Origin of the sequence: Enterobacter sp. KBR-315C3_2022, assembly GCF_041399425.1 — a bacterium.
Classification (GTDB): domain Bacteria; phylum Pseudomonadota; class Gammaproteobacteria; order Enterobacterales; family Enterobacteriaceae; genus Enterobacter.
Genome location: NZ_JBGKEB010000008.1, coordinates 1 through 56,178, shown reverse-complemented (window position 1 = coordinate 56,178; position 56,178 = coordinate 1). Strand labels below are relative to the sequence as shown.

54 protein-coding genes, 5 tRNA genes, 1 other RNA gene and 1 riboswitch (1 of these 61 only partly in view) are annotated in these 56,178 nt (G+C 58.9%); of the genes, 45 read left to right on the top strand and 15 right to left on the bottom strand.

Annotation, left to right across the window (positions count from 1 at the left end; all coding sequences use genetic code 11):
* From sucA to sucD, 4 genes are all read left to right on the top strand, one after another.
* Positions 1–2,444, top strand: the 3' portion of a protein-coding gene (gene sucA, locus AB8804_RS10515; RefSeq protein ID WP_371185722.1) for a 2-oxoglutarate dehydrogenase E1 component. The gene continues 364 nt to the left of window position 1, outside the view; 2,444 of the gene's 2,808 nt are visible here — the last part of the coding sequence; the start codon falls outside the window, past its left edge; the stop codon is at positions 2,442–2,444.
* A gap of 14 nt (positions 2,445–2,458) precedes the next feature.
* The gene (gene odhB / locus AB8804_RS10510; RefSeq protein WP_371185720.1) at positions 2,459–3,685 is read left to right on the top strand and encodes a 2-oxoglutarate dehydrogenase complex dihydrolipoyllysine-residue succinyltransferase; all 1,227 of its coding nucleotides are present in this window, start codon (positions 2,459–2,461) and stop codon (positions 3,683–3,685) included.
* A gap of 98 nt (positions 3,686–3,783) precedes the next feature.
* A complete protein-coding gene (gene sucC / locus AB8804_RS10505) occupies positions 3,784–4,950 on the top strand; it encodes an ADP-forming succinate--CoA ligase subunit beta (RefSeq protein WP_048976318.1) in 1,167 nt (388 codons plus the stop codon).
* Positions 4,950–5,819 carry a succinate--CoA ligase subunit alpha gene (gene sucD / locus AB8804_RS10500; RefSeq protein ID WP_008501094.1) on the top strand — a complete coding sequence of 290 codons (870 nt, stop codon included), beginning with the start codon at positions 4,950–4,952 and terminating at the stop codon, positions 5,817–5,819. The genes sucC and sucD overlap by 1 nt, the downstream gene beginning before the upstream one ends.
* A gap of 85 nt (positions 5,820–5,904) precedes the next feature.
* Here sucD and AB8804_RS10495 read toward each other — a convergent pair whose 3' ends face one another.
* The gene (locus AB8804_RS10495) at positions 5,905–6,921 is read right to left on the bottom strand and encodes a phosphatidylinositol-specific phospholipase C (protein WP_371185716.1); all 1,017 of its coding nucleotides are present in this window, start codon (positions 6,919–6,921) and stop codon (positions 5,905–5,907) included.
* A gap of 969 nt (positions 6,922–7,890) precedes the next feature.
* On the opposite strand from AB8804_RS10495, the gene cydA reads away from it, so the two are divergent.
* The 19 genes from cydA to pnuC all read left to right on the top strand — a co-directional run bounded on the left by cydA (position 7,891) and on the right by pnuC (position 19,573).
* Positions 7,891–9,459, top strand: a complete 1,569-nt coding sequence (gene cydA / locus AB8804_RS10490; protein WP_371185714.1) for a cytochrome ubiquinol oxidase subunit I — start codon at positions 7,891–7,893, stop codon at positions 9,457–9,459.
* Positions 9,460–9,474: 15 nt separating this feature from the next.
* Entirely contained in the window at positions 9,475–10,614 is a 1,140-nt protein-coding gene (cydB, locus tag AB8804_RS10485; RefSeq protein ID WP_371185712.1) for a cytochrome d ubiquinol oxidase subunit II, read from the top strand.
* Between the two features lie 14 nt (positions 10,615–10,628).
* Entirely contained in the window at positions 10,629–10,742 is a 114-nt protein-coding gene (cydX, locus tag AB8804_RS10480; RefSeq protein ID WP_334407465.1) for a cytochrome bd-I oxidase subunit CydX, read from the top strand.
* Complete coding sequence (gene ybgE / locus AB8804_RS10475) at positions 10,742–11,032, top strand: cyd operon protein YbgE (RefSeq protein ID WP_112011463.1); 291 nt, start codon at positions 10,742–10,744, stop codon at positions 11,030–11,032. The genes cydX and ybgE overlap by 1 nt, the downstream gene beginning before the upstream one ends.
* 145 nt (positions 11,033–11,177) lie before the next feature.
* A complete protein-coding gene (ybgC, locus tag AB8804_RS10470; RefSeq protein WP_371185708.1) occupies positions 11,178–11,582 on the top strand; it encodes a tol-pal system-associated acyl-CoA thioesterase in 405 nt (134 codons plus the stop codon).
* Complete coding sequence (tolQ, locus tag AB8804_RS10465) at positions 11,579–12,271, top strand: Tol-Pal system protein TolQ (RefSeq protein WP_089598919.1); 693 nt, start codon at positions 11,579–11,581, stop codon at positions 12,269–12,271. Before ybgC ends, tolQ begins: the two co-directional genes overlap by 4 nt.
* 3 nt (positions 12,272–12,274) lie before the next feature.
* Complete coding sequence (gene tolR / locus AB8804_RS10460; protein ID WP_112011462.1) at positions 12,275–12,703, top strand: colicin uptake protein TolR; 429 nt, start codon at positions 12,275–12,277, stop codon at positions 12,701–12,703.
* Positions 12,704–12,731: 28 nt separating this feature from the next.
* Complete coding sequence (gene tolA, locus AB8804_RS10455; protein ID WP_371185705.1) at positions 12,732–13,967, top strand: cell envelope integrity protein TolA; 1,236 nt, start codon at positions 12,732–12,734, stop codon at positions 13,965–13,967.
* Between the two features lie 133 nt (positions 13,968–14,100).
* Entirely contained in the window at positions 14,101–15,393 is a 1,293-nt protein-coding gene (tolB, locus tag AB8804_RS10450; protein WP_371186028.1) for a Tol-Pal system beta propeller repeat protein TolB, read from the top strand.
* 34 nt (positions 15,394–15,427) lie between these two features.
* Entirely contained in the window at positions 15,428–15,949 is a 522-nt protein-coding gene (pal, locus tag AB8804_RS10445; RefSeq protein ID WP_003858578.1) for a peptidoglycan-associated lipoprotein Pal, read from the top strand.
* Between the two features lie 9 nt (positions 15,950–15,958).
* The gene (gene cpoB / locus AB8804_RS10440; protein ID WP_371185696.1) at positions 15,959–16,747 is read left to right on the top strand and encodes a cell division protein CpoB; all 789 of its coding nucleotides are present in this window, start codon (positions 15,959–15,961) and stop codon (positions 16,745–16,747) included.
* 161 nt (positions 16,748–16,908) lie between these two features.
* A tRNA-Lys gene (locus AB8804_RS10435) sits at positions 16,909–16,984 on the top strand.
* Between the two features lie 27 nt (positions 16,985–17,011).
* Positions 17,012–17,087 (top strand) — tRNA-Val (locus tag AB8804_RS10430).
* Positions 17,088–17,090: 3 nt separating this feature from the next.
* Positions 17,091–17,166, top strand: a tRNA-Lys gene (locus tag AB8804_RS10425).
* Between the two features lie 50 nt (positions 17,167–17,216).
* Positions 17,217–17,292: transfer RNA gene (locus AB8804_RS10420), tRNA-Lys, on the top strand.
* 29 nt (positions 17,293–17,321) lie between these two features.
* Positions 17,322–17,397: transfer RNA gene (locus AB8804_RS10415), tRNA-Lys, on the top strand.
* A 29-nt stretch (positions 17,398–17,426) separates the two neighbouring features.
* A non-coding RNA gene (locus tag AB8804_RS10410) (RtT sRNA) lies at positions 17,427–17,554 on the top strand.
* Positions 17,555–17,787: 233 nt separating this feature from the next.
* Positions 17,788–18,831 (top strand): quinolinate synthase NadA, encoded by a 1,044-nt coding sequence (gene nadA / locus AB8804_RS10405; RefSeq protein WP_371185694.1) that lies wholly within the window; start codon positions 17,788–17,790, stop codon positions 18,829–18,831.
* Positions 18,832–18,853: 22 nt separating this feature from the next.
* A complete protein-coding gene (gene pnuC, locus AB8804_RS10400) occupies positions 18,854–19,573 on the top strand; it encodes a nicotinamide riboside transporter PnuC (RefSeq protein WP_371185692.1) in 720 nt (239 codons plus the stop codon).
* Here pnuC and zitB read toward each other — a convergent pair.
* Together zitB and AB8804_RS10390 are read right to left on the bottom strand one after the other, a co-directional pair.
* Positions 19,570–20,502 carry a CDF family zinc transporter ZitB gene (gene zitB, locus AB8804_RS10395; RefSeq protein WP_371185690.1) on the bottom strand — a complete coding sequence of 311 codons (933 nt, stop codon included), beginning with the start codon at positions 20,500–20,502 and terminating at the stop codon, positions 19,570–19,572. The genes pnuC and zitB overlap by 4 nt on opposite strands.
* 107 nt (positions 20,503–20,609) lie before the next feature.
* Positions 20,610–20,969 carry a protein YbgS gene (locus tag AB8804_RS10390; RefSeq protein WP_371185688.1) on the bottom strand — a complete coding sequence of 120 codons (360 nt, stop codon included), beginning with the start codon at positions 20,967–20,969 and terminating at the stop codon, positions 20,610–20,612.
* Between the two features lie 305 nt (positions 20,970–21,274).
* Here AB8804_RS10390 and aroG point away from each other — a divergent pair, with 305 nt between their 5' ends.
* Positions 21,275–22,327, top strand: coding sequence for a 3-deoxy-7-phosphoheptulonate synthase AroG (gene aroG, locus AB8804_RS10385; protein ID WP_371185685.1), 1,053 nt, complete (start codon positions 21,275–21,277; stop codon positions 22,325–22,327).
* A gap of 60 nt (positions 22,328–22,387) precedes the next feature.
* On the opposite strand, the gene gpmA is transcribed toward aroG, so the two are convergent.
* From gpmA to modE, 7 genes are all read right to left on the bottom strand, one after another.
* Positions 22,388–23,140 carry a 2,3-diphosphoglycerate-dependent phosphoglycerate mutase gene (gene gpmA, locus AB8804_RS10380; protein ID WP_112011453.1) on the bottom strand — a complete coding sequence of 251 codons (753 nt, stop codon included), beginning with the start codon at positions 23,138–23,140 and terminating at the stop codon, positions 22,388–22,390.
* 227 nt (positions 23,141–23,367) lie between these two features.
* Positions 23,368–24,414: a galactose-1-epimerase gene (gene galM, locus AB8804_RS10375; protein ID WP_371185682.1), complete on the bottom strand. Its 1,047-nt coding sequence runs from the start codon at positions 24,412–24,414 to the stop codon at positions 23,368–23,370.
* On the bottom strand, positions 24,408–25,556 hold the full coding sequence (gene galK / locus AB8804_RS10370; RefSeq protein WP_371185679.1) for a galactokinase: 1,149 nt from the start codon (positions 25,554–25,556) through the stop codon (positions 24,408–24,410). Before galK ends, galM begins: the two co-directional genes overlap by 7 nt.
* A 3-nt stretch (positions 25,557–25,559) precedes the next feature.
* A complete protein-coding gene (galT, locus tag AB8804_RS10365; protein WP_371185677.1) occupies positions 25,560–26,606 on the bottom strand; it encodes a galactose-1-phosphate uridylyltransferase in 1,047 nt (348 codons plus the stop codon).
* Positions 26,607–26,615: 9 nt separating this feature from the next.
* On the bottom strand, positions 26,616–27,632 hold the full coding sequence (galE, locus tag AB8804_RS10360; protein ID WP_371185675.1) for a UDP-glucose 4-epimerase GalE: 1,017 nt from the start codon (positions 27,630–27,632) through the stop codon (positions 26,616–26,618).
* A 201-nt stretch (positions 27,633–27,833) separates the two neighbouring features.
* The gene (gene modF, locus AB8804_RS10355; RefSeq protein WP_371185672.1) at positions 27,834–29,306 is read right to left on the bottom strand and encodes a molybdate ABC transporter ATP-binding protein ModF; all 1,473 of its coding nucleotides are present in this window, start codon (positions 29,304–29,306) and stop codon (positions 27,834–27,836) included.
* 67 nt (positions 29,307–29,373) lie between these two features.
* Complete coding sequence (gene modE / locus AB8804_RS10350; RefSeq protein WP_371185670.1) at positions 29,374–30,162, bottom strand: molybdenum-dependent transcriptional regulator; 789 nt, start codon at positions 30,160–30,162, stop codon at positions 29,374–29,376.
* 127 nt (positions 30,163–30,289) lie between these two features.
* Here modE and AB8804_RS10345 point away from each other — a divergent pair, with 127 nt between their 5' ends.
* The 4 genes from AB8804_RS10345 to modC all read left to right on the top strand — a co-directional run bounded on the left by AB8804_RS10345 (position 30,290) and on the right by modC (position 33,139).
* Complete coding sequence (locus AB8804_RS10345; RefSeq protein WP_112011446.1) at positions 30,290–30,439, top strand: AcrZ family multidrug efflux pump-associated protein; 150 nt, start codon at positions 30,290–30,292, stop codon at positions 30,437–30,439.
* A 176-nt stretch (positions 30,440–30,615) separates the two neighbouring features.
* Complete coding sequence (modA, locus tag AB8804_RS10340) at positions 30,616–31,392, top strand: molybdate ABC transporter substrate-binding protein (protein WP_371185667.1); 777 nt, start codon at positions 30,616–30,618, stop codon at positions 31,390–31,392.
* Positions 31,389–32,078, top strand: a complete 690-nt coding sequence (gene modB, locus AB8804_RS10335) for a molybdate ABC transporter permease subunit (RefSeq protein ID WP_371185665.1) — start codon at positions 31,389–31,391, stop codon at positions 32,076–32,078. Before modA ends, modB begins: the two co-directional genes overlap by 4 nt.
* 2 nt (positions 32,079–32,080) lie before the next feature.
* A complete protein-coding gene (gene modC / locus AB8804_RS10330) occupies positions 32,081–33,139 on the top strand; it encodes a molybdenum ABC transporter ATP-binding protein ModC (protein ID WP_371185662.1) in 1,059 nt (352 codons plus the stop codon).
* Here the strand turns inward: modC and AB8804_RS10325 are convergent, their stop codons facing one another.
* Positions 33,140–33,958: a pyridoxal phosphatase gene (locus tag AB8804_RS10325; protein ID WP_371185660.1), complete on the bottom strand. Its 819-nt coding sequence runs from the start codon at positions 33,956–33,958 to the stop codon at positions 33,140–33,142.
* 140 nt (positions 33,959–34,098) lie between these two features.
* On the opposite strand from AB8804_RS10325, the gene pgl reads away from it, so the two are divergent.
* Complete coding sequence (gene pgl, locus AB8804_RS10320) at positions 34,099–35,094, top strand: 6-phosphogluconolactonase (RefSeq protein WP_371185658.1); 996 nt, start codon at positions 34,099–34,101, stop codon at positions 35,092–35,094.
* Positions 35,095–35,181: 87 nt separating this feature from the next.
* Here the strand turns inward: pgl and AB8804_RS10315 are convergent, their stop codons facing one another.
* The gene (locus AB8804_RS10315; protein ID WP_371185656.1) at positions 35,182–36,465 is read right to left on the bottom strand and encodes a putative acyl-CoA thioester hydrolase; all 1,284 of its coding nucleotides are present in this window, start codon (positions 36,463–36,465) and stop codon (positions 35,182–35,184) included.
* Positions 36,466–36,689: 224 nt separating this feature from the next.
* Here AB8804_RS10315 and hutI point away from each other — a divergent pair, with 224 nt between their 5' ends.
* The 5 genes from hutI (at position 36,690) to hutH (ending at position 42,931) form a co-directional block, all read left to right on the top strand.
* The gene (hutI, locus tag AB8804_RS10310; RefSeq protein ID WP_371185653.1) at positions 36,690–37,913 is read left to right on the top strand and encodes an imidazolonepropionase; all 1,224 of its coding nucleotides are present in this window, start codon (positions 36,690–36,692) and stop codon (positions 37,911–37,913) included.
* Positions 37,910–38,848 carry a formimidoylglutamase gene (gene hutG / locus AB8804_RS10305; protein ID WP_371185651.1) on the top strand — a complete coding sequence of 313 codons (939 nt, stop codon included), beginning with the start codon at positions 37,910–37,912 and terminating at the stop codon, positions 38,846–38,848. The genes hutI and hutG overlap by 4 nt, the downstream gene beginning before the upstream one ends.
* Positions 38,849–38,869: 21 nt before the next feature.
* A complete protein-coding gene (locus tag AB8804_RS10300) occupies positions 38,870–39,598 on the top strand; it encodes a histidine utilization repressor (protein ID WP_371185649.1) in 729 nt (242 codons plus the stop codon).
* Positions 39,599–39,725: 127 nt separating this feature from the next.
* Positions 39,726–41,411 carry a urocanate hydratase gene (gene hutU, locus AB8804_RS10295; RefSeq protein WP_371185646.1) on the top strand — a complete coding sequence of 562 codons (1,686 nt, stop codon included), beginning with the start codon at positions 39,726–39,728 and terminating at the stop codon, positions 41,409–41,411.
* Positions 41,411–42,931, top strand: a complete 1,521-nt coding sequence (gene hutH, locus AB8804_RS10290) for a histidine ammonia-lyase (RefSeq protein WP_371185644.1) — start codon at positions 41,411–41,413, stop codon at positions 42,929–42,931. The genes hutU and hutH overlap by 1 nt, the downstream gene beginning before the upstream one ends.
* An 84-nt stretch (positions 42,932–43,015) precedes the next feature.
* Here the strand turns inward: hutH and AB8804_RS10285 are convergent, their stop codons facing one another.
* Positions 43,016–43,492, bottom strand: a complete 477-nt coding sequence (locus AB8804_RS10285; protein WP_371185641.1) for a kinase inhibitor — start codon at positions 43,490–43,492, stop codon at positions 43,016–43,018.
* A 48-nt stretch (positions 43,493–43,540) separates the two neighbouring features.
* Positions 43,541–44,848 carry an adenosylmethionine--8-amino-7-oxononanoate transaminase gene (gene bioA / locus AB8804_RS10280; RefSeq protein WP_371185638.1) on the bottom strand — a complete coding sequence of 436 codons (1,308 nt, stop codon included), beginning with the start codon at positions 44,846–44,848 and terminating at the stop codon, positions 43,541–43,543.
* Between the two features lie 68 nt (positions 44,849–44,916).
* Between bioA and bioB the strand changes: the two genes are divergently transcribed.
* From bioB to uvrB, 5 genes are all read left to right on the top strand, one after another.
* A complete protein-coding gene (gene bioB / locus AB8804_RS10275) occupies positions 44,917–45,957 on the top strand; it encodes a biotin synthase BioB (protein ID WP_371185636.1) in 1,041 nt (346 codons plus the stop codon).
* The gene (gene bioF / locus AB8804_RS10270) at positions 45,954–47,111 is read left to right on the top strand and encodes an 8-amino-7-oxononanoate synthase (RefSeq protein WP_371185634.1); all 1,158 of its coding nucleotides are present in this window, start codon (positions 45,954–45,956) and stop codon (positions 47,109–47,111) included. The genes bioB and bioF overlap by 4 nt, the downstream gene beginning before the upstream one ends.
* Positions 47,095–47,850 carry a malonyl-ACP O-methyltransferase BioC gene (gene bioC / locus AB8804_RS10265; RefSeq protein WP_371185632.1) on the top strand — a complete coding sequence of 252 codons (756 nt, stop codon included), beginning with the start codon at positions 47,095–47,097 and terminating at the stop codon, positions 47,848–47,850. The genes bioF and bioC overlap by 17 nt, the downstream gene beginning before the upstream one ends.
* A complete protein-coding gene (gene bioD / locus AB8804_RS10260; RefSeq protein ID WP_371185630.1) occupies positions 47,843–48,532 on the top strand; it encodes a dethiobiotin synthase in 690 nt (229 codons plus the stop codon). Before bioC ends, bioD begins: the two co-directional genes overlap by 8 nt.
* A gap of 625 nt (positions 48,533–49,157) precedes the next feature.
* Positions 49,158–51,173 (top strand): excinuclease ABC subunit UvrB, encoded by a 2,016-nt coding sequence (uvrB, locus tag AB8804_RS10255; RefSeq protein WP_371185628.1) that lies wholly within the window; start codon positions 49,158–49,160, stop codon positions 51,171–51,173.
* Between the two features lie 91 nt (positions 51,174–51,264).
* Here the strand turns inward: uvrB and yvcK are convergent, their stop codons facing one another.
* Positions 51,265–52,173: a uridine diphosphate-N-acetylglucosamine-binding protein YvcK gene (gene yvcK / locus AB8804_RS10250; protein ID WP_371185626.1), complete on the bottom strand. Its 909-nt coding sequence runs from the start codon at positions 52,171–52,173 to the stop codon at positions 51,265–51,267.
* Between the two features lie 224 nt (positions 52,174–52,397).
* A riboswitch (molybdenum cofactor riboswitch) is annotated at positions 52,398–52,532 on the top strand.
* Here yvcK and moaA point away from each other — a divergent pair.
* From moaA to AB8804_RS10220, 6 genes are all read left to right on the top strand, one after another.
* Positions 52,520–53,509 carry a GTP 3',8-cyclase MoaA gene (gene moaA / locus AB8804_RS10245; RefSeq protein ID WP_371185624.1) on the top strand — a complete coding sequence of 330 codons (990 nt, stop codon included), beginning with the start codon at positions 52,520–52,522 and terminating at the stop codon, positions 53,507–53,509. Its footprint overlaps the riboswitch before it by 13 nt.
* A gap of 24 nt (positions 53,510–53,533) precedes the next feature.
* Entirely contained in the window at positions 53,534–54,046 is a 513-nt protein-coding gene (gene moaB / locus AB8804_RS10240; protein ID WP_371185622.1) for a molybdenum cofactor biosynthesis protein B, read from the top strand.
* A 3-nt stretch (positions 54,047–54,049) separates the two neighbouring features.
* Positions 54,050–54,535 carry a cyclic pyranopterin monophosphate synthase MoaC gene (gene moaC, locus AB8804_RS10235; RefSeq protein ID WP_166717434.1) on the top strand — a complete coding sequence of 162 codons (486 nt, stop codon included), beginning with the start codon at positions 54,050–54,052 and terminating at the stop codon, positions 54,533–54,535.
* Positions 54,528–54,773, top strand: a complete 246-nt coding sequence (gene moaD / locus AB8804_RS10230) for a molybdopterin synthase sulfur carrier subunit (RefSeq protein ID WP_371185619.1) — start codon at positions 54,528–54,530, stop codon at positions 54,771–54,773. Before moaC ends, moaD begins: the two co-directional genes overlap by 8 nt.
* Before the next feature lies 1 nt (position 54,774).
* Complete coding sequence (gene moaE, locus AB8804_RS10225; RefSeq protein WP_371185616.1) at positions 54,775–55,227, top strand: molybdopterin synthase catalytic subunit MoaE; 453 nt, start codon at positions 54,775–54,777, stop codon at positions 55,225–55,227.
* A 64-nt stretch (positions 55,228–55,291) separates the two neighbouring features.
* Positions 55,292–55,999: a Bax inhibitor-1 family protein gene (locus AB8804_RS10220; RefSeq protein ID WP_371185614.1), complete on the top strand. Its 708-nt coding sequence runs from the start codon at positions 55,292–55,294 to the stop codon at positions 55,997–55,999.
* The last annotated feature ends 179 nt before the right edge of the window (positions 56,000–56,178 follow it).

The following is a 56,178-nucleotide window of genomic DNA, read 5'->3' as shown; positions in this document are numbered from 1 at the left end:
ATCTCGATCCGGCCTATCACGATCTGACCGAGGCCGATTTCCAGGAAAGCTTTAACGTAGGTTCATTTGCTATCGGCAAAGACACGATGAAGCTGGGCGAACTGATTGACGCGCTCAAGCAAACCTACTGCGGCTCCATCGGCGCGGAATATATGCACATTACCTCCACCGAAGAGAAGCGCTGGATCCAGCAGCGTATCGAATCCGTGGCGGGCCACGCGAATTTCTCAACCGACGAGAAAAAACGTTTCCTCGGCGAGCTGACCGCAGCCGAAGGCCTCGAGCGCTATCTGGGCGCGAAGTTCCCGGGCGCAAAACGCTTCTCGCTGGAAGGCGGCGATGCGTTAGTCCCGATGCTCAAAGAGCTGATCCGCCACGCTGGCAAGAGCGGCACCCGTGAAGTGGTGCTGGGCATGGCGCACCGCGGACGTCTGAACGTGCTGGTCAACGTGCTGGGTAAAAAGCCGCAGGACCTGTTCGACGAGTTCGCGGGCAAGCATAAAGAACACCTCGGCACCGGCGACGTGAAGTACCACATGGGCTTCTCATCCGATATCGAAACCGAAGGCGGACAGGTTCACCTGGCGCTGGCGTTTAACCCGTCTCACCTTGAGATCGTCAGCCCGGTGGTTATCGGCTCCGTGCGCGCGCGTCTGGACCGTCTGGACGAGCCGAGCAGCAACAAAGTGCTGCCGATTACCATTCACGGCGATGCGGCGATTACCGGTCAGGGCGTGGTTCAGGAAACCCTGAATATGTCGAAAGCGCGGGGTTACGAAGTGGGCGGTACCGTTCGCATCGTGATCAACAACCAGGTGGGCTTCACCACCTCTAACCCGCTGGACGCGCGTTCTACCCCGTACTGCACCGACATCGGCAAGATGGTGCAGGCGCCGATCTTCCACGTTAACGCGGATGACCCGGAAGCCGTGGCTTTCGTAACCCGCCTGGCGCTGGACTTCCGCAACACCTTCAAGCGCGACGTGCTGATCGACCTGTTCTGCTACCGCCGCCACGGCCACAACGAAGCCGACGAGCCAAGCGCAACCCAGCCGCTGATGTATCAGAAAATCAAAAAGCACCCGACGCCGCGCAAAATCTATGCTGACAAGCTGGAAGCGGAAAAAGTGACGACGCTGGAAGATGCGACCGAGATGGTCAACCTCTACCGCGACGCGCTGGACGCGGGTGAATGCGTCGTGAAAGAGCTGCGCCCGATGAACATGCACTCCTTTACCTGGTCGCCGTACCTCAACCACGAGTGGGATGAGAGCTACCCGAACAAGGTTGAGATGAAGCGCCTGCAGGAGCTGGCTAAGCGCATCAGCACCGTGCCGGACGCGATCGAGATGCAGTCTCGCGTGGCTAAAATTTACGGCGATCGCCAGGCCATGGCGGCCGGTGAAAAGCTGTTCGACTGGGGCGGCGCGGAAACGCTGGCCTACGCGACGCTGGTTGACGAAGGCATTCCGGTTCGTCTGTCCGGTGAAGATGCGGGCCGCGGCACGTTCTTCCACCGTCACGCGGTGGTGCACAACCAGTCTAACGGCTCAACCTACACCCCGCTGCAGCACGTGCATAACGGTCAGGGCCAGTTCAAGGTCTGGGACTCCGTGCTCTCTGAAGAGGCGGTACTGGCCTTTGAATACGGCTACGCCACCGCAGAACCGCGCACCCTGACCATCTGGGAAGCGCAGTTCGGCGACTTCGCCAACGGCGCGCAGGTGGTGATCGATCAGTTCATCTCCTCCGGCGAGCAGAAGTGGGGCCGCATGTGTGGCCTGGTGATGCTGCTGCCGCACGGCTACGAAGGGCAGGGGCCGGAGCACTCCTCCGCGCGCCTGGAGCGCTATTTGCAGCTCTGCGCCGAGCAGAACATGCAGGTCTGCGTGCCGTCTACCCCGGCTCAGGTCTACCACATGCTGCGTCGCCAGGCGCTGCGCGGCATGCGCCGTCCGCTGGTGGTGATGTCGCCGAAATCGCTGCTGCGCCACCCGCTGGCGGTCTCCAGCCTCGACGAACTGGCCAACGGCACCTTCCTGCCGGCGATTGGCGAGGTTGACGAGCTTGATCCGAAGGGCGTGAAGCGCGTCGTGATGTGTTCTGGTAAGGTTTATTACGACCTGCTGGAACAGCGCCGCAAGAACGATCAGAAAGATGTCGCCATCGTGCGTATCGAGCAGCTTTATCCGTTCCCGCATCAGGCGATGCAGGACGTGCTGAAACAATATGCTCACGTACATGATTTTGTCTGGTGCCAGGAAGAGCCGCTCAACCAGGGCGCATGGTACTGCAGTCAGCATCATTTCCGTGAAGTGATTCCATTTGGGTCAGCCCTGCGCTATGCAGGTCGCCCGGCCTCCGCCTCTCCGGCGGTAGGGTATATGTCCGTTCACCAGAAGCAGCAACAAGATCTGGTCAATGACGCGCTGAACGTCGATTAATTAAAGGATACATAATGAGTAGCGTAGATATTCTTGTTCCCGACCTGCCTGAGTCCGTAGCAGATGCGACCGTCGCCACCTGGCACAAAAAACCGGGCGATAGCGTTAAGCGCGATGAAGTGCTGGTAGAAATCGAAACTGACAAAGTGGTACTGGAAGTACCGGCTTCGGCGGATGGCGTTCTTGATGCCGTTCTGGAAGATGAAGGTACTACCGTGACCTCTCGCCAGATCCTCGGTCGCCTGCGTGAAGGTAACAGCGCAGGCAAAGAGTCCAGCGCGAAAACGGAAGAGAAAGCCTCTACCCCGGCACAGCGTCAGCAGGCTTCTCTATCCGATCAGACCAACGATGCGCTTAGCCCGGCGATCCGTCGCCTGCTGGCCGAGCACAGCCTTGACCCGGCAGCCATCAAAGGCACCGGCGTGGGTGGCCGACTGACCCGCGAAGACATCGACAAGCACCTCGCAAAAGGGCCTTCTGACGCAAAAGCAGAAGTTAAAGCGCCAGCCGCCGCACCGGCAGCACAGCCTGCTCTGGGCGCCCGCAGCGAAAAACGCGTGCCGATGACCCGCCTGCGCAAGCGCGTGGCCGAGCGTCTGCTGGAAGCGAAAAACTCCACCGCGATGCTGACCACCTTCAACGAAGTGAACATGAAGCCAATCATGGACCTGCGCAAGCAGTACGGTGACGCGTTTGAAAAACGTCACGGTATCCGTCTGGGCTTTATGTCCTTCTACGTGAAGGCGGTGGTTGAAGCGCTGAAACGCTACCCGGAAGTGAACGCCTCTATCGACGGCGACGACGTGGTGTATCACAACTACTTCGACGTGAGCATGGCGGTTTCCACCCCGCGCGGCCTGGTGACCCCGGTTCTGCGTGACGTTGATGCCCTGGGCATGGCGGATATCGAGAAGAAAATCAAAGAGCTGGCCGTTAAAGGCCGCGACGGCAAGCTGACCGTAGACGATCTGATCGGCGGTAACTTCACCATTACCAACGGCGGCGTGTTTGGTTCGCTGATGTCTACGCCAATCATCAACCCGCCGCAGAGCGCGATCCTTGGCATGCACGCCATTAAAGATCGCCCAATGGCGGTAGACGGTAAAGTGGAGATCCTGCCGATGATGTACCTGGCACTCTCTTACGATCACCGTCTGATCGACGGCCGCGAGTCCGTGGGCTTCCTGGTGGCCATCAAAGAGCTGCTGGAAGATCCAACGCGTCTGCTGCTGGACGTGTAGTAGTTTTTTTAGCGTCACCTGCCCTGTAGGCCGGCACACAGACCGCGCCGGTCTGCAGGTTTAAAGATAACGATTACCCTGAAGGATGGATAGAACACATGAACTTACATGAATATCAGGCCAAACAGCTGTTTGCCCGGTATGGCTTACCGGCGCCGGTGGGTTATGCCTGTACTACTCCGCGTGAAGCAGAAGAAGCCGCATCTAAAATCGGTTCCGGCCCGTGGGTAGTTAAGTGTCAGGTTCACGCTGGTGGCCGTGGTAAAGCGGGCGGTGTGAAGGTTGTTAAGAGCAAAGAAGAAATTCGTGCGTTTGCTGAACATTGGCTCGGCAAGCGCCTGGTAACGTATCAAACGGATGCGAACGGCCAGCCGGTAAACCAGATCCTGGTAGAAGCGGCGACCGACATCGCAAAAGAGCTGTACCTGGGCGCGGTTGTTGACCGTAGCTCCCGTCGCGTGGTGTTCATGGCGTCTACCGAAGGCGGCGTGGAAATCGAGAAAGTGGCGGAAGAAACCCCACACCTGATCCACAAAGTGGCGATCGATCCGCTGGCGGGCCCAATGCCTTACCAGGGTCGCGAGCTGGCGTTCAAGCTGGGTCTGGAAGGCAAGCTGGTTCAGCAGTTCACCAAGATCTTCATGGGCCTGGCGAACATCTTCCTCGAGCGCGATTTGGCGCTGATCGAAATTAACCCGCTGGTGATCACCACCCAGGGCGACCTGATCTGCCTCGACGGCAAGCTGGGCGCTGACGGCAACGCGCTGTTCCGCCAGGCCGATCTGCGCGAAATGCGCGATCAGTCCCAGGAAGATCCGCGTGAAGCGCAGGCGGCACAGTGGGAGCTGAACTACGTGGCGCTGGACGGTAACATCGGCTGCATGGTTAACGGCGCGGGCCTGGCGATGGGCACCATGGACATCGTTAAGCTGCACGGCGGCGAGCCGGCAAACTTCCTCGACGTGGGCGGTGGCGCTACCAAAGAGCGCGTAACCGAAGCGTTCAAAATCATCCTTTCTGACGACAACGTGAAGGCCGTTCTGGTGAACATCTTCGGCGGTATCGTCCGCTGCGACCTGATTGCCGACGGTATCATCGGCGCGGTAGAAGAAGTGGGCGTTAACGTTCCGGTTGTCGTTCGCCTGGAAGGGAACAACGCTGAACTCGGCGCGAAAAAACTGGCTGACAGCGGCCTGAATATTATTGCAGCGAAAAGTCTGACGGATGCAGCTCAGCAGGTTGTTGCCGCAGTGGAGGGGAAATAATGTCCGTTTTAATTAATAAAGATACCAAGGTTATCTGCCAGGGCTTCACCGGTAGCCAGGGGACTTTCCACTCCGAACAGGCGATTGCCTACGGTACGCAGATGGTTGGCGGCGTAACGCCAGGTAAAGGCGGTACCACGCACCTGGGCCTGCCGGTGTTCAACACCGTGCGCGAAGCGGTAGAAGCGACCGGCGCAACCGCGACCGTGATCTACGTTCCGGCTCCGTTCTGCAAAGACTCCATTCTGGAAGCGATCGACGCGGGCATTAAGCTCATCATCACCATCACCGAAGGCATCCCGACGCTGGACATGCTGACCGTGAAGGTGAAGCTGGATGAAGCGGGCGTGCGCATGATTGGCCCGAACTGCCCAGGCGTCATCACCCCGGGCGAGTGCAAAATCGGCATCATGCCGGGCCACATTCACAAGCCGGGCAAGGTGGGCATCGTTTCCCGCTCCGGTACGCTGACCTATGAAGCGGTTAAGCAGACCACCGACTACGGCTTCGGCCAGTCCACCTGCGTGGGCATCGGCGGTGACCCGATCCCGGGCTCCAACTTTATCGACATCCTGAAGCTGTTCCAGGAAGATCCGCAGACCGAAGCGATCGTGATGATCGGTGAGATCGGCGGTAGCGCGGAAGAAGAAGCCGCTGCCTACATTAAAGAGCACGTGACCAAACCGGTTGTGGGCTATATCGCGGGCGTGACCGCGCCGAAAGGCAAGCGTATGGGTCACGCTGGTGCGATTATCGCAGGCGGTAAAGGTACGGCAGATGAGAAATTTGCAGCGCTGGAAGCTGCAGGCGTGAAGACCGTTCGCAGCCTGGCAGATATCGGCGAAGCACTGAAATCCATCATTAAGTAAGTCCTCTCTGCGCCCTGTGAAGGGCGCTTTGAAGTAAAATATGTCCGTTTCGACATGGTTGGCCGCTGAAAAGCGGCCTTTTTTTTTAGAAGCTGTTTTTATTGATGATGGCGCGAATTAACCCTTTGCCCGGGAAATCGGCGGCAACGATCCCTGTGCGCTGAACATAATTATTGTTCAGATAGTTGCGGGTCAGCGTGTTGGTGCCTTCAAACGCGATCGTACAGATACGGATAAAGCAGCTAACCCGTGGGAAATCAGGGTATCTGTGTTTCCATCCCGGCGTGGTCAGGCCCGTTGAGAGGCGCGGTGCCGATGTGCCTGCGCTGGAGTGGCCGCTGGCAACAAAATAGGGAAGCGATCCCCCCGCTGCGCTCAGATAGTTAATGGAGATATCACCGTAATTTTGATTATCGTTAATAAACTTTTTAACTTTTTCCCATTTACCGTAGAGATCCCAGTTTGAACCTAGGGACCAGGCATCCTGCATTTCGATGCTATTTAAACGACGAGATGCAACGGGAGTACGGCCGGTACTTTCAAAATTATCCCAAATAATAAAGACTTTTCCGCGCACCTGATTAAGCGTAGGGTCGTAAAGATAACCATAATCGGACAGGAACGTATTTTGGTACGTTGAAATATAGCTATCCATGGTTTCGCTGATGCTTCGGGTGTTATTCGACGGGGAATACTCTTCGCGAAGACGCATCACCACGGTTTCGCCGCGATGCTGTTGCAGGAAGGCCGACACCGATTTCATTACGTCATCAAAGTTAAGATTTTGATATTTCACTCCGTGATGAATAGCAAAAGCATTATCGATGTGCCGCACCCGAATATCCAGATAGCGGATCCCCGCGTTAAGCTGCTGTGGAATGGTCATGACCTGGTTGGCGATGGCATCTCCACCGTGGCGTGAGCCTGAATCATGCGTGCCTGGGATGCTCAGTCTTGAAAGGGGCAGGTTGCCAGGAAGGCGGGCCATCCAGTCGGTCTGGGTATAATCCATAATTGCCGCATCGTGACTATAGGCATCGTCATTATGCGCAAATGCGGTCGTGCTTATTAATAAAGCACCGAGCAGAGGTAAGTATTTCATATAGTAATAACTCATTGAGTGGATAAAAGTGTAAAAAACTAATTATTTCAGTAATAAATTACTCCCACAAGATAAGCTGGCCTAAATAAATTCTTAATAGATGATTGTTGTTAATTTATTAACCGCAGGGTTGCGGGCTTTTGTGGTTAATTTGCGCAAACCTATAATTTGAATTTATCAATAAAAGGGCGTTTTTATTTTCAAGTAACTTATTACACCGCAATCATTTGAATGGTAAATAATTCCCCCCGTCTGCCCGGCACGCTTTTTTGCTGCAATTATTTTTCAAGCTGATAATAGTTTCAGCCCCGCAGCTCGAAGAAAGCAGACGATTCGCAGCGAGAGTAGCGAAACACGGAAAAAGTGTCCCTCCCTGGCTGGTTTACCGATCGTGAACACGGGGAGCGAGGGGAGGGGGATCTGTGCAGGAGGGCGACAGGATGGTTTTTTTAATGTTGAGGGTGCGATGAGGGGATATTGATCGCGTCGTTAAGGTAAATCACCTTTATCTAAACTTGCATCAAATTTGGCAACCTGAACAACCTTTGTGTATACATATAATTAACATGGTTTTCACTAAAATCACCGTACTTAAACTTTGTTAACAATGTCGGTCTTTTTTGATTTAAATCAATGTTTAATTCTTGGAAAAACGAGTCGAAAAGCGCTAAATTGTTCCCGATCAAAATGGCCGAAAAGTGGTGATTTTGCTATAAATTGATCGTCGTCGAAAAACGTAAATGTGATTCAATAAAAACCTGTTTATTGTAAGGGTTTTGCAGCGTATTATATTTACGGGATCAATTTGAGTTTTTTATTAACCTATTTGTAACCTGTCGTGATTGTTTTTATCCTCCCTCAGGCTAAATACGGCGATATGGATGCGAATAATTTGTATTGGGGCATGCGTGTGGATCTCTGTAACGGGGTTCACTCTCGGAGTCTTCATGCGATGAGCAAGGAGTCATAATGTTAGACGTAGTCGAACTGTCGCGCTTACAGTTTGCCTTGACCGCGATGTACCACTTCCTGTTTGTGCCGCTGACGCTGGGTATGGCGTTCCTGCTGGCCATCATGGAAACGGTTTACGTCCTCTCGGGCAAACAGATTTATAAAGATATGACCAAGTTCTGGGGCAAGTTGTTTGGTATCAACTTCGCGCTGGGCGTGGCCACCGGTCTGACCATGGAGTTCCAGTTCGGGACTAACTGGTCCTACTATTCCCATTACGTGGGGGATATCTTCGGTGCGCCGCTGGCTATTGAAGGTCTAATGGCCTTCTTCCTCGAATCCACCTTTGTAGGTCTGTTCTTCTTCGGCTGGGACCGTCTGGGCAAAGTCCAGCATATGGCGGTCACCTGGCTGGTCGCATTAGGCTCTAACCTGTCCGCGCTGTGGATCCTAGTGGCGAACGGCTGGATGCAGAACCCTATAGCGTCTGATTTCAACTTCGAAACCATGCGTATGGAGATGGTCAGCTTTGCCGAGCTGGTGCTGAACCCGGTCGCACAGGTTAAATTCGTTCACACCGTTGCCTCTGGCTACGTTTGCGGCGCGATGTTCGTTCTGGGCATCAGCTCCTACTACATGCTGCGCGGTCGTGACTTCGCCTTCGCTAAGCGTTCTTTCGCCATTGCCGCAAGCTTCGGTATGGCTGCGATTCTGTCTGTTATTGTTCTGGGTGATGAATCCGGTTACGAAATGGGCGACGTGCAGAAAACCAAGCTGGCCGCGATTGAAGCAGAGTGGGAGACCCAACCGGCTCCGGCTGCGTTCACCCTGTTCGGCGTTCCGGACCAGGATGCGCAGGAAAACCGCTTTGCCATTCAGATCCCTTACGCGCTGGGCATCATCGCGACGCGTTCTGTTGATAAGCAGGTCACGGGTCTGAAAGAGCTGATGGTCCAGCACGAAGAGCGTATCCGTAACGGTATGAAAGCGTACTCGCTGCTTGAGCAGCTGCGTGCGGGTTCAACCGATCAGGGCATTCGCGATCGATTCAACGACGTGAAGAAAGACCTGGGCTACGGTCTGCTGCTGAAACGCTATACCCCGAACGTCTCTGACGCGACGGAAGCGCAGATTCAGATGGCCACCAAAGACTCCATTCCACGCGTTGCGCCGCTGTACTTTGCGTTCCGCATCATGGTGGGCTGCGGCATCATTATGCTGCTGATCATTGCGGCGTCCTTCTGGTCCGTCATCCGTAACCGTATCGGCGAGAAGAAATGGCTGCTGCGCACCGCGCTGTACGGTATCCCGCTGCCGTGGATTGCTATCGAGTCCGGCTGGTTTGTGGCGGAATACGGCCGTCAGCCGTGGGCAATCGGTGAGGTGCTGCCAACCGCGGTAGCGAACTCTTCCCTGACGGCAGGCGATCTGATCTTCTCTATGCTGCTGATCTGTGGTCTGTACACCCTGTTCCTGGTGGCTGAACTGTTCCTGATGTTCAAGTTCGCGCGCCTTGGCCCAAGCAGCCTGAAAACCGGTCGCTATCATTACGAGCAGTCCACTGCGACTACTCAGCCGGCACGCTAAGACAGGAGTCATCAAATGATCGATTATGAAGTATTGCGTTTTATCTGGTGGCTGCTGGTCGGTATTCTGCTGATCGGTTTTGCGGTTACCGACGGTTTCGACATGGGGGTGGGCATGCTCACCCGCTTCCTCGGTCGTAATGACACCGAGCGTCGAATCATGATCAACTCCATCGCCCCGCACTGGGACGGTAACCAGGTGTGGCTGATCACCGCTGGCGGCGCGCTGTTCGCGGCCTGGCCGATGGTCTACGCGGCTGCGTTCTCCGGTTTCTACGTGGCGATGATTCTGGTGCTGGCGTCTTTATTCTTCCGTCCGGTGGGCTTTGACTACCGCTCCAAGATTGAAGACACCCGCTGGCGCAACATGTGGGACTGGGGCATCTTCATCGGTAGCTTCGTTCCACCGCTGGTGATTGGCGTGGCGTTCGGTAACCTGCTGCAGGGCGTACCGTTCCACATCGATGAATACATGCGTCTTTACTACACCGGTAACTTCTTCCAGCTGCTAAACCCGTTTGGCCTGCTGGCGGGCGTGGTGAGCGTGGCGATGATCATCACTCAGGGCGCGACCTACCTGCAAATGCGCACCGTTGGCGAACTGCACCTGCGCTCTCGCGCAACGGCGCAGGTTGCTGCGCTGGTGACGCTGGTCTGCTTCGCGCTGGGCGGCGTGTGGGTCATGTACGGTATCGACGGCTATGTGGTGACGTCTGCTATCAATCATGCTGCACCGTCTAATCCGCTGACCAAAGAAGTGGCGCGTCAGGCGGGAGCATGGCTGGTGAACTTCAACAATACTCCTGCGCTGTGGGCAATCCCGGCTCTGGGCGTGCTGCTGCCGCTGCTGACCGTGCTGACCTCGCGCCTCGAAAAAGGCGCTCTGGCGTTCGTGTTCTCTTCGCTGACTCTGGCGTGCATCATCCTGACGGCGGGTATCGCGATGTTCCCATTCGTGATGCCGTCCAGCACCATGATGAATGCTAGCCTGACCATGTGGGACGCGACCTCCAGCCAGCTGACGCTGAACCTGATGACGTATGTTGCCTGCGTGTTCGTACCGATTATTCTGCTGTACACCAGCTGGTGTTACTGGAAAATGTTCGGTCGTATCACGAAAGAAGACATCGAAAGCAACACCCACTCTCTGTACTAAGTAAGGAGCTAAATATGTGGTACTTCGCATGGATTTTGGGGACGCTTCTTGCCTGTGCATTTGGCATCATTACCGCCCTGGCGCTTGAGCACGTTGAAGCGTCAAAAGCAGGTGAAGAAAAGCACTGATGAATATCATTGCGACACTTTACCGTGTCATGGACAAGCGCCCGTTACGGGCGCTTTCTTTAATCATGGCGCTTCTGTTAGCAGGTTGTATCTTTTGGGATCCGTCGCGCTTCGCGGCAAAGACCAGCGAGCTTGAAATCTGGCACGGTTTTCTCATTATGTGGGCAGTCTGTGCGGGCGTGATCCACGGCGTGGGCTTTCGTCCGAAAGCGCTGCACTGGCAGGGGATTTTCTCGCCGCTGATTGCCGATCTGGTACTTCTTGCAGGGCTGATTTTCTTTTTCTTCTGAATAAGAAATGTCCGTTAATCCTATGGGCTTACCCGAGCCCATAAAAATTTACTCTCCGTTTACTTTCTCCCATTCCAAACCATCATTCCCGCGCGTATAGTAGCGAAGTTTAAACGCTCTCTTTGTTGCATTACTGGGATGTAAAGTGAATACAACGCTGTTTCGATGGCCGGTACGTGTCTACTATGAAGACACCGACGCCGGTGGTGTGGTCTACCACGCCAGCTACGTTGCTTTTTATGAACGGGCACGCACAGAGATGCTGCGCCATCACCACTTCAGCCAGCAGGTGCTGTTGGCTGAGCGAGTTGCCTTCGTGGTACGCAAGATGACGCTTGAGTATTTTGCGCCTGCCAGACTCGACGATATGCTCGAAGTCCAAACAGAAATTACAGCAATGCGCGGAACCTCGCTGGTTTTCACGCAGCGAATAGTCAACGCAGAGAACGCCGTACTGAACTCAGCTGAAGTACTGATTGTCTGTGTTGATCCAACCATAATGAAGCCTCGTGCGCTTCCTAAGTCCATCGTCGCGGAGTTTAAGCAGTGACTGACATGAATATCCTTGATTTGTTCCTGAAGGCGAGCCTTCTGGTTAAACTTATCATGTTGATTTTGATTGGTTTTTCAATCGCATCCTGGGCCATCATCATCCAGAGAACGCGCATCCTCAACGCCGCTGGCCGTGAAGCTGAAGCGTTCGAAGACAAGTTCTGGTCCGGTATCGAACTTTCTCGTCTGTATCAGGAAAGCCAGGGGCGTCGTGATAACCTTTCCGGCTCCGAACAGATTTTCTACAGTGGATTCAAGGAGTTTGCTCGACTTCACCGCGCGAACAACCACGCGCCGGAAGCGGTTGTTGAAGGGGCATCGCGTGCGATGCGGATCTCGATGAACCGCGAGCTGGAAACCCTTGAGACGCACATTCCTTTCCTTGGCACCGTAGGTTCCATCAGTCCGTATATCGGTCTGTTCGGTACGGTGTGGGGGATCATGCACGCCTTTATCGCCCTGGGTGCGGTGAAGCAGGCGACGCTGCAGATGGTTGCGCCAGGTATCGCAGAAGCGCTGATTGCGACCGCGATTGGTCTGTTCGCCGCTATCCCGGCCGTTATGGCCTATAACCGTCTGAACCAGCGCGTGAATAAACTGGAACTGAATTACGACAACTTTATGGAAGAGTTCACCGCGATTCTGCACCGTCAGGCGTTTACCAGCACCGAGAGCAACAAGGGGTAAACCATGGCCAGATCGCGTGGACGAGGTCGTCGCGAGCTCAAGTCCGAAATCAACATCGTTCCGCTGCTGGACGTGCTGCTGGTACTGCTGCTGATCTTTATGGCCACAGCGCCCATCATCACTCAGAGCGTCGAAGTTGATCTGCCGGACGCGACAGAATCACAGGCGGTAAGCACCAATGACGATCCTCCGGTCATCATTGAGGTTTCCGGCATAGGTCAGTACAGCGTGGTGGTAGAGAAAGATCGTATGGATCAGCTGCCGCCGGAGCAGGTGATTGCTGAAGCGCAACGTCGCCTGGAGTCAAATCCGAAGACGGTCTTCCTCATCGGTGGCGCGAAAGATGTGCCTTACGATGAAATTATTAAAGCGCTGAATTTGCTACATAGCGCGGGCGTTAAGTCAGTTGGCTTAATGACTCAGCCTATTTGATCATCTGCGTAGTTTTTGGGAACCGATAGTGTCAAAGGCAACCGAACAGAACGACAAGCTTAAGCGAGCGATAATCGTCTCCGCCGTGCTGCACGTGATTCTTTTTGCGGCGCTGATCTGGAGTTCGTTCGACGAGCACATTGATGCATCCGCGGGCGGTGGGGGAGGTTCCTCCATCGATGCCGTTATGGTGGATCCCGGTGCGGTCGTTCAGAACTATAATCGCCAGCAACAGCAGCAGGCGAGTTCGAAACGTGCTGAAGAGCAGCGTGAAAAACAGGCGCAGCAGCAGGCTGAGGAGCTGCGTGAAAAGCAGGCCGCAGAGCAGGAACGCCTAAAGCAGCTGGAAAAAGAACGTTTGCAGGCGCAGGAAGCGGCGAAAGAGCAGGCGGAGCAGCAGAAACAGGCTGAAGCCGCAGCGAAGCAGGCGCAGGAACAGCAGAAGCAGGCGGAAGAGGCGGCAGCGAAGGCGGCGGCAGATGCCAAAGCGAAAGCGGACGCCCAGGCTAAACTGGCTGCAGACGCGGCGAAGAAAGCCGCTGCCGATGCGGCGAAGAAAGCTGAAGCGGAAGCCGCGAAGAAAGCCGCTGCCGACGCCCAGAAAAAAGCCGAAGCTGAAGCATCTAAAAAAGCCGCTGCTGATGCACAGAAAAAAGCGGAAGCCGAGGCGGCGAAAAAGGCCGCTCAGGAAGCCGAGAAGAAGGCTGCCGCGGAAGCGGCGAAGAAAGCCGCTGCTGCCGAGAAGGCCGCCGCTGAAAAAGCGGCAGCTGCCAAGGCTGCTGCTGCAGAAAAAGCCGCTGCGGACAAAAAGGCTGCCGCGGATAAAGCGGCTGCTAAAAAGGCTGCCGCGGCAGAAAAAGCCGCTGCTGCTGCCGGCGTCGACGATCTGCTGGGCGATCTGAGCTCTGGTAAGAATGCGCCGAAAACGGGCGGTGGCGCGAAAGGAAACAACGCAGCGCCGGCCGGAAGCGGTAACACTAAGAGTAACGGTGCATCGGGGGCGGAAATCAACGGCTATGCTTCACAGATAAAATCCGCGATTGAAAGCCGATTTTATGATGCGTCGTCCTACACCGGTAAAACGTGTACGCTGCGGATAAAACTGGCCCCGGACGGTATGCTGCTTGATATTAAGTCTGAAGGCGGCGATCCGGCCCTGTGTACTGCAGCTCTGGCTGCGGCACGGCAGGCAAAGATGCCGAAACCACCGTCTCAGGCCGTGTATGAAGTCTTTAAAAACGCACCGCTGGACTTCAAACCTTAAGTCACGGTTTCCTTCTGCAAGCGGGAAACGTTGACCAGGCGGAGTCTCAGGGTTCTGGTAGTTTTGTCTATTTGAGTTTGTTAACATTCTGCTAAATTATCGTGGGTAAGGTTACCCAGATAAGGGAGATATGATGAAGCAGGCATTACGTGTAGCATTTAGTTTCTTAATGCTGTGGGCAGCTGTGCTGCATGCAGAAGTACGTATCGAAATCACCCAAGGGGTGGATTCGGCACGCCCAATCGGTGTCGTTCCGTTCCAGTGGGCTGGCCCTGGTGCCGCGCCTGAAGATATCGGCGGCATTGTTGCGGCTGACCTGCGTAACAGCGGTAAATTCAACCCGTTAGATCGTTCTCGTCTGCCGCAGCAGCCGGGCACCGCGCAGGAAGTCCAGCCTGCCGCATGGTCCGCGCTGGGCATTGATGCCGTTGTTGTCGGGCAGGTAACGCCTGCGCCAGACGGCGGCTACAACGTGGCGTATCAGCTGGTGGATACCGGCGGGGCGCCGGGTACCGTACTGGCTCAGAACACCTACAAAGTGAACAAACAGTGGCTGCGCTATGCGGGCCACACCGCGAGTGATGAAGTGTTTGAGAAGCTGACCGGTATTAAAGGCGCGTTCCGCACCCGCATCGCGTACGTTGTTCAGACCAACGGCGGCCAGTTCCCGTATGAGCTGCGCGTTTCTGACTACGATGGCTACAACCAGTTCACCGTTCACCGTTCACCGCAGCCGCTGATGTCTCCGGCGTGGTCTCCGGACGGCTCTAAGCTGGCCTACGTGACCTTCGAAAGCGGCCGTTCCGCGCTGGTTATCCAGACGCTGTCTAACGGTGCCGTTCGTCAGGTTGCCTCGTTCCCGCGTCACAACGGTGCGCCTGCGTTCTCTCCGGACGGTTCTAAACTGGCCTTCGCCCTGTCAAAAACCGGCAGCCTGAACCTGTACGTGATGGATATTGGCTCTGGTCAGATTCGTCAGGTAACGGATGGTCGCAGCAACAACACCGAGCCAACCTGGTTCCCGGACAGCCAGAACCTGGCGTTCACCTCTGACCAGGCGGGTCGTCCGCAGGTTTATAAAGTTAACGTAAACGGCGGTGCACCGCAGCGTATCACCTGGGAAGGTTCTCAGAACCAGGATGCTGACGTGAGCAGCGACGGTAAAACAATGGTCATGGTAAGTTCTGCGGGAGGTCAGCAGCACATTGCCAAACAAGATCTGGTAACGGGCGGCGTGCAAGTGCTTTCGTCAACGTTCCTGGATGAAACGCCAAGTCTGGCACCTAACGGCACTATGGTAATCTACAGCTCTTCTCAGGGGATGGGATCCGTGCTGAATCTGGTTTCTACAGATGGGCGTTTCAAAGCGCGTCTTCCGGCAACTGATGGACAGGTAAAATCACCTGCCTGGTCGCCGTATCTGTAATAATAATTAATTGATTACTAAAGGAATCTTAGAAATGCAACTGAACAAAGTGCTGAAGGGGCTGATGATCGCTCTGCCTGTAATGGCAATCGCAGCGTGTTCTTCTAACAAGAACGCAAGCAATGACCAGAGCGGCGAAGGCATGATGGGTGCCGGCACCGGTATGGACGCTAACGGCAATGGCAACATGTCTTCTGAAGAGCAAGCGCGTCTTCAGATGCAGCAGCTGCAGCAGAACAACATCGTTTACTTCGATCTGGATAAATACGACATCCGTTCTGACTTCGCTGCGATGCTGGATGCTCACGCTAACTTCCTGCGTAGCAACCCGTCTTACAAAGTCACCGTAGAAGGTCACGCGGACGAACGTGGTACGCCAGAGTACAACATCTCCCTGGGTGAACGTCGTGCTAACGCCGTTAAGATGTACCTGCAGGGTAAAGGCGTTTCTGCTGATCAGATCTCCATCGTTTCTTACGGTAAAGAAAAACCTGCAGTACTGGGTCACGACGAAGCGGCATACTCCAAAAACCGTCGTGCCGTACTGGTTTACTAAGAGAATGGCATGAGCAGTAACTTCAGACATCATCTGTTGAGTCTGTCGTTACTGGTTGGAATAGCGGCCCCCTGGGCCGCTTTTGCTCAGGCACCAATCAGTAGTGTCGGCTCAGGCTCGGTAGAAGACCGGGTCACTCAACTCGAGCGTATTTCTAACGCTCACAGTCAGCTTTTAACTCAACTCCAGCAGCAACTTTCCGATAACCAGAACGATATTGATTCTCTCCGCGGTCAAATCCAGGAAAGTCAGTATCAGCTTAATCAGGTTGTGGAACGTCAAAAGCAAATTTTGCTGCAGATGGATAGCCTGAGCAGCGGCGGTGCAGCAGCGCAGCCAGCAGCAGGCGATCAGAGCGGTGCGGCAGCGCCTGCTCCGGCAGCGGATGCTTCAGCATCGACAGGCGCGCCTGTGCAGAGCGGAGACGCGAATACGGACTACAACGCGGCCATTGCCCTGGTGCAGGACAAATCGCGTCAGGACGACGCTATCGCTGCGTTTCAGAGCTTTGTGAAGAAGTACCCTGATTCCACTTACCAGCCAAACGCGAACTATTGGCTTGGTCAGTTGAATTACAATAAGGGTAAAAAGGACGATGCGGCGTTTTATTTTGCCTCAGTGGTAAAAAATTACCCAAAATCGCCAAAAGCACCTGATGCGATGTTCAAGGTCGGCGTGATCATGCAGGACAAAGGTGACACGGCGAAAGCGAAAGCGGTCTATCAGCAGGTGGTTGCAAAATTCCCTGGCACCGAAGGTGCAAAACAGGCGCAAAAACGTCTGAGTTCGATGGGATGATTATCGCATGACCAGAAATCGCGTTATTTCTGGTCGTGCAGCATGATTCGTAAGCAGTTAAGTGATCTTCATCGAAATTTTTGTTGCGCTGAATTCTTAAACCAGTAATATATGCCGCCGTTGCCACGGGATATCAAACAACGTGAATGCAGCGCAAAAGTGGGTCGTTAGCTCAGTTGGTAGAGCAGTTGACTTTTAATCAATTGGTCGCAGGTTCGAATCCTGCACGACCCACCACTTAAAGCAGTTCCGGTAGTTCAGAGTGGGTGATTAGCTCAGTTGGTAGAGCATCTCCTTTACACGGAGGGGGTCGGCGGTTCGAGCCCGTCATCACCCACCACTCGGGTCGTTAGCTCAGTTGGTAGAGCAGTTGACTTTTAATCAATTGGTCGCAGGTTCGAATCCTGCACGACCCACCAATCTTTTGATTGGTACCGAGTAAAATTATCTTCGAAGTTAGCACCCGAATGGGTCGTTAGCTCAGTTGGTAGAGCAGTTGACTTTTAATCAATTGGTCGCAGGTTCGAATCCTGCACGACCCACCACTTCGAAGAAAAGCAGTAAATCCCGCAAGGGGTCGTTAGCTCAGTTGGTAGAGCAGTTGACTTTTAATCAATTGGTCGCAGGTTCGAATCCTGCACGACCCACCAATGTAAAAAGGCGCCCTAAAGGCGCCTTTTTGCTATCTGTAATATGAAAGATTCGAACCTGCAGCAGGTTCGAGCCGAACGCAGTGAGGCACCGGAGCCGTTTAGGGCGACGGCCCGAAGGGCGAGGGGAAGCCGAGTCATCCTGCACGACCCACCAATGTAAAAAGGCGCCCTAAAGGCGCCTTTTTGCTATCTGTCATTCATAAACCTGCCTTGTAGGTCGGGTAAGGCGAAGCCGCCACCCGACAGATGCCACGCGCATCTATTTCCGATGACTTTTCCACTCAACTTCGCTATCTTGTTTAGTATAAAAAACACCATTGCCAATTACTTTGCAATTTCAAGCAACACAAAGGCAATATTGTTAAGCCAGTAAAACGAGAAGCCATCATGAGCGTGATGTTCGACCCTGAAGCCGCAATTTATCCCTTCCCGCCCAAGCCCGCGTCGCTGAGCCTGGACGAAAAGCAGTTTTACCGTAAAAAAATCAAACGCCTTCTCACGGAGCGTGACGCGGTGATGGTGGCCCACTACTACACCGATCCGGAGATCCAGCAGCTGGCGGAAGAGACGGGCGGCTGCATTTCCGATTCCCTCGAGATGGCGCGCTTTGGCGCAAAACATCCTGCCTCGACGCTGCTGGTGGCGGGCGTGCGCTTCATGGGGGAAACGGCAAAGATATTAAGCCCGGAAAAAACCATTCTAATGCCCACGCTGAACGCCGAGTGTTCCCTCGATCTCGGCTGCCCGATTGAGGCGTTCAGCGCATTCTGCGACGCGCATCCTGACCGTACCGTCGTGGTCTACGCCAATACTTCGGCCGCCGTGAAGGCGCGCGCCGACTGGGTTGTGACCTCCAGCATCGCCGTTGAGCTGATTGAGCACCTGGACAGCCTGGGCGAGAAAATTATCTGGGCTCCCGATCGTCACCTGGGGAACTACGTTCAGAAGCAGACCGGTGCGGATGTACTCTGCTGGCAGGGGGCCTGCATCGTTCACGATGAATTTAAAACGCAGGCGCTTTCGCGCATGAGGGCGCTCTACCCGCACGCGGCTATCCTTGTCCATCCTGAATCGCCGCAGGCGATTGTCGATATGGCCGATGCGGTTGGCTCAACCAGCCAGCTAATCAGCGCTGCCAAAACGCTGCCGCATAAGCAGCTTATCGTGGCGACCGATCGCGGCATTTTCTACAAGATGCAGCAGGCCGTGCCGGAAAAAGAGCTTCTGGAAGCGCCTACGGCCGGCGAAGGGGCGACGTGCCGCAGCTGCGCCCACTGCCCGTGGATGGCGATGAACGGCCTTAAGGCCATCGCTGAGGGGCTGGAGAGCGGCGGCGCGGCGCATGAGATACCCGTGGACGCCGCGCTGCGAGAAGGCGCGTTAATTCCGCTTAACCGCATGCTGGATTTTGCGGCTACACTACGTACTTAATTCAACAGGTTCCGGGGAAAAGATGGATTTTTTTAGCACACAGAACATTCTGGTTCACATACCGATAGGCGCGGGTGGCTATGACCTGTCATGGATTGAGGCCGTGGGCACGCTGGCGGGGCTGCTCTGCATCTGGCTGGCGAGCCTCGAAAAAATCAGCAACTACGCGTTTGGATTACTCAACGTGACGCTGTTTGCGATCATTTTCTTCCAGATCCAGCTGTACGCCAGCCTTCTTCTTCAGCTGTTCTTCTTTGCGGCGAATATCTACGGCTGGTACGCCTGGTCGCGCCAGAACAACCAGCAGGAGGCAGAGCTGCAAATCCGCTGGCTGCCGCTGCCGAAGGCCATCGCCTGGCTGGCTGCCTGCGTGGTCGCGATTGGGCTGATGACGGTGTTCATCAATCCGGTATTTGCTTTCCTGACCCGCGTTGCGGTGGCGGTCATGTCCGGCCTGGGAATGAACGTTACGATGCCCGAGCTTCAGCCCGACGCTTTCCCGTTCTGGGATTCGTGCATGATGGTGCTGTCGATTGCGGCGATGGTGCTGATGACGCGCAAATACGTCGAGAACTGGCTGCTGTGGGTCATCATTAACGTCATTAGCGTTGCGATCTTTGCGCTGCAGGGCGTCTATGCGATGTCGCTCGAGTATTTGCTGCTTACCTTCATTGCGCTGAACGGCAGCCGCATGTGGATTAAAAGCGCGCGCGAGCGTGGCTCCCGCGCGCTGTCGAGCTAGTGGTGGTGATGATGTGAATGGCCGGGCTGCGGCTCGTTGAGGCGGCAGTCCGGTCCGCTACACGCCTGATACTCCATCTGAACGGTGGAGTGCGAAACGTCGTAGTGATGCTCTAAGAAGTGCTGAATACGTTCCAACAGCGCGTCGTGATCGTGCGGTGGAATGACCTGCACGTGCAGCGTCATAACGGGCTTCTCGCCCACCAGCCAGACGTGAACGTGGTGAACGTTGCGCACTTCGGGAATGGAGCGGCACAGGTTGCGCTTAAGCTCGCCAATATCCATCGATGACGGCGCACCTTCCAGCAGCTCGTTGACGCTCTCTTTGAGCAGCTGCCAGGCGCTGCGCAGAACGAGGCACGACACTAGCACGGACAGAATCGGATCGACCGGCGTCCAGCCGGTGCCCAGAATCACCAGCGCGGCGACAATCGCCCCCACCGAGCCCAGCAAATCGCCCAGCACGTGCAGCGCGGCCGCGCGAACGTTCAGGTTCTTCTCTCCGCTGCCGCGGTGCAAAATCCAAAACGACAGAATATTCGCCAGCAAACCCGCTACGGCGATGACCATCATCGTGGCCCCCGCGACGGGCTGCGGATGCCTGAAGCGCTGAATAGCTTCCCAGACGATAAGTATCGTGATTACGACCAGGGCAATTGCGTTGACGAAGGCGGCGAGGGTGGTAAGCCTGATCCAGCCAAAGGTATGGCGCGCATTCGGCGGGCGACGGGAAAACTGCACGGCCAGCAGTGCGAAGAGCAGCGCGGCGGCGTCGGTGAGCATATGCCCGGCGTCTGCGAGCAACGCCAGCGAGCCCGAGATGAATCCGCCAATGACCTCGACGATCATAAAGGTGGCGGTAACGCCAAAGGCCAGCATCAGCCGTTTGGCATTGTCGTCACCGGCTGAAGGAGTGTGGGAGTGCGCCATAGCATCGTTCCTGATACGTCATTTTTGTAAGTGTAGATTTTTTAATATTTTGCACAAAAAAGAAAGGAGGGCATCAGCCCTCCTTTTTAACGTATTCCACGCGGGAATTATTGCGTTGTACCGTCCGTTTTAGTGTCGGCATCCGCACCGACTTTGTCATTCGGGTTTGGGCATTTACCGTCTTTGCAGACGGAATTTTTATGAATCTCTTCTTTGGTCATACCATCGTGATTCATGCCCTTGGTGCCGTTACCGTCGGTATTAGTATTGCCAGTGTTGATGTTGCTGTTATCAACGTTGTTCGGGGCAATATTCTGTTTCGCATCAGGCGCAACCTGGCCTGCCGCCGCTGCGGCGTTGGCGTCACCGTTGCTGTCGGAAGCCCCCGTGTCTGCGGCAAGCACGCTGCCGCTGGCCAGGGTAAGGGTCGCTGTCAGGAAGAGTGTTGCCAGTTTCGTCATTTGCATGATGTTGCTCCTGTTGTGCTCGTTATGCTGGATAACATTTTCCAACTTGTGCATCACGTACGTTGGCGAAAGATCCCGCAGTTCTGATTTAAGTCAGAACGGAATCGCGTTAAAGCAATAATATTTAGCTGTTACCATTAAAAAGTTTAGAGTAGATCTCGTTTTTCGCTATTTTGTTGCGTTTTTTAGGCTAATTCCAGGAATTATCTGCCCGGAGTGTAAAAGCCCGTTTACACTCTCAGGCTGACAAGTTAGATTGAAAGGATTGCTTTCATTACTAAATATATGGCAGAGCCGGAAAGAAGATGAATTATCAGAACGACGATTTACGCATCAAAGAGATCAATGAGTTATTACCTCCTGTAGCACTCCTTGAAAAATTCCCCGCCACGGAAAATGCGGCAAACACGGTGTCCCACGCGCGCAAAGCGATCCACAAGATCCTGAAAGGGAGTGACGATCGTCTGCTGGTGGTGATTGGTCCGTGCTCAATTCACGATCCGGCCGCGGCAAAAGAGTACGCGGCCCGCCTGCTTACCCTGCGTGAAGAGCTAAAGGATGAGCTGGAAATCGTGATGCGCGTCTACTTCGAAAAGCCGCGTACCACGGTCGGCTGGAAGGGGTTAATTAACGACCCGCACATGGATAACAGCTTCCAGATTAACGACGGCCTGCGCATTGCGCGCAAGCTGCTGCTGGAAATTAACGACAGCGGCCTTCCGGCGGCCGGTGAGTTCCTGGACATGATTACGCCACAGTACCTGGCGGACCTGATGAGCTGGGGCGCAATCGGCGCGCGCACCACGGAATCTCAGGTACACCGCGAGCTGGCGTCCGGCCTCTCCTGCCCGGTTGGCTTCAAAAACGGCACCGACGGCACCATCAAGGTGGCGATTGACGCCATCAACGCGGCGGGCGCGCCGCACTGCTTCCTCTCCGTGACCAAGTGGGGCCATTCTGCCATTGTGAACACCAGCGGGAACGGCGACTGCCACATCATCCTGCGCGGCGGCAAAGAGCCGAACTACAGCGCAAAACACGTCGCGGAAGTGAAAGCAGGGCTGGAAAAAGCCGGTCTCGCGGCGCAGGTGATGATCGACTTCAGCCACGCCAACTCCAGCAAGCAGTTCAAAAAGCAGATGGACGTGGGTACGGACGTTTGCCAGCAAATTGCCGGCGGGGAAAAGGCGGTCATCGGCGTGATGATTGAAAGCCATCTGGTGGAAGGTAACCAGAACCTGGAAGGCAGCGAGCCGCTGGTCTACGGTAAGAGCGTTACCGACGCCTGCATCGGCTGGGACGATACCGACAGCCTGCTGCGCCAGCTGGCGAACGCGGTAAAAGCGCGTCGCGGCTAGGGCTGCTGCGGGAAATAAAAAAGCGCGGAAGGCTCCGCGCTTTTTTTATGCCTGCGAAAATTACTTCGCTTTACCCTGGTTCGCTACCGCCGCCGCTTTCGCTGCGATCTCGTCGGCGTTACCCAGATAGTAATGTTTGATTGGCTTGAAGTTTTCGTCGAACTCATACACCAGCGGTACGCCGGTTGGGATGTTCAGTTCGAGGATTTCGTCTTCACCCATGTTGTCCAGGTATTTCACCAGCGCGCGCAGGGAGTTACCGTGAGCGGCGATGATAACGCGCTCGCCGCTTTTCAGGCGTGGCAGAATGGTTTCGTTCCAGTAAGGCACAACGCGGTCGATGGTCAGCGCCAGGCTCTCGGTCGTTGGCAGCTCGGCGTCGGTGAGCTTCGCGTAGCGCGGATCGTGGCCCGGGTAGCGCTCGTCGTCTTTGGTCAGCTCTGGCGGGGTCACCGCAAAGCCGCGACGCCACTGTTTAACCTGCTCGTCACCGTATTTTTCAGCGGTTTCGGCTTTGTTCAGGCCCTGCAGCGCGCCGTAGTGGCGCTCGTTCAGTTTCCAGGATTTTTCAACCGGCAGCCATGCCTGATCCAGCTCGTCCAGCACGTTCCACAGGGTGTGGATGGCACGTTTCAGCACGGAGGTGTAAGCAAAATCAAAGCTGAAGCCTTCAGCCTTCAGCAGTTTGCCCGCTGCTTTTGCTTCGCTCACGCCTTTCTCGGACAGATCAACGTCGTACCAACCGGTGAAGCGGTTTTCGTTGTTCCACTGGCTTTCGCCGTGGCGCACCAGTACCAGCTTAGTAATAGCCATCTCTTACTCCTCAAGCATTTTTAGAATGATAACAATTCTCATTATATTGCCGTGACGGTGCCAGCGGCAACGCTTACCCCTAACCATAGCGAAAATAGTTCCTGAGTGTAAGGTGCTTGTGAATCCAGGGTTATGATTTTGTCTGCGATCGGCGCTATTTTCAGCAGGGCGAGCAGAAAAAAAGCCCTCGCGATGAGGGCCTGGTTTTTATGCCGGATGACGCTTCGCTATTCGGCCCGCGGAATGAAATGATACTCGGTGACGCTCACGTACTCTTCGCCCGGGCGCAGCACGCAGTCCGGCTGCGGCCATTCCGGGTGATTTGGGCTGTCCGGGAGAAACTCGCTTTCCAGCGCGATGCCCTGCCAGTCGCTGTACTCGTCGTGCTCGCGGGCAATCGTACCGCCGAGATAATTCCCGGAGTAAAACTGCAGGGCAGGAGCCGTGGTGTAGACCGTCATCTGCAGCTTCTCATCGGCAGACCAGACGTGCGCGGCAGGCGCGGAGAGATCGCCTTTCGCCTGCAGCAGGAAGGCGTGGTCGTAGCCCTTCATTTTGCGCTGATCGTCGTCGCTCAGGAAATCCTGGGCGATAGGTTTTGCGCTGCGGAAATCAAAGCTGCTGCCGCTGACCGATTTTAGCCCCTGATAAGGAATGCCCGTCTCGTCCACCGGCAGGTAGGCGTCGGCCAGAATCTGCAGCTTGTGGTTACGCACGTCGCACTGGCTGCCGTCGAGGTTGAAGTACGCGTGGTTGGTCAGATTAACCGGGCACGGCCTGTCGACCTTCGCGCGGTATTCAATGCGAATGCGGTTATCTTCGCTCAGCGCAAAGCATGCGGTCGCGGTAAGGTTGCCCGGATATCCCTGATCGCCGTCGAGCGAATCGAGGGAGAAAATCACCTCGCCGTCGTTTTGCTGGACGATACGCCAGCGGCGCTTATCAAATCCTTCCGGCCCGCCGTGCAGCTGGTTTTCACCCTGGCTCGGCGTGAGGGCGTAGCTCACGCCGTCAAGCTCAAAGCGGCTGTTGGCGATGCGGTTGGCGTAGCGGCCAACGGACGCGCCGAGAAAAGCGGACTGCTCGATATACTGCTCCGGCGACGCGCAGCCGAGCAGGGTTTCACGCACGCTGCCGTCGGGCATCGGCACGCGTGCGGAAAGCAGCGTGGCGCCCCAGTCCATCAGGGTAACCACCATCCCCGCGCCGTTGCGCAGGGTTAACAGGCGATACGGCAGTCCGTCCGGTGCGAGGGTAGGCGTTTCGTTTAGCACTGTCCGGCTCCTTGTGATGCTTTGCAAACGTAGAAGGTTTCTTTGATACCGGTTTTGGCCTCGTACTGTTTCGCCACCGCATCCTGAACGGCGGGAACCAGCTCTTCCGGCACCAGCGCCACGATGCAGCCGCCGAAGCCGCCGCCGGTCATGCGCACGCCGCCTTTCTCGCCGATGGTCGCTTTGACAATTTCAACCAGGGTATCGATTTGCGGAACGGTGATTTCAAAATCATCGCGCATCGAGGCGTGGGATTCCGCCATCAGCTCGCCCATGCGTTTGAGATCGCCTTTTGCCAGCGCGGACGCGGCTTCAACGGTACGGGCATTCTCCGTCAGCACGTGACGAACGCGCTTCGCCACAACCGGATCCAGCTCGTGCGCCACCTTGTTAAATTCATCAAGCGAGACGTCGCGCAGGGCGGGCTGCTGGAAGAAGCGCGCGCCGGTTTCGCACTGCTGGCGGCGGGTGTTGTACTCGCTGCCCACCAGCGTGCGCTTGAAGTTGCTGTTGATGATAATGACGGCAGCGCCCTTCGGCAGCGGAACGGCCCTGGTGCCAAGCGTACGGCAGTCAACCAGCAGCGCGTGCTCTTTCTTACCCAGCGCGGAGATCAGCTGGTCCATAATGCCGCAGTTGCAGCCCACGAACTGGTTTTCCGCTTCCTGGCCGTTCAGCGCGATCTGCGCCCCGTCCAGCGGCAGATGATACAGCTGCTGGAACACGGTGCCGACGGCAACTTCTAAAGAGGCGGACGAACTCAGGCCCGCGCCCTGCGGCACGTTGCCGCTGATAACCAGGTCTGCGCCGCCGAAGTTCTTGTTACGCTTTTGCAGGTGTTTCACCACGCCGCGCACGTAGTTAGACCACTGCTGGTCGGCGTGGGTCACGATCGGCGCGTCGAGCGAAAATTCGTCGATTTCGTTGTCGTAATCCGCCGCAATGACGCGGACGTTGCGGTCGTCGCGCTTTGCACAGCTGATGACCGTCTGGTAATCAATGGCGCAGGGCAGCACAAAGCCGTCGTTATAGTCGGTGTGTTCACCAATCAGGTTAACGCGGCCGGGGGCCTGAATGACGTGGGTGGCAGGGTAGCCGAATTTTTCAGCAAACAGGGATTGTGTTTTCTCTTTCAGACTCATTTATTAGGCTCCTGATTCGCGATAGTGGACGTCGCTGACGGCGCGCAGACGCTCTGCGGCCTGTTCTGCCGTCAGGTCGCGCTGGGTTTCCGCCAGCATTTCGTAGCCCACCATAAATTTACGCACCGTTGCCGAACGCAGCAGCGGCGGATAGAAATGGGCGTGCAGCTGCCAGTGCTGATTCTCTTCACCGTTGAACGGCGCGCCGTGCCAGCCCATGGAGTAGGGGAAAGAGCACTGGAAAAGGTTGTCATAGCGGCTGGTCAGCTTTTTCAGCGCCAGCGCCAGATCGTCGCGCTGCGCGTCGCTGAGATCGGTAATGCGCTTCACGTGCGCCTTCGGCAGCAGCAGCGTTTCAAACGGCCAGGCCGCCCAGTAGGGCACCACGGCAAGCCAGTGCTCGGTTTCAACAACCGTACGGCTGCCGTCGGCCAGCTCGCGCCGGGTGTAATCCACCAGCATCGGCGAGCCGTTTTCCGCGAAGTACGCTTTTTGCAGGCGGTCTTCGCGTTCGGCTTCGTTAGGCAGGAAGCTGTTCGCCCAGATTTGACCGTGCGGGTGCGGGTTGGAGCAGCCCATCGCCGCGCCTTTGTTCTCAAACACCTGCACCCACGGGTAGCTCTGGCCCAGCTCCGCCGTTTGCGCCTGCCAGGTGCTGACCACCTCCTTCAGCGCGTCGACGCTCAGCTCCGGCAGCGTTTTGCTGTGGTCCGGCGAGAAGCAGATCACGCGGCTGGTGCCGCGCGCGCTTTCGCAGCGCATCAGCGGGTCGTCGCTTTGCGGCGCGTCCGGCGTGTCCGTCATCAGCGCGGCAAAATCGTTGGTGAAAACGTAGGTGCCTTTGTAGTCCGGGTTAACGTCACCGGTGACGCGCGTGTTGCCCGGGCAGAGGAAGCAGTCCGGATCGTGCTGCGGCAGCGTCTGTTTTGCAGGCGTCTCCTGCGCCCCCTGCCAGGGGCGCTTGGCGCGATGCGGAGAAACTAAAATCCATTGCCCGCTAAGCGGGTTAAAGCGACGATGCGGGTGATCGACGGGGTTGAATTGCGTCATGACGGATCCTTAGTCCGGATAGCCCTGAGGATGGCGAGACTGCCAGTGCCAGGTATCCTGCGCCATCTCGTCCAGCGTACGGGTGACGCGCCAGTTCAGCTCTTTATCCGCTTTGGTCGCATCGGCCCAGTACGCCGGAAGGTCGCCATCGCGGCGCGGCGCAAAGTGGTAGTTCACCGGCTTGCCGCAGGCTTTGCTGAAGGCGTTTACGACGTCCAGCACGCTGCTGCCAACACCGGCACCAAGATTGTAAATGTGTACGCCAGGCTTGTCCGCCAGCTGCTGCATCGCCGCGACGTGGCCGTCGGCCAAATCCATCACGTGGATGTAGTCGCGCACGCCGGTGCCGTCTTCGGTGGGATAATCGTTGCCGAAAATAGCCAGCGACTCGCGGCGGCCCACGGCCACCTGCGCGATGTACGGCATCAGGTTGTTCGGGATGCCCTGCGGATCTTCGCCCATATCGCCTGACGGATGTGCGCCAACCGGGTTGAAGTAGCGCAGCAGCGCGATGCTCCATTCAGGCTGGGCTTTTTGCAGATCGGTCAGGATTTGCTCTACCATCAGCTTGCTCTTGCCGTAGGGGCTTTGCGGCGTGCCGGTCGGGAAGCTTTCGACGTAAGGAATTTTGGGCTGATCGCCGTAGACGGTGGCGGAAGAGCTGAAGATAAAGTTTTTGACGTTTGCCGCGCGCATTGCGGAGATCAGGCGCAGCGTCCCGTTCACGTTGTTGTCATAATACTCAAGCGGCTTAGCTACCGACTCGCCGACCGCCTTCAGGCCCGCGAAGTGGATCACCGCCTCAATAGCGTGGTCGTGAAGGATTTCGGTCATCAACGCTTCGTTGCGAATGTCGCCTTCGACGAAGGTCGGTTGCTTACCGCCAAGACGTTCAATCACAGGCAGCACGCTGCGCTTACTGTTGCACAGGTTGTCGAGAATAATGACATCGTGACCGTTTTTCAGCAGCTGAACGCAGGTATGACTACCAATGTAACCGCTACCACCTGTTACCAGAACTCGCATTTTTCGCTCCATTGGGCTTATGGTATGTATTAACCATAGCATAACAGAGTCGTCAAAAGTGTGACATGGGATAAAATAGTGGAATCGTTTACATCGCTTCGCAAATCGCATTTCAGATTGCCAGGAAGCGTTGTGGATCAAGGGGATAGGGATGCAATGCTGCAGGTTGTCTGAAAAGCGGAGGGCGGCGCCCTCCACGGGTCAATCGATTTTGCTTAATAGATAGCGGTAGCGCTCGCCGTCGGGCACGAACTCCAGCCGATGGGTAATGCAGGAAGGCGCGTCTTCCGCATGGTGAGAAACAAACAGCAGCTGGGTTTCCCCTTCGCCGATCAGCACGTCAACAAAGCGGCGGATCAGCTGGCGGTTCAGCGGGTCCAGCCCCTGAAGCGGCTCGTCCAGAATCAGCAGCGTCGGATGTTTTACCAGCGCGCGAACGATCAGCGCCAGCCGCTGCTGGCCCCAGGAGAGGCTGTGGAACGGCGCGTCCGCGACACGGCCGTCCATACCCAGAATATCCAGCCACCGCTGCGCCAGCTTCTGCTGCTTATCCGAAACCGCCTGATAAATACCGATGGAGTCGAAATAGCCGGACAAAATGACGTTGCGCACCGTGGTGCTGACGCGGTAGTCCAGATGCAGGCTGCTGCTGACGTAGCCAATGTGTTTTTTGATATCCCAGATGGTTTCGCCGCTGCCGCGACGGCGGCCAAACAGCGTCAGGTCGTTGCTGTAGCCCTGCGGATGATCGCCGGTAATCAGGCTGAGCAGGGTGGATTTTCCCGCGCCGTTAGGGCCAACGATTTGCCAGTGCTCGCCGGGGTTCACCGTCCAGCTCAGCGTATTCAGAATGGGTCGATCGTCATAGGAGACCACGCCGTCGCGCAGCACGATGCGCGGCCGGCTGGGATCGAGCCCGTGGCGGGCAGACGGCGCGTCCGGCTCGGGGAGCGTTATGCCGTCCAGCCGTTCGCTGTGCGCCAGCTGGGCAATCAGCGCCTGCTGGAGCAGGGCGTTTTTTTCACCGACCTCGGTCAGGCTGCAGTCCGCCAGCACCCCCGCGTGCTGTACGAAGGCGGGGATCTCATCGAAGCGGTTGAGCACCAGCACGAGGGTAAGGCCCTGCTGGTTAAGCGTTTCTAACAGGGACGCCAGCTGGGCGCGGGACTGCACGTCCAGCCCGTCAAAAGGTTCATCCAGAATAAGAAGCTCCGGCTGGCCCATCAGCGCCTGGCAGAGCAGCGTTTTTCGCGTTTCGCCGGTAGAAAGGTACTTAAAGCGCCTGTCGAGCAGGGCGGTAATGCCAAACTGCTCCGCCAGCTGGCGGCAGCGAGCGGGATCGTTGATTTCATCCTGAATAATCTCGGCGGTGGTGCGGCCGGTGTCTTCTTCGCCAGGGCTGAGCAAATCGGTATTGTTGCGCTGCCACTCGTCGCTGACCAGCTTTTGCAGCTGTTCGAAGGAGAGGCGCGTAACGCGGGAAAAGCCGCACCGGCGCTCGCCTTTCAGCGGGGTAAGCTCTCCGGCCAGCGCGCGGGCCAGCGCCGATTTTCCGCTGCCGTTGGTGCCGACGAAGGCCCAGCTTTCGCCCGCGCGCAGCGTTAATTCTGCAAGGGTCAGCGTTCGGGTATCGCTAAGACGAAACGTGCCTTGCGAAATATGCAATGATGACATGATCTATCCCATTTTTTGCAGCAAAGAACATCAGGAATAATCACTGTCGGCGCGATTGTCAATGCGCTCAGCATAATGTGGCAAGAATGACCCGATCGGCATTGAAATATGCGGTCACCACCGCGCCTTCTGCCAGTTCGCTCGCCTCGCTTGCCGGCACCGTCGCGCAAAGCGTTTGCCCGTCCGGCAGCGTCATCAGCACTTCGCACTGCTCCGCGCCGCGCTCAATGTGGCTAATCGCCCCGCGCAGCTGGTTATCGGCCTCGCCCGCGCGCTCGGGCTGAAGGGTGATGTTGACCCAGGGCGCTTTCAGCAGCACCAGCACCTCTTTGCCCTCATCAAGGCCCAGGCGCTCGCCACTTTGCGCGGTGATGGCGGCCTTCAGGCGGGTGGTGCCGTCGGCCAGCAGGATGTCGATATGCTGCTGCACCTGGGAATTGTCGCGGGCGGTGACGGTGCCAAACCACTGGTTGCGCGCGCTGGTCTGCAGGGAGAAGCGGGAGATGGCGCCCAGCAGGCTGTCCAGCGGGATATTGTCGTCATCGCTGAGCACGTCAAAGGCCTTCTGCTGGATCTGCGCCAGCAGATCGTAGAGCTGAATCAGGCGCTGGCCGTAGCGTGTCAGCACCGCGCCGCCGCCGCCTTTGCCGCCGGTCGCACGGTCGACCAGCGTGTGTTCGCTCAGGGTGTTCATCTCGTTGATGGCATCCCACGCGCTTTTGTAGCTGATGCCGGCGTTTTTCGCCCCCTGGCTAATTGAGCCGGTTTGTTCTATCTGTTTAAGCAGGGCAATGCGTCGCGGATCGGCGAAAAGCTTCTGCTGAAGGCGTAACGTGAGGAGAATTTCGGCCTGCATAACGGTGTCCTGGCAAAAAGCCTATTGTGACCCAAATGACCGCAGGCGCAAAGCGCACCGCACAAAAGGGGATGTTTTTATTACGTTTCAGGGTAGAATACGCCCTTCACACTATCTGGAGAAAACCATGTTAGAGTTGTTGAAAAGTCTGGTATTCGCAGTGATCATGGTGCCAGTCGTGATGGCTATCATCCTCGGTGCCATCTACGGCCTGGGTGAAGTGTTCAACCTGTTTTCGAACATTGGTCACCGCGACCAGCCTAAAAAGCAGCAATAATTCCCTACAAAACGCCCGGCTCGTCCGGGCGTTTTGCTTCTTAAGTTTTTTCTCCCCTCGCCGATAGTATTCTTAGTTCCGCCCGTTACTCATTAATCGGTACGATTAAACGCTGGGATGTCCTTGAAATAACCGTTATATTTAGGCGTATATAACGTAACGCACAGGAGCATCAAATGGCACGTACATGGGTACGCCTCTTCGCCGGGGCAACGCTGACATTCACTTTAGCCGGGCACGCGCTGGCGGATGAAGGTAAAATCACGGTCTTTGCCGCCGCGTCGCTGACAAACGCCATGCAGGACATCGCCGCCGTTTACAAGAAAGAGAAGAACGTCGAGGTGGTCTCCTCGTTTGCCTCGTCTTCAACCCTGGCGCGCCAGATTGAAGCGGGGGCGCCGGCCGATCTGTTCATCTCTGCCGACCAGAAGTGGATGGATTACGCGGCGGACAAAAAATCGGTTGATACGGCAACGCGCGAAACGCTGCTGGGCAACAGCCTGGTGGTCGTTGCGCCGAAAAGCAGCGCGCAGGCTGATATCGCCATCAACAAGCAAACTAACTGGATCGGCCTGCTGAACGGCGGACGTCTGGCGGTTGGCGATCCGGAACACGTTCCGGCGGGTATCTACGCGAAAGAAGCGCTGCAAAAGCTCGGCGCGTGGGAAACCTTATCGCCTAAGCTGGCTCCGGCCGAGGACGTGCGCGGCGCGCTGGCGCTGGTTGAGCGTAACGAGGCTCCGCTGGGCATTGTGTACGGCTCCGACGCCGTTGCCAGCAAAGGGGTTAAAGTGGTCGGGACGTTCCCGGAAGATTCCCACAAAAAAGTGGAATACCCTGTGGCGATTGTTGATGGACATAAAAATGCGGCGGTGACGGCCTTCTATGATTATCTGAAAGGGCCAGAAGCGTCTGCAATCTTTAAACGTTACGGATTTACGACTCACGAATGATATTGACCGATCCCGAATGGCAGGCAGTACTGCTGAGCCTTAAAGTCTCTTCCCTGGCCGTCGCAGTGAGTTTGCCCTTTGGGATCTTTTTTGCCTGGCTGCTGGTTCGCTGTCGGTTTCCGGGCAAAGCCCTTCTGGACAGCGTGCTTCACCTCCCGCTGGTTTTACCGCCCGTTGTGGTCGGCTATCTGCTGCTCATCTCCATGGGGCGGCGCGGCTTCATCGGCGAAAAGCTCTATGACTGGTTCGGCCTGACGTTCGCCTTCAGCTGGCGCGGCGCGGTGCTGGCCGCGGCGGTAATGTCGTTCCCGCTGATGGTGCGCGCCATTCGCCTGGCGCTGGAAGGCGTGGACATCAAGCTCGAACAGGCGGCCCGCACGCTGGGCGCAGGGCGCTGGCGGGTGTTTTTCACCATCACGCTCCCGCTGACGCTGCCGGGCATCATCGTTGGCACGGTGCTCGCCTTTGCCCGCTCGCTCGGGGAATTTGGCGCGACCATTACCTTCGTTTCCAACATTCCCGGCGAAACGCGAACCATCCCGTCGGCAATGTATACCCTGATTCAAACGCCGGGCGGCGAGGGCGCGGCGGCGCGGCTGTGCATTATCTCCATCGTGCTGGCGCTGATCTCGCTGCTGGTCTCTGAATGGCTGGCGCGCCTGAGCCGTGAACGGATGGGGAAATAACGATGCTGGAACTTAATTTCACCCAGACGCTGGGCAACCATTGCCTGACAATTAACGAAACGCTGCCCGCCAGCGGGATCACGGCCATTTTTGGCGTGTCTGGCGCGGGAAAAACCTCGCTCATCAACGCCATTAGCGGCCTGACGCGCCCGCAGGCGGGGCGCATCGTTCTGAACAACCGCGTGCTAAGCGACGTGGAGAAGAAGGTTTATCTTTCGCCGGACAAGCGCCGCATTGGCTATGTGTTCCAGGACGCGCGCCTGTTTCCGCACTACAGCGTGCGCGGCAACCTGCGCTACGGCATGGCGAAAAGCATGGCCGGTCAGTTTGACAAGCTGGTGGCGCTGCTGGGGATCGACCCTCTGCTCGAGCGGCTGCCGTCCTCCCTTTCCGGCGGTGAAAAGCAGCGCGTGGCGATTGGCCGCGCGCTGTTGACCGCGCCGGAGCTGCTGCTGCTGGACGAGCCGCTGGCCTCGCTTGATATTCCCCGCAAGCGCGAGCTGCTGCCGTACCTCCAGCGTCTGGCCCGCGAGATCAATATTCCGATGCTCTACGTCAGCCATTCGCTGGATGAAATTCTGCACCTCGCGGACAACGTGCTGGTGCTCGAAGAGGGCAGCGTGAAGGCGTTCGGCAAACTGGAAGAGGTCTGGGGCAGCAGCGTGATGCACCCGTGGCTGCCGAAGGATCAGCAGAGCAGCATTCTGAAAGTTAGCGTGCTTGAGCACCATCCGCACTACGCGATGACCGCGCTGGCGCTCGGCGATCAGCATCTGTGGGTGAACAGGATTGACGAGCCGCTGCATTCGGCGCTGCGCATCCGCATTCAGGCGTCGGACGTCTCTCTGGTGCTTCAGCCGCCGGTACAAACCAGCATTCGCAACGTGCTGCGCGCCAGGGTGGCGGAATGCTTCGACAACAACGGGCAGGTAGACGTGCAGCTGGAGGTTGGGGTCAAGACGCTCTGGGCGCGCATCAGCCCGTGGGCCAGGGACGAGCTGAATATCAAACCCGGCCAGTGGCTTTACGCGCAGATTAAGAGCGTCTCGATAACCACCTGATTACAGCAGGCGGGTATAAATGAACTGCGCGATGCTGTCGGCGGTGTTATCGCCAATCACCACGTCAGCGCGCGCTTTCACCGCGTCGTCGGCATTGCCCATCGCCACGCCCGTTCCGGCGGCTTCGAGCATGCTGATGTCGTTGTAGTTGTCCCCAAAGGCGATAACGTCCTGCATCGACCCTCCCTGAGACTCAACGAACTGCGTCAGGCGCTTGCCCTTGCTGTTGCCTTTGCGGGCAATATCCACCTGATCGTGCCAGGACCATTCGCACTCCAGGCCCAGCGTCTGCTCGACGTGCTTCGCGAAAGTATTCAGCTTCGCGGTGTCTTCGTCCGTCAGGGCAAATTTCCAGATCGCATCCACGTCCCGGGCCGCCTGGCGCAGGGAGGAGACCTGGGTAAAGACCGGACGCTGCGCTTCCGGCAGGGAAAGCGCCCAGTTGCTGGTGCGGATCACGTGGCCGGTCGGGCGCTCGTACACCATCGCTTTGTCGACGTACATCAGGCCGTGAACGTCGTGCTCATCCAGCAAATCAATTAGTTGAAGCGCCTGCGTGACGGGGAGCGGATCGGAATCCAGAACCTTTTTTGCCTGATAATCATACAAATAGGTGCCGTTGCAGCAAATTGCAGGTGTATCTAACGCCAGTGCCTGATAAAAAGGATGAATGGCAACGTGATGTCGACCCGTGACGATCAGGAGCTGATATCCCGCTTCTTTTGCACGCTTTAGCGCTTCAAGAGAAGAGGGGAGAAGGGTTTTCTGAGGGGTAAGCAGTGTTCCGTCTAAATCCAGTGCAATCACACGCGAGGTCATTTGTTCATCCGGGTTAATGTTGAATTTTAGGTTTCAGGGGATGTTACACCCAGAGTAAATGGCTGCACAATTCCTGGCTAAAATTCAGCATTCACCGTTAAAAATAATCACTTTCACGCGCAGTAAGGAAAGGAGTATTCATGAAACAAACCGTTTACACCGCCAGCCCGGAAAGCCAGCAGATCCACGTCTGGCGCCTGAATGCCGAAGGTTCGCTCACGCTGGTTCAGGTTGTTGATGTTCCCGGGCAGGTTCAGCCGATGGTTATCAGCCCGGATAAACGTTTCCTGTACGTGGGGGTACGCCCGGAGTTTCGCGTGCTGGCCTACCGCATCTCCCCGGACGACGGCGCGCTGACCTACGCCGCGGAAGCGCCGCTGCCGGGAAGCCCAACCCATGTCTCCACCGACCGCCGGGGCAACTTTGTCTTTAGCGGCTCCTACAACGCCGGCTGCGTCAGCGTGACCCGCCTTGTCGACGGTATTCCGGTTGAGACGGTCGACGTGGTGGAAGGGCTGGAAGGCTGCCACTCTGCCAATATCTCCCCGGATAACCGCACGCTGTGGGTGCCCGCGCTCAAGCAGGACCGCATCTGCCTGTTTACCCTGAGCGACGACGGCCACCTGGTGGCGCAAACCCCGGCGGAAGTGACCACCGTTGAGGGCGCGGGACCGCGCCATATGGTCTTCCACCCCAACCAGCAGTACGCCTACGTGGTGAATGAACTGAACAGCTCGGTCGACGTGTGGGAGCTGAAAGATCCTAACGGCCAGATCGAGTGCGTGCAGACGCTGGACATGATGCCGTCTGACTTCTCCGACACCCGCTGGGCGGCGGATATCCACATCACGCCGAACGGCCGCCATCTGTACACCTGCGACCGCACCTCCAGCCTGATCACCGTGTTCAGCGTCTCCGAAGACGGCAGCGTGCTGGCGGTTGAAGGCTTCCAGCCGACGGAAACCCAGCCGCGCGGCTTCAACGTCGACCACAGCGGGAAATTCCTGATCGCGGCGGGGCAGAAATCCCACCACGTTGCGCTGTACGAAATAAAGGGCGCGCAGGGCCTGCTGGAAGAGAAGGGGCGCTACGCCGTCGGCCAGGGGCCAATGTGGGTGGTGGTTAACGCGCACTGAGTGGCCTAAAACAAAAAACCTCGCCATCGCGAGGTTTTTTTATGCCTGTAGGCCGGGTAAGGCGAAGCCGCCACCCGGCAAATCAGCTTACTGCTTCGGCTCTGCAACCACTTTGCTGCCTAAACCGCGGTTGTTGTATTCCCACATGCGGTTGAAGTTAGCGTCGTTGAGGTTGCGCTGGACGTTATCTTTGTCATCCACCGTGCCGGTGTTGCCGGAGAACGGACGCTTGGAGATGGCGGCATCGGCCCACGGTTTTGCCGTGTTGAAGCCTTCGTTAATGACGCTGTCGCGAATAACGACCTGGCCGTTGGTGGCAGAATCCACGTCCAGCGAGCGGCCCAGCTGTGCAACGTTGTCACCCGCCGCGTTGAAGCGGCTGTTCACGGCGAGGAAGCCGTAGAACAGGTTGGACTGCGTTGCCGGAGCGAACACGTAGCCCTCCTGCTGGGTGCGGGAGTTCACCACGCGGAAATCGGTGTTATCAAACACCACCGCGCCGCGGCCGGACACCAGGTCAACGTCGCCCTCAACGTAGCTGTTGGTCACCAGCGTGCGGGTCAGACGGTTGTTCTGCAGCGCGTTCTGCACGCCGCTGTTGGTCACGAAGAACGTATTCTGGCGGCCCAGAATGTTCACGTTGTTGATCTGCACCTTGTCGCCGTCGCTGCGCAGGGCCACGGCCTGATGGTTGCCCGCGTCAACGCTGTCGCCCAGGGTATTCTGGATGGTCAGGTTTTGCATCTGCAGGCCGTTATTCTGGGACCAGAACACCGCGGAGCACATCACGCCTACCGTTGCGTTACGCTTGCTCTGGCAGTTGTCGAACATATACCACGCCGGTTTGCCCGGCATGTATTTACCGGCCGGGTTCACCAGATGACGCCAGGTGTTGGTGTCGATCTCGGAATCAATCGCCAGGCCAATCTTCACGTCGATCGCCTTTTCGCCCACGCCGTAAAGGGTAATGCTGCCCGGCGCGGCCGGAACGTACACGGTGCCTTCGTATTCACCCGGCAGGATCGCGATGTACTGACGCGATGCGCTGTGCCTGGTGATGGCTGCATCTACCGCCGCCTGAATCGAGGTGTGCGTCACGCCCTGCGCGCCTGCCGGGCCAACCACGAAGTCAGGCTGCTTCGGCAGGTTAATAGAAGAAGGGGTCCACGGCGCGGCGTTAGGATCCATCGCCGTAAAGTAGTGCGCCTGCGTGAAGTTTTTCGCTTCACCCGCGGATAAGATCGGGCGTGAGGCGGTGCCCGGCGCAACCTGCTCGGAAGGCAGCTGGTCCGGAGGTGTTGAGCTGCATGCAGATAACGTCGCGCCAAAGGCGAACGCCAACGCCAGACGGGAAATCCTGGAAATAGTCAAGGTAAAGCTCCTGGGTATGCAAGTCTTAACGGTATTGCCGAAATAGCCTGCTTTTTTATACTAAGTTGAGCGAAACGGGAAGATAAAAAGGGTAAAAGTTGCATTTTTCGCCGACGTGCGGGCGGAAGTCATCACAAATAAATAACATTTTCTACAAAGGCGGTTGACACAGCGCCGTAGATGAAAATAAATGTCTATACAACTCATGACAAGTGGATGGCCCGATGCAGCAGCTTCAACCCGACGACGTAGTATGGCGCAACGCCCGGCTGGCAACGATGGATCCTGACCAGACGGCCCCCTACGGAATAATGGAAGAGTGCGCCCTCGTCGTGCGCGGCCAGCACATTTTGGCCGTCGTACCCGAAGCGGAACTCCCGCCCGCGCACCGCAACATCGTCGATCTTGAAGGACGGCTGGTGACTCCCGGGCTTATCGACTGCCATACCCACCTGGTCTTTGGCGGCGATCGCGCCTCGGAGTGGGAGCAGCGCCTGAACGGCGTCTCCTATAAGACGATCGGCGAGCGGGGCGGCGGAATCAATGCCACCGTGACCGCCACCCGCAGCAGCACGCCGGAAGCCCTGCTCGCGCTGGCGCAGCAGCGCCTTCAGCGCCTGATGAGCGAGGGCGTCACCACCATTGAAATCAAGTCGGGATACGGCCTGAACGCTGAGGCTGAAACGAAAATGCTGCAGGTGGCGCAGCGCCTCGCCCGGAATAATCCCGTTGAGGTTTGCCCGACGCTGCTGGCCGCCCACGCCGTGCCCGGCGAGTACCGTCACGATCCTGACGCCTATCTGACGCTGGTGTGCGAGGAGATACTGCCCGCGCTCTGGCAGGAGGGGTTATTCGAGGCCGTCGACGTGTTTTGCGAGAACGTGGGCTTCACCCCCGCGCAGACCGAGCGCCTGTTTCAGGCCGCTACCGCGCGGGGCATTCCGGTAAAAGGGCACGTCGAACAGCTTTCGAACCTCGGGGGCGCCGCGCTGGTGAGCCGCTATAGCGGGCTGTCGGCGGATCATATTGAGTATCTCGACGACGTTGGCGTGCGCGCGATGGCGCAGCACGGCACGGTGGCGGTGCTGCTGCCCGGCGCGTTCTATTTCCTGCAGGAGCGCCAGCGCCCGCCGGTGGAGGCGCTCAGAAAACGGGGCGTGCCGATGGCCGTCGCCACCGACTACAACCCCGGCACCAGCCCGTTTGCCAGCCTCCATCTGGCGATGAACATGGCCTGCGTCCAGTTTGGCCTCACGCCGGAAGAGGCCTGGGCAGGCGTGACCCGGCACGCCGCGCGGGCGCTGGGGCGCGGGGCAACCCACGGGCAGCTTAAGGCCGGCTTCGTCGCCGATTTCATCGTCTGGGACGCGCAGCACCCGGTGGAAATGGTGTACGAGCCGGGCCGTAACCCGCTGCATCAACGCGTATTTCGGGGGACAAAAGCATGACGCTATGGCGGCCGGTTGCGGCAGAGGTCTGGCAGGGGCGCGACGACAGCGCCGAGGCCAGCAGCGCAAAACGCATTTTCCAGACGATAGGCCAGGCTGAGGCCTTCGCGCCCGCCTCGTCAGGCATCGCCCTGATGGGGTTTGAGTGCGATGAAGGGGTATCGCGCAACCGCGGCAGGCCCGGCGCGGCCCAGGCGCCCGACGCGCTGCGCGGGGCGCTGGCGAATATGGCCAGCCATCAGGGGCACGAGCGCCTGACGGACATGGGGTCTGTTTACGTCATCAACCACGATCTTGAAGCCGCGCAGCAGGCGCTGAGCGACGCGGTGGTCGCGTGCCAGCGGTCCGGCATGCGAACCCTTATTTTGGGCGGCGGGCACGAAACCGCCTGGGCCCACGGGCGCGGCGTGCTGGACGCCTTTCCCGGCGAGCGCGTGGCCATTATCAACCTCGACGCGCATCTCGACCTGCGCAAGGCCGAACGCGCCACCTCCGGCACGCCGTTTCGCCAGCTGGCGCAGCACTGCGCCGCCGCGAAGCGTGAGTTTCAGTACGCCTGCTTCGGCGTCAGCCGCGCGGCGAACACCCAGGCGCTGTGGGACGAGGCGGAGCGGCTTAACGTCACGCTGGTGGAAGACCTGCACTTCAGGCGCGACGCGCTCGCCGCGCTGGAAAAGGTGCTGGCGCAGGCCGATCGCGTTTACCTCACCATTGACCTGGACGTGCTGCCCGCAGGCGAAATGCCCGCGGTATCTGCGCCCGCGGCGTTAGGCATACCGGCGCTGGATTTGCTGCCCGTGATTGAGCAAATTTGTCGAAGCGGTAAACTCTCGGCGGCGGATTTGGTAGAGTTTAATCCGCACTACGACAGGGATGGACAAGGGGCGCGTCTTGCCGCTCGTTTGGCCTGGCAAATTGCTCACTGGTGGGCATAAAAATTACGTTCAGGAGTCACTATGTTTTCACGCTCACCGCAGCCCAGCCCGCCCGTGCCTTTTTATGAAAAGATCAAGCAGGCGATCAGCGAAAAAATCGCCTCCGGCACGCTTCGCCCGCACGACCGCATTCCGTCGGAAGCCGAACTGGTGGCGCAGTTTGGCTATAGCCGGATGACCGTCAACCGCGCCCTGCGCGAGCTGACGGACGAAGGGCTGCTGGTGCGCCTGCAGGGCGTCGGCACCTTTGTCGCCGAGCCGAAAGGGCAGTCCGCGCTGTTTGAAATCCGCAGCATTGCTGACGAAATTGCCTCGCGCAACCACCGGCACCGCTGCGAGGTGCTGGTGCTGGAAGAGACGCAGGCGAGCGCCGAGCAGGCCCTGGAGCTGAACGTTAAAGAGGGCACGCGGATTTTCCATTCGCTGATGATCCACTACGAGAACGACGTTCCGGTACAGATTGAAGACCGCTGCGTCAACGCCGCGCGCGTGCCGGAGTACCTCGAGCAGGATTACACCCAGACTACGCCGCACGCGTATCTTTCGCGCATCGCGCCGCTGACGGAAGGGGAGCACATCGTCGAGGCCGTACGGGCCGCGCCGCAGGAGTGCGACTGGCTGCGCGTGAAGGAGCACGATCCCTGCCTGCTGATCCGCCGCCGCACCTGGTCGTCTTCGGACATCATTTCCCACGCCAGGCTGCTGTTCCCGGGCAACCGCTACCGGCTGCAGGGCCACTTCATGTCATAAGCGTGAAAAGCGTGATAGCTAACGCAATATAACAAAATTGTATCTTTTTTGTTAAATCCTTCCTTGTGTGTGGTTGTCTATACAAGTATATCTATTTGTATCAACCGTCCCCTATGAGGAGCACACAATGTCGTCAGGTAAATACCGCCAGCAGGATATTCGCGCCCCGCGCGGCACTACGCTCACCGCGAAAAGCTGGCTCACCGAAGCGCCGCTGCGCATGTTGATGAACAACCTCGATCCTGACGTGGCGGAAAATCCCCACGAGCTGGTGGTCTACGGCGGCATCGGTCGCGCCGCGCGCAGCTGGGAATGCTATGACGCCATTGTTAACGCGCTAACCCATCTTGAAAGCGACGAAACCCTGCTGGTGCAGTCCGGCAAGCCGGTCGGCGTGTTCAAGACCCACGCAAACGCGCCGCGCGTGCTGATCGCCAACTCCAACCTGGTGCCGCACTGGGCGACGTGGGAGCACTTCAACGAGCTGGACGCTAAGGGCCTGGCGATGTACGGCCAGATGACGGCGGGAAGCTGGATCTACATCGGCAGTCAGGGGATTGTGCAGGGCACTTATGAAACCTTCGTTGAGGCAGGCCGCCAGCACTACAATGGCTCGCTGAAAGGGCGCTGGGTGCTGACCGCAGGCCTCGGCGGCATGGGCGGCGCGCAGCCGCTGGCCGCCACGCTGGCGGGCGCCTGCTCGCTCAATATTGAGTGCCAGCAGAGCCGCATCGATTTCCGCCTGCGCACCCGCTACGTGGACGAGCAGGCGAACGACCTGGACGATGCGCTGGCGCGGATCAAAAAATACACCGGCGAGGGCAAAGCGGTGTCGATTGCCCTGTGCGGCAACGCCGCGGACGTTCTGCCGGAGCTGGTTGCCCGCGGCGTGCGCCCGGATCTGGTCACCGACCAGACCAGCGCCCACGATCCGCTGCACGGCTACCTGCCGAAAGGCTGGACGTGGGAAGCCTATCAGCAAAAAGCGGAAACCGACCCGGAGGGCACGGCGCTTGCCGCGAAACGTTCCATGGCGGAACACGTCTCCGCGATGCTGGCCTTCAGCCGGATGGGCATCCCGACCTTCGACTACGGCAACAACATTCGCCAGATGGCAAAAGAGATGGGCGTCTCCGATGCCTTTGACTTCCCCGGCTTCGTGCCCGCCTATATTCGCCCGCTGTTCTGCCGCGGCATCGGCCCGTTCCGCTGGGTTGCCCTGTCCGGCGACCCGGAAGATATCTATAAAACCGACGCGAAGGTGAAGGAGATCGTCGCCGACGACGAACACCTGCACCGCTGGCTGGACATGGCCCGCGAGCGCATCAACTTCCAGGGCCTGCCGGCGCGCATCTGCTGGGTTGGGCTGGCGTGGCGTCAAAAGCTTGGCCTGGCCTTTAACGAAATGGTGCGCAGCGGCGAAGTCTCCGCGCCGATCGTCATCGGCCGCGACCACCTGGACTCCGGCTCCGTGGCCAGCCCGAACCGCGAAACCGAAGCCATGCGCGACGGCTCCGATGCGGTCTCCGACTGGCCGCTGCTCAACGCCCTGCTGAACACCGCCAGCGGCGCAACCTGGGTATCTTTACACCACGGCGGCGGCGTGGGGATGGGCTTCTCCCAGCATTCGGGAATGGTCATCGTCTGCGACGGAACCGACGAGGCGGCGGCGCGCATCGCCCGCGTGCTGCACAACGACCCGGCCACCGGCGTGATGCGCCACGCGGATGCGGGCTACGAGATTGCGATTGAATGTGCCGAAGAGCAGGGGCTAAACCTGCCGATGGTCCCTGCCACACAAGGAAAGCATTGATGAACGCCTTAACACTCACTCCCGGCTCGCTGACGCTCACCCATCTGCGCGGCGTCTGGCGTCAGCCGGTCACCCTTTCGCTCGACGAAAGCGCCCATGCGGCGATTAACGACAGCGTCGCCTGCGTAGAGGCGATCGTTGCCGAAGGGCGCACCGCCTACGGCATTAACACCGGTTTTGGCCTGCTGGCGCAGACGCGCATCGCGACGCACGATCTCGAAAACCTGCAGCGCTCGCTGGTGCTGTCCCACGCGGCGGGCGTCGGCCAGCCGCTGGACGATGAGATTGTCCGCCTGATGATGGTGCTGAAAATCAACAGCCTGGCGCGCGGGTTTTCCGGCATTCGCCTGAGCGTGATCCAGGCGCTGATGGCGCTGGTCAATGCCAACGTCTATCCGTGGATCCCGGCGAAAGGCTCCGTCGGCGCGTCCGGCGACCTGGCCCCGCTGGCGCACATGTCGCTCCTGCTGCTCGGCGAAGGCAAAGCGCGCTGGCAGGGCACATGGCTGCCCGCCAAAGAGGCGCTGCAAAAGGCGGGATTGACGCCCATTACCCTGGCGGCGAAAGAGGGGCTGGCGCTGCTTAACGGCACCCAGGCGTCGACCGCCTTCGCGCTGCGCGGCCTGTTTGAGGCGGAAGATCTGTTTGCCTCGGCGGTGGCGTGCGGCGCACTCACTACCGAGGCGGTGCTGGGCTCGCGCCGTCCGTTCGATGCGCGCATCCACGCGGTGCGCGGTCAGCGCGGGCAGATTGACGCGGCGGCGATGTATCGCCATCTGCTGACCGACGCCAGCGAGATTGCCGACTCTCACCACAACTGTGAGAAGGTGCAGGATCCTTACTCGCTGCGCTGCCAGCCGCAGGTGATGGGCGCATGCCTGACGCAGCTGCGCCAGGCGGCGGAGGTGCTGCTGGTTGAAGCCAACGCGGTGTCCGACAACCCGCTGGTGTTCGCTCAGGAAAACGAGGTGGTGTCCGGCGGTAACTTCCACGCCGAGCCGGTGGCGATGGCGGCGGACAATATCGCGCTGGCGATTGCCGAAATCGGGGCGTTATCCGAACGGCGCATCGCGCTGATGATGGACAAACATATGTCCCAGCTGCCGCCGTTCCTGGTGCTCAACGGCGGGGTGAACTCCGGCTTTATGATTGCGCAGGTCACCGCGGCGGCGCTGGCGAGCGAGAATAAAGCGCTGTCGCACCCGCACAGCGTGGACAGCCTGCCGACCTCGGCCAACCAGGAGGATCACGTCTCGATGGCCCCGGCCGCCGGGCGTCGCCTGTGGGAAATGGCGTCGAATACCCGCGGCGTGCTGGCGGTGGAGTGGCTGGCGGCGTGCCAGGGGATTGACCTGCGCGAGGGGCTAAAATCCAGCCCGCTGCTGGAGCAGGCGCGCCACGCGCTGCGCGAGTACGTTGCGCACTACGACGACGACCGCTTCTTTGCGCCGGATATTGATAAGGCGATACAGCTTCTGGAAGAGGGACGGCTGGTGGGGCTGTTGCCGCCGGTGCTGTGATTGTGTGCCCGGTGGCGCTGCGCTTACCGGGCCTACGGGTGCGAAATGTAGGCCGGGTAAGGCGTAGCCGCCACCCGGCTTTTTTTATGAGTACATCGCCGTAATCGACGCGCTGCCCAGCGAATGGAAATGCACGTTAAACCCGACCATCGCGCCGCTGGCGCCTTCGTCTACCTCAATCTTCTCCACGTCCAGCGCGTGTACCGTAAAGATATAGCGGTGCGTTTCACTCTTCGGCGGTGCCGCGCCGCCGTAGCCCGCTTTGCCAAAGTCGGTGCGGGTCTGAATCGCGCCTTCCGGCAGCGCGACCAGGTCGGAGCCGGAGCCCTGCGGCAGCACGCGCGTGTCGGCGGGAAGGTTCGCAACGATCCAGTGCCACCAGCCGGAGCCGGTCGGCGCGTCCGGATCGTAGCAGGTCACCACGAAGCTTTTGGTTCCGGCCGGAACCTCGTCCCACGCCAGGTGCGGGGAGATATTATCCCCCTCGTAGCCCATGCCGTTGAACACGTGGCGCGCCGGCAGCTTTTCGCCGTCGCGCAGATCTTTACTGATGATTTTCATACGGTCTACCCTCGTGAATCACTCGTACAGAAAGTGTAACGCACAGGATTACATCGCGAAATGCGCGGGAGTGTTAACGGCTGTAACGACCGCAGCCGTTAATTTACGCAGCTGCTCCGGGGTAATGACATACGGCGGCATCAGGTAAATCAGCCTGCCGAAAGGACGCACCCACACCCCTTGCTCGACGAAGAAGCGCTGCAGCGCCGCCATATCTACCGGACGGTGCGTTTCGACCACGCCAATCGCGCCCAGCACGCGCACGTCCGCGACGTGCTCAGAATCGGCGGCTGCGCGCAGCTCATCCTTCAGCTGCGCCTCAATGGACGCGACCTGCGCCCGCCACTCGCCGCTCTCGAGAATGGCGAGGCTTTCGCTGGCGACCGCGCAGGCCAGCGGGTTGCCCATAAACGTCGGGCCGTGCATAAAGCAGCCCGCCTCGCCGTCGCTGATGGTGTCGGCCACGCTGCGCGTGGTGAGCGTGGCGGAGAGCGTCATGGTGCCGCCGGTCAGCGCTTTTCCGAGGCACAGAATATCCGGCGAAATCCCCGCGTGCTCGCAGGCAAACAGCCTGCCGGTGCGGCCAAACCCGGTGGCGATCTCATCGGCAATCAGCAAAATCCCCTCGCGGTCGCACATCCTGCGGATGCGCCTGAGCCACTCCGGATGGTACATGCGCATGCCGCCTGCGCCCTGCACGATCGGCTCCAGGATCACGGCCGCAATCTCGTGGCGATGCGCTGCCATCAGCCGCGCGAAGCCGACCATGTCTGCCTCGTCCCACTCGCCGTCGAAGCGGCTCTGCGGCGCGGGGGCAAACAGGTTTTCCGGCAGGTAGCCCTTCCACAGGCTGTGCATGGAGTTGTCCGGATCGCAGACCGACATCGCGCCGAAGGTATCGCCGTGGTAGCCGTTGCGGAAGGTGAGGAACCGCTGGCGGGTCTCGCCTTTGGCGTGCCAGTACTGCAGCGCCATTTTCATCGCCACCTCAACGGCGACGGAGCCGGAGTCGGCGAGGAACACGCACTCCAGCGGGGCGGGCGTCATTGCCACCAGGCGGCGGCACAGGTCTATGGCAGGCTGATGGGTAATGCCGCCAAACATCACGTGCGACATCTGGTCAATCTGCGCCTTCATCGCCGCGTTCAGGCGCGGGTGGTTGTACCCGTGAATGGCGGCCCACCAGGATGACATCCCGTCTACGAGCGCGTCGCCGCTGGCGAGATGCAGCTCGCAGCCGCGTGCGGAGGCAACCGGATAGACGGGCAGGGGGCGAGTGGTGGAGGTGTAGGGGTGCCAGATATGCTGCCTGTCGAAGGCGAGATCGTCCTGGGTCATAATCGACTTGTAAACCATTTTGAAAAGTTTTAGGTTTACAAGTATAAACCGAACCGACAATTAACAAAACCCTTTGGAGAAGCCCAATGGCTCACCACGCACGCTGGACGATGTCGCAAGTCACTGAATTATTCAATAAACCGTTCCTGGAGCTGATGTTTGAAGCGCAGCAGGTTCACCGCCAGCACTTTGATCCCCGCCACGTGCAGGTCAGCACGCTGCTGTCGATCAAGACCGGCGCCTGCCCGGAAGACTGCAAATATTGCCCGCAAAGCGCGCGCTACAAAACCGGCCTTGAATCCGAGCGCCTGATGGAGGTGGAGCAGGTGCTCGACTCCGCGCGTAAGGCGAAGAACGCCGGTTCGACCCGCTTCTGCATGGGCGCGGCGTGGAAAAACCCGCATGACCGCGATATGCCGTACCTCGAGCAGATGGTGAAGGGCGTGAAGGAGATGGGCCTGGAGGCCTGCATGACGCTCGGCACGCTGAACGACGAGCAGGCGCAGCGCCTCTCCGCGGCCGGGCTGGACTACTACAACCATAACCTCGACACCTCGCCGGAGTTCTACGGCAACATCATCACCACGCGCACCTATCAGGAGCGCCTGGACACCCTCGACAAGGTGCGCGACGCGGGCATCAAGGTCTGCTCCGGCGGCATCGTCGGATTGGGCGAAACGGTTAAGGACCGCGCGGGCCTGCTGCTCCAGCTTGCTAACCTGCCGACGCCGCCGGAAAGCGTGCCGATCAACATGCTGGTGAAGGTCAAAGGCACGCCGCTGGCGGATAACGACGACGTGGACGCGTTTGATTTTATCCGCACCATCGCGGTGGCGCGCATCATGATGCCCACCTCGTTCGTGCGCCTCTCCGCGGGCCGCGAGCAGATGAGCGAGCAGACCCAGGCGATGTGCTTTATGGCCGGGGCAAACTCCATTTTCTACGGCTGCAAGCTGCTGACCACGCCAAACCCGGAAGAGGACAAAGACGTTCAGCTGTTCCGCAAGCTGGGGCTGAACCCGCACCAGACCGAGGTTTTGACCGGCGACAACGAACAGCAGCAGCAGCTGGAACAGCAAATTTTCAACGCCGACACCGAACAGTTCTACAACGCGGCAGCGCTATGACCTGGCAGACGCGAATCGACGCCGCCCTGAACGCGCGTCGGGCGGCTGACGCGTTCCGCACGCGCAGCCCGGTGGAAAGCGGCGCGGGCCGCTTTCTGGTGCGCGACGGCAGGCGGTACTGCAACTTCTCCAGCAACGACTACCTCGGCCTCAGCCAGCATCCGCAGATCATTCGCGCCTGGCAGCAGGGGGCCGAGCGCTACGGCGTGGGCAGCGGCGGCTCCGGCCACGTCAGCGGCTACACCACCGCGCACCGGGCGCTCGAGGAGCAGCTTGCCGACTGGCTGGGCTACCCGCGCGCGCTGCTGTTTATCTCCGGCTTTGCCGCCAACCAGGCGGTGATTGCCGCGCTGATGGGCAAAGACGATCGCATCGTCGCCGACCGCCTGAGCCATGCGTCCCTGCTCGAAGCGGCCAGCCTGAGCCCGGCGCAGCTGCGCCGGTTTGCGCACAACGACGACGCGCAGATGCGCGCCCTGCTGGCGAAGCCCTGCGCCGGAGTCCAGCTGGCGGTGACGGAAGGGGTGTTCAGCATGGACGGCGACGCCGCGCCGCTGGGGGCGCTTCACGCCGCGGCCCGGCAGCATGACGCCTGGCTGATGGTCGACGATGCCCACGGGATCGGCGTCGTGGGGGAGGAAGGCCGCGGCAGCGCCTGGCAGCAGGGCGTGAAGCCGGAGCTGCTGGTCGTCACCTTCGGCAAAGGCGCTGGCGTCAGCGGCGCGGCGGTGCTGTGCAGCGAGCCGGTGGCCGACTACCTGCTGCAGTTTGCCCGCCACCTGATCTACAGCACCAGCATGCCGCCCGCGCAGGCCGTTGCGCTTTCCGCGTCGGTGAACATGATCCGCAGCGCCGAGGGCGACGAGCGCCGCCAGCGCTTGGCCGACCGCATTCGCCGCTTTCGCGAAGGGGCGAAGGCGCTGGCGCTGCAGGGCACCGATTCTCAGAGCGCCATTCAGCCCGTTATCGTCGGCGAAAACGATCGGGCGCTGGCGCTGGCGCAAACCCTGCGCGATAACGAGATGTGGGCGACCGCCATCCGCCCGCCCACCGTGCCGCCGGGCACCGCGCGCCTGCGCCTGACGCTGACGGCGGCGCACGAGGCGCAGGACATCGATGCCCTGCTGGAGGTGCTGCATGTCATCCGTCAATAAGCAGGCGATCGCCGCGGCGTTTGGCCGGGCCGCGCAGAGCTACGCGCAGCACGACGCGCTGCAGCGCCAGAGCGCGCAGGGGCTTATTGCGGCGATTGGTGAAGGCTATTTTCCGCAGGTGCTGGACGCGGGCTGCGGTCCGGGGAGCAACAGCCGCTACTGGCGCGCGGCGGGAAGCCGGGTCACGGCTATCGATCTCTCTGAGCAGATGCTCGACGAGGCGCGCCAGCAGCAGTCGGCGGACCGCTATCTGGCGGCCGATATCGAAGCCATTCCGCTGGCGGACGCGCAGTTTGATTTGGTCTGGAGCCATCTGGCGGTGCAGTGGTGCAGCAGCCTGCCGCAGGCGCTGAGCGAGCTGTATCGCGTCGCGCGTCCGGGCGGGAAGGTGGCCTTCACCACGCTTCTTGAGAGCTCGCTTCCGGAGCTAAACGAGGCGTGGCGGGCGGTGGACGGGCGCGAGCACGCGAACCGGTTTCTATCGCACGAGAGCGTGGCGCAGGCGCTGGCAGGCCGACGCTATCGCACCGAGGTGCAGACCATCACGCTCGACTTTAGCGATGCCCTGAGCGCCATGCGCTCGTTAAAGGGCATCGGCGCCACGCACCTGCACGCCGGGCGTGAGAAAAAACCGCTTACCCGAAGCCAGCTCCAGCGCCTGGAGCTCGCCTGGCCGCAGCGGGGGGGCCGCTTCCCGCTCTCTTATCATCTTTTTCATGGGATTATTGAACGTGACTGAACGCTATTTTGTTACCGGCACCGATACGGAAGTGGGCAAAACCGTTGCCAGCGCCGCGCTGCTGCAGGCGGCGCGTCTTCTTGGACACGCAACCGCAGGGTATAAGCCCGTCGCCTCCGGCAGCGAAATGACGCCGGAAGGGCTGCGCAATACCGACGCGCTGGCACTGCAGCGCAACAGCAGCGTCGGGCTGGACTACGCGGCGGTGAATCCGTACACCTTCGCGGAGCCGACCTCGCCGCACTTCGTCAGCGCCGACGAAGGCCGCCCGATTGATTTCGCGGTGATGTCTGCGTGCCTGCGCGCGCTTGAGGCGCGGGCGGAGTGGGTGCTGGTGGAAGGGGCAGGTGGCTGGTTCACGCCGCTCTCTGACGCGCAGACCTTCGCCGACTGGGTGCAGGCCGAGCGGCTGCCGGTCATTCTGGTGGTGGGGGTGAAGCTGGGCTGTATTAACCACGCGATGCTGACCGCGCAGGCCATTCAGCAGGCCGGCTTAACGCTGGCGGGCTGGGTCGCCAACGACGTCGTGCCGCCCGGCAGGCGGCATCGGGAATACCTGGAGACGCTGAACCGGGTGCTGCCCGCGCCGTGTCTCGGCGAAATCCCGTGGCTTGCCGACGGCGCGGAGGAGGCGGAAACCGGACGCTATCTCGACCTGAGCCTCCTTCAGCCTGCACGATAAAATGCATTCTGCGAACGTGGCCCTGCGCCACGTTTTTTTTCGTGTATGGCCGTTCCCGTCGCGGAAATGTGATTAAGATCTCGCCAGCTGGACAGGATGGAAATGACTAAACTTCGGCAAAAAAGAGTGATAAAAATTTTTTACCGCCGCTTCGTGGGAAAAACCGGGAATTTGCCGAGCGGCACGCCATATGGGCTGAGAGCAGTTATCCACTATTCCTGTGGATAACCATGTGCATTAGAGTTAGAAAACACGCGAGAAGCGAGAGAATACGCGGCCTACGCGCAAATTGGTGCGAAACGCGGCTTTATAAAATATCTGTTACTTTTCAACTCGTTGAATAAAAGCAATTGCCCTTATGAAAGGCTCATCGACCGACTTAAAACTTTCCTTACCTGTCTTGACAAATGTTAAAAAATGAAATGTTTTGGGGATAACCGCGCTTCGCTGGTGTTTTATGTTGCCGCAGCGGAAATTTCAATCAGGAACGCGCTAGCCCGGCAGGGGCCAGGCTGAATATCCTGACATGATACTGGTTTTTTATCCAGTATCTTTTACTGGCATTCCTGGCAACAACGAGTAAAATTACTCGTCTGCCGCTTACTACGTCATCAGGTCGTTGCCCATGAGTAAACCGTTCAAATTAAATTCCGCTTTCCGCCCGTCCGGCGACCAGCCTGAGGCGATTCGTCGTCTGGAAGAGGGGCTGGAAGATGGATTGGCGCACCAGACGCTGCTGGGGGTAACCGGTTCGGGTAAAACGTTTACCGTCGCGAACGTCATTGCGGACCTGCAACGCCCGACGATGGTGCTGGCCCCCAATAAAACCCTGGCGGCGCAGCTCTACGGCGAGATGAAGGAGTTCTTTCCGGAGAACGCGGTGGAGTATTTCGTCTCGTACTACGATTACTACCAGCCTGAGGCCTACGTCCCAAGCTCTGACACCTTTATCGAAAAAGACGCCTCGGTGAACGAACACATCGAGCAGATGCGCCTGTCGGCGACCAAGGCGCTGCTGGAGCGTCGCGACGTGGTGGTGGTGGCTTCGGTATCCGCCATCTACGGCCTGGGCGATCCGGACCTGTATCTGAAAATGATGCTGCACCTGACGCAGGGGATGATTATCGATCAGCGCGCCATCGTGCGCCGCCTGGCCGAGCTGCAGTACGCCCGTAACGATCAGGCGTTCCAGCGCGGCACCTTCCGCGTGCGCGGCGAGGTGATCGACATCTTCCCGGCGGAGTCGGACGATATGGCGCTGCGCGTCGAGCTGTTTGACGAAGAGGTTGAGCGGCTGTCGCTGTTCGACCCGCTGACCGGGCACATTGAGTCGGTGATCCAGCGCTTTACCATCTACCCTAAAACGCACTACGTGACGCCGCGCGAGCGCATCGTGCAGGCGATGGAAGAGATTAAGGTTGAGCTGGCTGACCGCCGCAAGGTGCTGCTGGCGAACAACAAGCTGCTTGAAGAGCAGCGCCTGAGCCAGCGAACCCAGTTCGATCTGGAGATGATGAACGAGCTGGGCTACTGCTCCGGCATCGAAAACTACTCGCGCTATCTCTCAGGCCGCGGGCCGGGCGAAGCGCCGCCGACGCTGTTTGACTATCTTCCGGCCGACGGCCTGCTGGTGATTGACGAATCCCACGTGACGATCCCGCAGATTGGCGGTATGTACCGCGGCGACCGCGCGCGAAAAGAGACGCTGGTCGAATACGGCTTCCGCCTGCCGTCGGCGCTGGATAACCGTCCAATGAAGTTTGAAGAGTTTGAGGCGCTCGCGCCGCAGACGATTTACGTGTCGGCAACGCCGGGTAACTACGAGCTGGAGAAATCCGGCGACGACGTGGTGGATCAGGTGGTGCGCCCGACGGGCCTGCTCGATCCGATTATCGAGGTGCGGCCGGTGGCAACGCAGGTCGACGATCTGCTTTCAGAGATCCGCGCCCGCTCCGCCATCAACGAGCGCGTGCTGGTCACCACGCTGACCAAACGCATGGCGGAAGACCTGACCGAGTATCTGGAAGAGCACGGCGAGAAGGTGCGCTACCTGCACTCGGACATCGACACCGTCGAGCGCATGGAGATTATCCGCGATCTGCGCCTCGGCGAGTTTGACGTGCTGGTCGGCATCAACCTGCTGCGAGAAGGCCTGGATATGCCGGAAGTCTCGCTGGTGGCGATTCTGGATGCCGACAAAGAGGGCTTCCTGCGCTCCGAGCGCTCGCTGATCCAGACCATCGGCCGCGCCGCGCGTAACGTGAACGGCAAGGCGATTCTGTACGGCGATAAGATCACGCCGTCGATGGCGAAAGCGATCGGCGAGACGGAGCGCCGCCGCGAGAAGCAGCAGCGCTACAACGAAGAGCACGGCATTACGCCGCAGGGCCTGAACAAGAAGGTGGTGGACATTCTGGCGCTCGGTCAGAACATCGCGAAGACCAAGGCGAAAGGACGCGGCAAGACTCGTTCGGTAGTGGAAGAGGATACCGTCGTACTGACGCCGAAAGCGCTGCAGCAGAAAATTCACGAGCTGGAAGGGCAGATGATGCAGCACGCACAGAACCTGGAGTTCGAAGAGGCGGCGCAAATCCGCGACCAGCTGCATCAGCTGCGCGAGCTGTTTATCGCGGCGTCTTGAGTGGGTTTTGCCCGGTGGCGCTTGCGCTTACCGGGCCTACGTTTTTCTCCCTCTCCCCGGGATGAGGCCATCATGCCGCACAAAACAAACTCTATCCCAGCGCCTGAACCGCCTTCTCCAGCGCCTCGCGCAGCAGGTGTCTGTCGTGACGATACTTAATATCGCTCGCTTCCAGCGGCTCCTGGACCACCACGCGGCCTTCCATGCCGGAGACATCAACGCTTGGTCCCACCACCACGCCGTCGATAATCTTCTTACCCACGTAATGCTCCATCAGCGCCAGCTTCTGCACCAGCGTCAGGCTGGCGGCCGCAGGGCTCAGCTCGCGCCCCAGGTTGCCCACGTAAACCATCGGCGCAGGCGTTCTGCGCAGGGCCTGCGCCAGCTCTTTGACCAGCAGGATGGGCATCAGGCTGGTGTAAAAACTGCCCGGTCCGATCAGGATCAAATCCGCTTCGCTTATCGCCTCTACCGCCTCGCGCGTGGCGGGCACGCTCGGGTAGGTCATCAGCTCTTTAGGCGGCTGAATAAGCTGGTCGATATTGACCTCGCCATACACTTCATGGCCTTCGGCGTCGATGGCCATCAAATCCACCGGTTGTTCCGACATCGGGATCAGAAACGCGTCCACTTTGAGCAGGTTACGGATTAAGTTTATCGCTTCCAGAGGCCGCACGCTCAGGTGATCCAGCGCCTTTAACATCAGGTTTCCGAGGTTATGCCCGGAAAGTTCGCCGTTACCGCCAAAACGATACTCAAACATGGCGGATGCGACGCTTGGTTCGGTAATTAACTGATTAAGACAGTTGCGCGTATCGCCCCAGGCAATCCCGCCTTCCGCGCGTCGAATCCGCCCCGTTGAGCCGCCGTTGTCCGTGGTGGTCACGATGCCCGTGAGCCTGGAGCCCAGTGAGGACAATGAGGACATGACGCGACCCAGCCCGTGGCCACCGCCGAGAGCGACAACGCGGTCAAGATCCGCCAGCGTGCGATTGCGCATATGTATTCCTTATGAGTTTTATCCGCGTAACAGTAACCTAACTACCACCAAAAGACGATGCTTCACCCGCTCGCGAATGATGTATATCAATGCGAAAGTGCTGTTTTTACGTATTCTATAGCGAAAATGCACAATCGTGCCGCTATATATAGAAATATATAGCGAAAAGCGAAAATGGCGAACTGATGATTTAAGCGCTACTATCGCCTAAACCTGTTTTCATTATTGAAAACCTACACTCTAGCCTTTGCGCCTGTGTCGAAAGATATGGCGCTCTGGCCGTGGCGGACCTGCCACCAGGGTACAGAAAGAAATGACTGTGCCTCCCGTATCTGGAAAGGTGTACATGGCTTCACAACTCACTGATGCTTTCGCGCGCAAGTTTTACTACCTGCGCCTGTCGATTACCGACGTGTGCAACTTCCGTTGCACCTATTGCCTGCCAGACGGCTACAAGCCAGGCAGCGTCACCAATAACGGCTTTCTTTCCGTCGATGAGGTGCGCCGCGTCACGCGCGCCTTCGCCGAGCTCGGCACGGAAAAAGTGCGCCTGACCGGCGGCGAGCCTTCACTGCGTCGAGATTTCCCCGACATCATCGCGGCCGTGCGTGAAAACGCGCGTATCCGCCAGATCGCCGTTACCACTAACGGCTACCGCATGGCGCGTGACGTGGCAGCCTGGCGCGACGCGGGGCTAACCGCAATTAACGTCAGCGTCGATAGCCTCGACGCCCGTCAGTTCCACGCCATTACCGGCCAGGACAAATTCCAGCAGGTGATGGAAGGCATCGACGCAGCGTTTGACGCGGGCTTCGATAAAGTCAAAGTCAACACGGTGCTGATGCGCGACGTGAACCACCATCAGCTCGACACCTTCCTGGCGTGGATCAAGCCGCGCCGCATTCAGCTGCGTTTTATTGAGCTGATGGAGACCGGCGAGGGCAGCGACCTGTTCCGCCGCCATCATATCTCCGGCATGGTGCTGCGCGACGAGCTGCTCAAGCGCGGCTGGATACACCAGATCCGCCAGCGCAGCGACGGCCCGGCCCAGGTCTTTTGCCACCCGGATTACGAAGGGGAAATCGGGCTGATTATGCCCTATGAGAAAGACTTCTGCGCCAGCTGCAACCGCCTGCGCGTCTCCTCCGTCGGCAAGCTGCATCTTTGCCTGTTCGGCGACGGCGGCGTGGATCTGCGCGATCTGCTGGAACACGACGCCCAGCAGGAGGCGCTTGAAGCGCGCATCTCCGAGGCGCTGACGCACAAAAAGCAGACCCACTTCCTGCATCAGGGCAACACCGGCATTACGCAAAATCTGTCATACATTGGCGGGTAATCAGCTTTAAGAAGGAACCAGAAGATGAGTCAGGTAAGCGCAGAATTTATCCCGACACGCATTGCTATTCTTACCGTTTCCGAACGTCGCGGCGAAGAGGATGACACCTCCGGCCACTGGCTGCGCGACGCGGCGCACGATGCCGGACATCACGTTGTCGATAAGGCGATCGTGAAAGAGAACCGCTACGCCATTCGCGCCCAGGTTTCGCAGTGGATCGCCAGCGACGAGGTGCAGGTGGTGTTGATCACCGGCGGCACCGGCTTTACCGCAGGCGATCAGGCGCCCGAAGCGCTGATCCCGCTGTTTGACCGCGAGGTCGAAGGGTTTGGTGAAGTGTTCCGCATGCTGTCGTTCGAAGAGATCGGCACCTCCACGCTGCAGTCGCGCGCGGTGGCGGGCGTGGCAAACGGCACGCTGATTTTCGCCATGCCCGGCTCGACCAAAGCCTGCCGCACCGCGTGGGAAAATATCATTTCCCCGCAGCTTGATGCCCGCACCCGTCCGTGTAATTTTCATCCCCATTTGAAGAAATAAGCTATGTCGCAACTGACCCATATTAACGCCGCGGGCGAAGCCCACATGGTGGACGTCTCCGCCAAGGCCGAAACGGTGCGCGAGGCGCGCGCCGAAGCGTTTGTCACCATGCTGCCGGAGACGCTGGCGATGATTATCGACGGCAGTCACCACAAGGGCGACGTGTTCGCCACCGCCCGCATTGCCGGTATCCAGGCCGCTAAGCGCACCTGGGACCTTATTCCCCTGTGCCACCCGCTGATGCTCAGCAAGGTTGAGGTCAACCTGCTTGCGCAGCCGGAGCACAACCGCGTGCGCATCGAATCCCTCTGCCGCCTGACCGGTAAAACCGGCGTCGAGATGGAGGCCCTGACGGCCGCGTCCGTTGCCGCGCTGACCATCTACGACATGTGCAAGGCCGTGCAGAAAGACATGGTGATAGGCCCGGTGCGCCTGCTGGCGAAAAGCGGCGGCAAATCCGGTGATTTTAAGGTGGACAGCCATGATTAAGGTGCTCTTTTTTGCTCAGGTGCGCGAGCTGGTCAATACCGACAGCCTGACGGTCGACGGTGCGTTTGAGAACGTGGCCGCGCTGCGCGCCCATCTGGCCGGGCAGGGCGACCGCTGGGCGCTGGCGCTGGACGAGGGCAAGCTGCTGGCGGCCGTGAACCAGACGCTGGTCGATTTCAATCATCCGCTGACGGCGGGCGATGAAGTGGCGTTCTTCCCGCCGGTCACGGGAGGCTAACATGGCTGAAACCCGAATCCTCGTGAGCCACGATCGCTTCAGCGTCGGCAGCGAATACGACTGGCTGGCCGAGCGCGACGAAGACGGCGCGGTCGTGACCTTCACCGGCAAAGTGCGCAACCATAACCTCGGCGACAGCGTGAAGGCGCTGACGCTGGAGCACTATCCGGGCATGACCGAGAAATCACTTGCGGAGATCGTCGACGAGGCGCGTGGCCGCTGGCCGCTGGGCCGCGTGACCGTTATTCACCGCATCGGCGAGATGTGGCCGGGCGAAGAGATCGTCTTTGTCGGCGTTACCAGCGCGCACCGCGGCAGCGCCTTTGCGGCAGGGGAGTTCATCATGGACTATCTCAAAACCAAAGCGCCGTTCTGGAAACGCGAAGCGACGCCGGAAGGCGACCGCTGGGTGGAATCACGCGACAGCGACAAAGAAGCCGCCGGCCGTTGGTAACAGGTTTACGCGGATGTGTTAGTCTTAAGGCGTGTGTCTACTTAATATTAATCAGGAGTGAATCATGGACCGATTTCCGCGTTCCGATTCGATAGTACAGCAGTCCCGTACCGGGCTGCAGACGTATATGGCTCAGGTGTACGGCTGGATGACGGTCGGCCTGCTGCTTACCGCGTTTATCGCGTGGTATGCGGCGAATACGCCGGAGATCATGATGTTTATCTTCTCCAGCAAAATTACCTTCTTTGGGCTGATCATCGCCCAGCTTGCGCTGGTGTTCGTGCTCTCGGGCCTGGTGCATAAGCTCAGCGCCGGAATGGCGACCACGCTGTTTATGCTCTACTCGGCGCTGACGGGTCTGACGCTGTCCAGCATCTTTATCGCTTATACCTATTCGTCAATCGCCAGCACTTTCGTGGTCACCGGCGGGATGTTTGGCGCGATGAGCCTTTACGGTTACACCACCAAGCGCGATCTGAGCGGCTTCGGCAGCATGCTGTTTATGGGGCTGATTGGGATCGTGCTCGCGTCGCTGGTGAACCTGTGGCTGAAGAGCGAAGCGCTGATGTGGGCCGTGACCTATATCGGGGTGGTGGTCTTCGTGGGGCTGACCGCGTACGACACGCAGAAGTTGAAGAATATTGGCGAGCAGATTGACGTCCGTGATGCGTCAACCCTGCGTAAATACTCTATTCTCGGCGCGCTGACGCTGTATCTGGACTTTATCAACCTGTTCCTGATGCTGCTGCGGATTTTCGGCAACCGTCGTTAAGGTTGTTTTGCCGGGGGGGGGGGGGGGGGGGGGGGGGGGGGGGGGGGGGGGGGGGGGGGGGGGGGGGCGCGGGGGGGGGGGGGGGGGGGGGGGGGGGGGGGGGGGGGGGGGGGGGGGGGGGGGGGGGGGGGGGGGGGGGGGGGGGGGGGGGGGGGGGGGGGGGGGGGGGGGGGGGGGGG

Coding starts and splice junctions, on each gene's coding strand:
- odhB (WP_371185720.1), top strand. CDS start 2,459: ATGAGTAGCGTAGATATTCTTGTTCCCGACCTGCCTGAGTCCGTAGCA.
- sucC (WP_048976318.1), top strand. CDS start 3,784: ATGAACTTACATGAATATCAGGCCAAACAGCTGTTTGCCCGGTATGGC.
- sucD (WP_008501094.1), top strand. CDS start 4,950: ATGTCCGTTTTAATTAATAAAGATACCAAGGTTATCTGCCAGGGCTTC.
- AB8804_RS10495 (WP_371185716.1), bottom strand. CDS start 6,921: ATGAAATACTTACCTCTGCTCGGTGCTTTATTAATAAGCACGACCGCA.
- cydA (WP_371185714.1), top strand. CDS start 7,891: ATGTTAGACGTAGTCGAACTGTCGCGCTTACAGTTTGCCTTGACCGCG.
- cydB (WP_371185712.1), top strand. CDS start 9,475: ATGATCGATTATGAAGTATTGCGTTTTATCTGGTGGCTGCTGGTCGGT.
- cydX (WP_334407465.1), top strand. CDS start 10,629: ATGTGGTACTTCGCATGGATTTTGGGGACGCTTCTTGCCTGTGCATTT.
- ybgE (WP_112011463.1), top strand. CDS start 10,742: ATGAATATCATTGCGACACTTTACCGTGTCATGGACAAGCGCCCGTTA.
- tolR (WP_112011462.1), top strand. CDS start 12,275: ATGGCCAGATCGCGTGGACGAGGTCGTCGCGAGCTCAAGTCCGAAATC.
- tolB (WP_371186028.1), top strand. CDS start 14,101: ATGAAGCAGGCATTACGTGTAGCATTTAGTTTCTTAATGCTGTGGGCA.
- pal (WP_003858578.1), top strand. CDS start 15,428: ATGCAACTGAACAAAGTGCTGAAGGGGCTGATGATCGCTCTGCCTGTA.
- cpoB (WP_371185696.1), top strand. CDS start 15,959: ATGAGCAGTAACTTCAGACATCATCTGTTGAGTCTGTCGTTACTGGTT.
- nadA (WP_371185694.1), top strand. CDS start 17,788: ATGAGCGTGATGTTCGACCCTGAAGCCGCAATTTATCCCTTCCCGCCC.
- pnuC (WP_371185692.1), top strand. CDS start 18,854: ATGGATTTTTTTAGCACACAGAACATTCTGGTTCACATACCGATAGGC.
- zitB (WP_371185690.1), bottom strand. CDS start 20,502: ATGGCGCACTCCCACACTCCTTCAGCCGGTGACGACAATGCCAAACGG.
- AB8804_RS10390 (WP_371185688.1), bottom strand. CDS start 20,969: ATGCAAATGACGAAACTGGCAACACTCTTCCTGACAGCGACCCTTACC.
- aroG (WP_371185685.1), top strand. CDS start 21,275: ATGAATTATCAGAACGACGATTTACGCATCAAAGAGATCAATGAGTTA.
- gpmA (WP_112011453.1), bottom strand. CDS start 23,140: ATGGCTATTACTAAGCTGGTACTGGTGCGCCACGGCGAAAGCCAGTGG.
- galK (WP_371185679.1), bottom strand. CDS start 25,556: ATGAGTCTGAAAGAGAAAACACAATCCCTGTTTGCTGAAAAATTCGGC.
- galT (WP_371185677.1), bottom strand. CDS start 26,606: ATGACGCAATTCAACCCCGTCGATCACCCGCATCGTCGCTTTAACCCG.
- galE (WP_371185675.1), bottom strand. CDS start 27,632: ATGCGAGTTCTGGTAACAGGTGGTAGCGGTTACATTGGTAGTCATACC.
- modF (WP_371185672.1), bottom strand. CDS start 29,306: ATGTCATCATTGCATATTTCGCAAGGCACGTTTCGTCTTAGCGATACC.
- modE (WP_371185670.1), bottom strand. CDS start 30,162: ATGCAGGCCGAAATTCTCCTCACGTTACGCCTTCAGCAGAAGCTTTTC.
- AB8804_RS10345 (WP_112011446.1), top strand. CDS start 30,290: ATGTTAGAGTTGTTGAAAAGTCTGGTATTCGCAGTGATCATGGTGCCA.
- modA (WP_371185667.1), top strand. CDS start 30,616: ATGGCACGTACATGGGTACGCCTCTTCGCCGGGGCAACGCTGACATTC.
- modB (WP_371185665.1), top strand. CDS start 31,389: ATGATATTGACCGATCCCGAATGGCAGGCAGTACTGCTGAGCCTTAAA.
- modC (WP_371185662.1), top strand. CDS start 32,081: ATGCTGGAACTTAATTTCACCCAGACGCTGGGCAACCATTGCCTGACA.
- AB8804_RS10325 (WP_371185660.1), bottom strand. CDS start 33,958: ATGACCTCGCGTGTGATTGCACTGGATTTAGACGGAACACTGCTTACC.
- pgl (WP_371185658.1), top strand. CDS start 34,099: ATGAAACAAACCGTTTACACCGCCAGCCCGGAAAGCCAGCAGATCCAC.
- hutI (WP_371185653.1), top strand. CDS start 36,690: ATGCAGCAGCTTCAACCCGACGACGTAGTATGGCGCAACGCCCGGCTG.
- hutG (WP_371185651.1), top strand. CDS start 37,910: ATGACGCTATGGCGGCCGGTTGCGGCAGAGGTCTGGCAGGGGCGCGAC.
- AB8804_RS10300 (WP_371185649.1), top strand. CDS start 38,870: ATGTTTTCACGCTCACCGCAGCCCAGCCCGCCCGTGCCTTTTTATGAA.
- hutU (WP_371185646.1), top strand. CDS start 39,726: ATGTCGTCAGGTAAATACCGCCAGCAGGATATTCGCGCCCCGCGCGGC.
- hutH (WP_371185644.1), top strand. CDS start 41,411: ATGAACGCCTTAACACTCACTCCCGGCTCGCTGACGCTCACCCATCTG.
- AB8804_RS10285 (WP_371185641.1), bottom strand. CDS start 43,492: ATGAAAATCATCAGTAAAGATCTGCGCGACGGCGAAAAGCTGCCGGCG.
- bioA (WP_371185638.1), bottom strand. CDS start 44,848: ATGGTTTACAAGTCGATTATGACCCAGGACGATCTCGCCTTCGACAGG.
- bioB (WP_371185636.1), top strand. CDS start 44,917: ATGGCTCACCACGCACGCTGGACGATGTCGCAAGTCACTGAATTATTC.
- bioF (WP_371185634.1), top strand. CDS start 45,954: ATGACCTGGCAGACGCGAATCGACGCCGCCCTGAACGCGCGTCGGGCG.
- bioC (WP_371185632.1), top strand. CDS start 47,095: ATGTCATCCGTCAATAAGCAGGCGATCGCCGCGGCGTTTGGCCGGGCC.
- uvrB (WP_371185628.1), top strand. CDS start 49,158: ATGAGTAAACCGTTCAAATTAAATTCCGCTTTCCGCCCGTCCGGCGAC.
- yvcK (WP_371185626.1), bottom strand. CDS start 52,173: ATGCGCAATCGCACGCTGGCGGATCTTGACCGCGTTGTCGCTCTCGGC.
- moaA (WP_371185624.1), top strand. CDS start 52,520: ATGGCTTCACAACTCACTGATGCTTTCGCGCGCAAGTTTTACTACCTG.
- moaB (WP_371185622.1), top strand. CDS start 53,534: ATGAGTCAGGTAAGCGCAGAATTTATCCCGACACGCATTGCTATTCTT.
- moaC (WP_166717434.1), top strand. CDS start 54,050: ATGTCGCAACTGACCCATATTAACGCCGCGGGCGAAGCCCACATGGTG.
- moaD (WP_371185619.1), top strand. CDS start 54,528: ATGATTAAGGTGCTCTTTTTTGCTCAGGTGCGCGAGCTGGTCAATACC.
- moaE (WP_371185616.1), top strand. CDS start 54,775: ATGGCTGAAACCCGAATCCTCGTGAGCCACGATCGCTTCAGCGTCGGC.
- AB8804_RS10220 (WP_371185614.1), top strand. CDS start 55,292: ATGGACCGATTTCCGCGTTCCGATTCGATAGTACAGCAGTCCCGTACC.